This is a genomic window from Shinella sp. 20P9.1.1 (genome assembly GCF_057798995.1).
In genome coordinates this window covers 1-52,302 of sequence record NZ_JBYOLC010000010.1, presented here as the reverse complement: position 1 = coordinate 52,302, position 52,302 = coordinate 1, and the positions used below count along the sequence as shown (strand labels likewise).

Annotated in this window: 59 protein-coding genes and 1 tRNA gene (1 of these 60 only partly in view); 27 read left to right on the top strand and 33 right to left on the bottom strand. The window is 65.4% G+C overall.

The genetic code is table 11. The features are described 5' to 3' along the window. Positions 1–937: the 5' portion of an aldehyde dehydrogenase (NADP(+)) gene (locus AC27VQ_RS17650; protein WP_488717300.1), read on the bottom strand. Its footprint begins 581 nt before the window's first position; 937 of the gene's 1,518 nt are visible here — the first part of the coding sequence; it begins with the start codon at positions 935–937; the stop codon falls past the left edge of the window. Positions 938–1,080: 143 nt separating this feature from the next. On the opposite strand from AC27VQ_RS17650, the gene AC27VQ_RS17645 reads away from it, so the two are divergent. Continuing rightward, positions 1,081–2,118: an Ldh family oxidoreductase gene (locus tag AC27VQ_RS17645; protein WP_488717299.1), complete on the top strand. Its 1,038-nt coding sequence runs from the start codon at positions 1,081–1,083 to the stop codon at positions 2,116–2,118. A 384-nt stretch (positions 2,119–2,502) separates the two neighbouring features. Here the strand turns inward: AC27VQ_RS17645 and AC27VQ_RS17640 are convergent, their stop codons facing one another. The 3 genes from AC27VQ_RS17640 to AC27VQ_RS17630 all read right to left on the bottom strand — a co-directional run bounded on the left by AC27VQ_RS17640 (position 2,503) and on the right by AC27VQ_RS17630 (position 5,153). Continuing rightward, positions 2,503–3,465: a dihydrodipicolinate synthase family protein gene (locus AC27VQ_RS17640; protein WP_488717298.1), complete on the bottom strand. Its 963-nt coding sequence runs from the start codon at positions 3,463–3,465 to the stop codon at positions 2,503–2,505. 131 nt (positions 3,466–3,596) lie between these two features. Further along, a complete protein-coding gene (locus AC27VQ_RS17635; RefSeq protein ID WP_421590394.1) occupies positions 3,597–4,295 on the bottom strand; it encodes a GntR family transcriptional regulator in 699 nt (232 codons plus the stop codon). Positions 4,296–4,487: 192 nt separating this feature from the next. Next, entirely contained in the window at positions 4,488–5,153 is a 666-nt protein-coding gene (locus AC27VQ_RS17630; protein WP_488717297.1) for a GntR family transcriptional regulator, read from the bottom strand. Positions 5,154–5,325: 172 nt separating this feature from the next. Here AC27VQ_RS17630 and AC27VQ_RS17625 point away from each other — a divergent pair, with 172 nt between their 5' ends. The 3 genes from AC27VQ_RS17625 (at position 5,326) to AC27VQ_RS17615 (ending at position 8,402) form a co-directional block, all read left to right on the top strand. Continuing rightward, positions 5,326–6,357, top strand: a complete 1,032-nt coding sequence (locus tag AC27VQ_RS17625) for a trans-3-hydroxy-L-proline dehydratase (protein WP_488717296.1) — start codon at positions 5,326–5,328, stop codon at positions 6,355–6,357. A gap of 105 nt (positions 6,358–6,462) precedes the next feature. Next, on the top strand, positions 6,463–7,140 hold the full coding sequence (locus tag AC27VQ_RS17620; protein WP_488717295.1) for a FadR/GntR family transcriptional regulator: 678 nt from the start codon (positions 6,463–6,465) through the stop codon (positions 7,138–7,140). After that, a complete protein-coding gene (locus tag AC27VQ_RS17615) occupies positions 7,137–8,402 on the top strand; it encodes a CynX/NimT family MFS transporter (RefSeq protein WP_488717294.1) in 1,266 nt (421 codons plus the stop codon). Before AC27VQ_RS17620 ends, AC27VQ_RS17615 begins: the two co-directional genes overlap by 4 nt. Here AC27VQ_RS17615 and AC27VQ_RS17610 read toward each other — a convergent pair. Together AC27VQ_RS17610 and AC27VQ_RS17605 are read right to left on the bottom strand one after the other, a co-directional pair. Continuing rightward, positions 8,372–9,070 carry a 5-formyltetrahydrofolate cyclo-ligase gene (locus tag AC27VQ_RS17610; RefSeq protein WP_488717293.1) on the bottom strand — a complete coding sequence of 233 codons (699 nt, stop codon included), beginning with the start codon at positions 9,068–9,070 and terminating at the stop codon, positions 8,372–8,374. The two genes, AC27VQ_RS17615 and AC27VQ_RS17610, sit on opposite strands and share 31 nt — an antisense overlap. 35 nt (positions 9,071–9,105) lie before the next feature. Beyond that, positions 9,106–9,456 (bottom strand): DUF488 domain-containing protein, encoded by a 351-nt coding sequence (locus tag AC27VQ_RS17605; RefSeq protein ID WP_421590385.1) that lies wholly within the window; start codon positions 9,454–9,456, stop codon positions 9,106–9,108. Positions 9,457–9,824: 368 nt separating this feature from the next. Between AC27VQ_RS17605 and rnk the strand changes: the two genes are divergently transcribed. Further along, entirely contained in the window at positions 9,825–10,250 is a 426-nt protein-coding gene (gene rnk, locus AC27VQ_RS17600; RefSeq protein WP_488717292.1) for a nucleoside diphosphate kinase regulator, read from the top strand. A 139-nt stretch (positions 10,251–10,389) separates the two neighbouring features. Continuing rightward, entirely contained in the window at positions 10,390–10,899 is a 510-nt protein-coding gene (locus AC27VQ_RS17595; protein WP_488717291.1) for a GreA/GreB family elongation factor, read from the top strand. Between the two features lie 17 nt (positions 10,900–10,916). On the opposite strand, the gene gdhA is transcribed toward AC27VQ_RS17595, so the two are convergent. From gdhA to AC27VQ_RS17575, 4 genes are all read right to left on the bottom strand, one after another. Further along, positions 10,917–12,269 carry an NADP-specific glutamate dehydrogenase gene (gdhA, locus tag AC27VQ_RS17590; RefSeq protein ID WP_488717290.1) on the bottom strand — a complete coding sequence of 451 codons (1,353 nt, stop codon included), beginning with the start codon at positions 12,267–12,269 and terminating at the stop codon, positions 10,917–10,919. A gap of 92 nt (positions 12,270–12,361) precedes the next feature. Beyond that, positions 12,362–13,513, bottom strand: coding sequence for an HPP family protein (locus AC27VQ_RS17585; RefSeq protein ID WP_488717428.1), 1,152 nt, complete (start codon positions 13,511–13,513; stop codon positions 12,362–12,364). A 186-nt stretch (positions 13,514–13,699) separates the two neighbouring features. Continuing rightward, positions 13,700–13,786 (bottom strand) — tRNA-Leu (locus AC27VQ_RS17580). An 81-nt stretch (positions 13,787–13,867) separates the two neighbouring features. After that, positions 13,868–15,298 (bottom strand): phosphohexomutase domain-containing protein, encoded by a 1,431-nt coding sequence (locus AC27VQ_RS17575; RefSeq protein WP_488717289.1) that lies wholly within the window; start codon positions 15,296–15,298, stop codon positions 13,868–13,870. A 150-nt stretch (positions 15,299–15,448) separates the two neighbouring features. Between AC27VQ_RS17575 and AC27VQ_RS17570 the strand changes: the two genes are divergently transcribed. Then, positions 15,449–15,823, top strand: coding sequence for a BA14K family protein (locus tag AC27VQ_RS17570; RefSeq protein ID WP_488717288.1), 375 nt, complete (start codon positions 15,449–15,451; stop codon positions 15,821–15,823). Between the two features lie 65 nt (positions 15,824–15,888). On the opposite strand, the gene AC27VQ_RS17565 is transcribed toward AC27VQ_RS17570, so the two are convergent. Further along, entirely contained in the window at positions 15,889–16,188 is a 300-nt protein-coding gene (locus tag AC27VQ_RS17565) for an Rdx family protein (protein WP_488717287.1), read from the bottom strand. A 179-nt stretch (positions 16,189–16,367) separates the two neighbouring features. On the opposite strand from AC27VQ_RS17565, the gene AC27VQ_RS17560 reads away from it, so the two are divergent. Then, positions 16,368–16,817, top strand: coding sequence for a DoxX family protein (locus tag AC27VQ_RS17560; protein WP_421592093.1), 450 nt, complete (start codon positions 16,368–16,370; stop codon positions 16,815–16,817). Here the strand turns inward: AC27VQ_RS17560 and AC27VQ_RS17555 are convergent. Next, complete coding sequence (locus AC27VQ_RS17555) at positions 16,808–17,203, bottom strand: response regulator (protein WP_488717286.1); 396 nt, start codon at positions 17,201–17,203, stop codon at positions 16,808–16,810. The genes AC27VQ_RS17560 and AC27VQ_RS17555 overlap by 10 nt on opposite strands. A 186-nt stretch (positions 17,204–17,389) precedes the next feature. Between AC27VQ_RS17555 and AC27VQ_RS17550 the strand changes: the two genes are divergently transcribed. Then, complete coding sequence (locus AC27VQ_RS17550) at positions 17,390–18,154, top strand: Crp/Fnr family transcriptional regulator (protein ID WP_421592095.1); 765 nt, start codon at positions 17,390–17,392, stop codon at positions 18,152–18,154. A gap of 9 nt (positions 18,155–18,163) precedes the next feature. On the opposite strand, the gene pyrC is transcribed toward AC27VQ_RS17550, so the two are convergent. From pyrC to AC27VQ_RS17525, 5 genes are all read right to left on the bottom strand, one after another. Beyond that, entirely contained in the window at positions 18,164–19,204 is a 1,041-nt protein-coding gene (pyrC, locus tag AC27VQ_RS17545; RefSeq protein WP_488717285.1) for a dihydroorotase, read from the bottom strand. A 59-nt stretch (positions 19,205–19,263) separates the two neighbouring features. After that, positions 19,264–19,887 (bottom strand): nucleoside triphosphate hydrolase, encoded by a 624-nt coding sequence (locus AC27VQ_RS17540; protein WP_488717284.1) that lies wholly within the window; start codon positions 19,885–19,887, stop codon positions 19,264–19,266. Further along, complete coding sequence (locus AC27VQ_RS17535; RefSeq protein ID WP_488717283.1) at positions 19,884–20,663, bottom strand: ATP-binding cassette domain-containing protein; 780 nt, start codon at positions 20,661–20,663, stop codon at positions 19,884–19,886. Before AC27VQ_RS17535 ends, AC27VQ_RS17540 begins: the two co-directional genes overlap by 4 nt. Further along, positions 20,663–21,763 carry an ABC transporter permease gene (locus tag AC27VQ_RS17530; protein ID WP_488717282.1) on the bottom strand — a complete coding sequence of 367 codons (1,101 nt, stop codon included), beginning with the start codon at positions 21,761–21,763 and terminating at the stop codon, positions 20,663–20,665. The genes AC27VQ_RS17535 and AC27VQ_RS17530 overlap by 1 nt, the downstream gene beginning before the upstream one ends. A gap of 266 nt (positions 21,764–22,029) precedes the next feature. Further along, positions 22,030–23,055, bottom strand: a complete 1,026-nt coding sequence (locus tag AC27VQ_RS17525) for a sugar ABC transporter substrate-binding protein (RefSeq protein WP_488717281.1) — start codon at positions 23,053–23,055, stop codon at positions 22,030–22,032. Between the two features lie 290 nt (positions 23,056–23,345). On the opposite strand from AC27VQ_RS17525, the gene AC27VQ_RS17520 reads away from it, so the two are divergent. From AC27VQ_RS17520 to AC27VQ_RS17505, 4 genes are all read left to right on the top strand, one after another. Then, a complete protein-coding gene (locus AC27VQ_RS17520; RefSeq protein WP_488717280.1) occupies positions 23,346–24,575 on the top strand; it encodes an ROK family transcriptional regulator in 1,230 nt (409 codons plus the stop codon). Continuing rightward, positions 24,576–25,004 (top strand): RbsD/FucU family protein, encoded by a 429-nt coding sequence (locus tag AC27VQ_RS17515; protein WP_488717279.1) that lies wholly within the window; start codon positions 24,576–24,578, stop codon positions 25,002–25,004. Positions 25,005–25,100: 96 nt separating this feature from the next. Continuing rightward, positions 25,101–25,277 (top strand): hypothetical protein, encoded by a 177-nt coding sequence (locus AC27VQ_RS17510; protein ID WP_488717278.1) that lies wholly within the window; start codon positions 25,101–25,103, stop codon positions 25,275–25,277. Between the two features lie 124 nt (positions 25,278–25,401). Next, positions 25,402–26,127, top strand: a complete 726-nt coding sequence (locus AC27VQ_RS17505; RefSeq protein WP_488717277.1) for a type 1 glutamine amidotransferase — start codon at positions 25,402–25,404, stop codon at positions 26,125–26,127. Here AC27VQ_RS17505 and pdxR read toward each other — a convergent pair. Continuing rightward, a complete protein-coding gene (gene pdxR, locus AC27VQ_RS17500) occupies positions 26,124–27,554 on the bottom strand; it encodes a MocR-like pyridoxine biosynthesis transcription factor PdxR (RefSeq protein ID WP_488717276.1) in 1,431 nt (476 codons plus the stop codon). The genes AC27VQ_RS17505 and pdxR overlap by 4 nt on opposite strands. A gap of 41 nt (positions 27,555–27,595) precedes the next feature. Here pdxR and AC27VQ_RS17495 point away from each other — a divergent pair, with 41 nt between their 5' ends. Continuing rightward, positions 27,596–28,318: a pyridoxamine 5'-phosphate oxidase family protein gene (locus tag AC27VQ_RS17495; RefSeq protein WP_488717275.1), complete on the top strand. Its 723-nt coding sequence runs from the start codon at positions 27,596–27,598 to the stop codon at positions 28,316–28,318. A gap of 634 nt (positions 28,319–28,952) precedes the next feature. Next, entirely contained in the window at positions 28,953–29,750 is a 798-nt protein-coding gene (locus tag AC27VQ_RS17490; RefSeq protein ID WP_488717274.1) for a bestrophin-like domain, read from the top strand. Between the two features lie 48 nt (positions 29,751–29,798). Here AC27VQ_RS17490 and lepA read toward each other — a convergent pair whose 3' ends face one another. Both lepA and AC27VQ_RS17480 read right to left on the bottom strand, forming a co-directional pair. After that, on the bottom strand, positions 29,799–31,631 hold the full coding sequence (gene lepA, locus AC27VQ_RS17485) for a translation elongation factor 4 (RefSeq protein ID WP_313531075.1): 1,833 nt from the start codon (positions 31,629–31,631) through the stop codon (positions 29,799–29,801). A 61-nt stretch (positions 31,632–31,692) separates the two neighbouring features. Next, on the bottom strand, positions 31,693–32,943 hold the full coding sequence (locus AC27VQ_RS17480; RefSeq protein WP_488717273.1) for an MFS transporter: 1,251 nt from the start codon (positions 32,941–32,943) through the stop codon (positions 31,693–31,695). 143 nt (positions 32,944–33,086) lie between these two features. Here AC27VQ_RS17480 and AC27VQ_RS17475 point away from each other — a divergent pair, with 143 nt between their 5' ends. Next, positions 33,087–33,665: a helix-turn-helix domain-containing protein gene (locus tag AC27VQ_RS17475; protein ID WP_488717427.1), complete on the top strand. Its 579-nt coding sequence runs from the start codon at positions 33,087–33,089 to the stop codon at positions 33,663–33,665. A gap of 7 nt (positions 33,666–33,672) precedes the next feature. Continuing rightward, complete coding sequence (locus tag AC27VQ_RS17470) at positions 33,673–34,194, top strand: GNAT family N-acetyltransferase (RefSeq protein ID WP_488717272.1); 522 nt, start codon at positions 33,673–33,675, stop codon at positions 34,192–34,194. Positions 34,195–34,251: 57 nt separating this feature from the next. Here AC27VQ_RS17470 and AC27VQ_RS17465 read toward each other — a convergent pair whose 3' ends face one another. From AC27VQ_RS17465 to pcaD, 7 genes are all read right to left on the bottom strand, one after another. Beyond that, positions 34,252–34,428, bottom strand: a complete 177-nt coding sequence (locus AC27VQ_RS17465) for a hypothetical protein (protein ID WP_244761374.1) — start codon at positions 34,426–34,428, stop codon at positions 34,252–34,254. Between the two features lie 104 nt (positions 34,429–34,532). Further along, the gene (locus AC27VQ_RS17460; RefSeq protein WP_488717271.1) at positions 34,533–35,588 is read right to left on the bottom strand and encodes a 3-carboxy-cis,cis-muconate cycloisomerase; all 1,056 of its coding nucleotides are present in this window, start codon (positions 35,586–35,588) and stop codon (positions 34,533–34,535) included. 252 nt (positions 35,589–35,840) lie between these two features. Beyond that, entirely contained in the window at positions 35,841–36,050 is a 210-nt protein-coding gene (locus AC27VQ_RS17455; RefSeq protein ID WP_488717270.1) for a CPCC family cysteine-rich protein, read from the bottom strand. Positions 36,051–36,194: 144 nt separating this feature from the next. After that, on the bottom strand, positions 36,195–36,809 hold the full coding sequence (pcaG, locus tag AC27VQ_RS17450; RefSeq protein ID WP_488717269.1) for a protocatechuate 3,4-dioxygenase subunit alpha: 615 nt from the start codon (positions 36,807–36,809) through the stop codon (positions 36,195–36,197). Beyond that, positions 36,809–37,558 carry a protocatechuate 3,4-dioxygenase subunit beta gene (pcaH, locus tag AC27VQ_RS17445; RefSeq protein ID WP_488717268.1) on the bottom strand — a complete coding sequence of 250 codons (750 nt, stop codon included), beginning with the start codon at positions 37,556–37,558 and terminating at the stop codon, positions 36,809–36,811. The genes pcaG and pcaH overlap by 1 nt, the downstream gene beginning before the upstream one ends. 7 nt (positions 37,559–37,565) lie before the next feature. After that, on the bottom strand, positions 37,566–37,964 hold the full coding sequence (pcaC, locus tag AC27VQ_RS17440; protein ID WP_488717267.1) for a 4-carboxymuconolactone decarboxylase: 399 nt from the start codon (positions 37,962–37,964) through the stop codon (positions 37,566–37,568). Beyond that, the gene (pcaD, locus tag AC27VQ_RS17435) at positions 37,957–38,769 is read right to left on the bottom strand and encodes a 3-oxoadipate enol-lactonase (protein ID WP_488717266.1); all 813 of its coding nucleotides are present in this window, start codon (positions 38,767–38,769) and stop codon (positions 37,957–37,959) included. Before pcaD ends, pcaC begins: the two co-directional genes overlap by 8 nt. A gap of 95 nt (positions 38,770–38,864) precedes the next feature. Here pcaD and pcaQ point away from each other — a divergent pair, with 95 nt between their 5' ends. Then, the gene (pcaQ, locus tag AC27VQ_RS17430; RefSeq protein ID WP_488717265.1) at positions 38,865–39,788 is read left to right on the top strand and encodes a pca operon transcription factor PcaQ; all 924 of its coding nucleotides are present in this window, start codon (positions 38,865–38,867) and stop codon (positions 39,786–39,788) included. A gap of 66 nt (positions 39,789–39,854) precedes the next feature. Further along, the gene (locus tag AC27VQ_RS17425) at positions 39,855–40,586 is read left to right on the top strand and encodes a 3-keto-5-aminohexanoate cleavage protein (protein ID WP_488717264.1); all 732 of its coding nucleotides are present in this window, start codon (positions 39,855–39,857) and stop codon (positions 40,584–40,586) included. On the opposite strand, the gene pobA is transcribed toward AC27VQ_RS17425, so the two are convergent. Then, complete coding sequence (gene pobA / locus AC27VQ_RS17420) at positions 40,580–41,752, bottom strand: 4-hydroxybenzoate 3-monooxygenase (RefSeq protein WP_488717263.1); 1,173 nt, start codon at positions 41,750–41,752, stop codon at positions 40,580–40,582. The two genes, AC27VQ_RS17425 and pobA, sit on opposite strands and share 7 nt — an antisense overlap. A 112-nt stretch (positions 41,753–41,864) precedes the next feature. Between pobA and AC27VQ_RS17415 the strand changes: the two genes are divergently transcribed. Continuing rightward, entirely contained in the window at positions 41,865–42,761 is an 897-nt protein-coding gene (locus tag AC27VQ_RS17415; protein ID WP_488717262.1) for a helix-turn-helix domain-containing protein, read from the top strand. Here AC27VQ_RS17415 and AC27VQ_RS17410 read toward each other — a convergent pair. Further along, on the bottom strand, positions 42,746–43,396 hold the full coding sequence (locus AC27VQ_RS17410; RefSeq protein WP_488717261.1) for a sulfite oxidase-like oxidoreductase: 651 nt from the start codon (positions 43,394–43,396) through the stop codon (positions 42,746–42,748). The two genes, AC27VQ_RS17415 and AC27VQ_RS17410, sit on opposite strands and share 16 nt — an antisense overlap. Before the next feature lie 55 nt (positions 43,397–43,451). Further along, the gene (locus tag AC27VQ_RS17405; protein ID WP_488717260.1) at positions 43,452–44,207 is read right to left on the bottom strand and encodes an IclR family transcriptional regulator; all 756 of its coding nucleotides are present in this window, start codon (positions 44,205–44,207) and stop codon (positions 43,452–43,454) included. 250 nt (positions 44,208–44,457) lie between these two features. On the opposite strand from AC27VQ_RS17405, the gene AC27VQ_RS17400 reads away from it, so the two are divergent. The 6 genes from AC27VQ_RS17400 (at position 44,458) to AC27VQ_RS17375 (ending at position 49,739) form a co-directional block, all read left to right on the top strand. Beyond that, positions 44,458–45,165, top strand: coding sequence for a 3-oxoacid CoA-transferase subunit A (locus AC27VQ_RS17400; protein WP_488717259.1), 708 nt, complete (start codon positions 44,458–44,460; stop codon positions 45,163–45,165). Continuing rightward, positions 45,162–45,851 carry a CoA transferase subunit B gene (locus AC27VQ_RS17395; RefSeq protein WP_488717258.1) on the top strand — a complete coding sequence of 230 codons (690 nt, stop codon included), beginning with the start codon at positions 45,162–45,164 and terminating at the stop codon, positions 45,849–45,851. The genes AC27VQ_RS17400 and AC27VQ_RS17395 overlap by 4 nt, the downstream gene beginning before the upstream one ends. A gap of 8 nt (positions 45,852–45,859) precedes the next feature. Then, complete coding sequence (gene pcaF / locus AC27VQ_RS17390; protein ID WP_488717257.1) at positions 45,860–47,065, top strand: 3-oxoadipyl-CoA thiolase; 1,206 nt, start codon at positions 45,860–45,862, stop codon at positions 47,063–47,065. Between the two features lie 84 nt (positions 47,066–47,149). Next, positions 47,150–47,623, top strand: coding sequence for a Cys-tRNA(Pro) deacylase (ybaK, locus tag AC27VQ_RS17385; RefSeq protein ID WP_488717256.1), 474 nt, complete (start codon positions 47,150–47,152; stop codon positions 47,621–47,623). Between the two features lie 68 nt (positions 47,624–47,691). Next, positions 47,692–48,957, top strand: coding sequence for an aminopeptidase (locus AC27VQ_RS17380; RefSeq protein ID WP_488717255.1), 1,266 nt, complete (start codon positions 47,692–47,694; stop codon positions 48,955–48,957). Continuing rightward, positions 48,954–49,739: a pyrroline-5-carboxylate reductase family protein gene (locus tag AC27VQ_RS17375; protein WP_488717254.1), complete on the top strand. Its 786-nt coding sequence runs from the start codon at positions 48,954–48,956 to the stop codon at positions 49,737–49,739. Before AC27VQ_RS17380 ends, AC27VQ_RS17375 begins: the two co-directional genes overlap by 4 nt. Here AC27VQ_RS17375 and AC27VQ_RS17370 read toward each other — a convergent pair. Further along, positions 49,693–50,613, bottom strand: coding sequence for an EamA family transporter (locus tag AC27VQ_RS17370; protein ID WP_488717253.1), 921 nt, complete (start codon positions 50,611–50,613; stop codon positions 49,693–49,695). The genes AC27VQ_RS17375 and AC27VQ_RS17370 overlap by 47 nt on opposite strands. A gap of 71 nt (positions 50,614–50,684) precedes the next feature. Here AC27VQ_RS17370 and AC27VQ_RS17365 point away from each other — a divergent pair, with 71 nt between their 5' ends. After that, the gene (locus AC27VQ_RS17365) at positions 50,685–51,167 is read left to right on the top strand and encodes a MarR family winged helix-turn-helix transcriptional regulator (RefSeq protein WP_117367438.1); all 483 of its coding nucleotides are present in this window, start codon (positions 50,685–50,687) and stop codon (positions 51,165–51,167) included. Between the two features lies 1 nt (position 51,168). Here the strand turns inward: AC27VQ_RS17365 and AC27VQ_RS17360 are convergent, their stop codons facing one another. Together AC27VQ_RS17360 and AC27VQ_RS17355 are read right to left on the bottom strand one after the other, a co-directional pair. After that, entirely contained in the window at positions 51,169–51,759 is a 591-nt protein-coding gene (locus tag AC27VQ_RS17360) for an NAD(P)H-dependent oxidoreductase (RefSeq protein ID WP_488717252.1), read from the bottom strand. A gap of 7 nt (positions 51,760–51,766) precedes the next feature. Continuing rightward, positions 51,767–52,302: exodeoxyribonuclease VII large subunit (locus AC27VQ_RS17355; protein WP_488717251.1), on the bottom strand; the 536-nt coding region annotated here is incomplete at its 5' end.

Sequence of the window (52,302 nt, the reverse complement as noted above, 5' to 3'; positions counted from 1 at the left end):
CCGCGCCGTCCTGGACGATCGCGATGCCCGGATTGGTGCAGAACTGGCCGGCACCCATGGTGAGCGAGCCTGCCCAGCCCTGGCCGAGGCTTTCGGCGCGGGCCTTCACGGCTTCCGGCAGAACGAACATCGGGTTGACCGAACCGAGTTCGCCGAAGAACGGGATCGGCTCCGGACGGGCGGCGCACAGGTTGAACAGCGCGCGGCCGCCGGCCAGCGAGCCGGTGAAGCCGACGGCCTTGATCAGCGGATGCTGCACGACGGCCTCGCCGACCTGACGGTTGCCGCCCTGGATGAGCGAGAAGACGCCCGGATGCACGCCGGTCTTCTGGATGGCGGCGAAAACGGCTTCGGCGATGATCTCACCCGTGCCCGGATGGGCCGAGTGACCCTTGACGACGACGGGGCAACCGGCGGCAAGCGCGGCAGCCGTGTCACCGCCGGCCGTCGAGAAGGCGAGCGGGAAGTTGGAGGCGCCGAACACGGCGACCGGGCCGATGGGGCGCTGGATCAGGCGGATTTCCGGGCGCGGTGCCGGCTGGCGATCGGGCAGCGCGGCATCGAAGCGGCGATCGAGGAAGTCGCCCTTCTCGATATGATCGGCGAAGAGGCGCAGCTGACCGGTGGTGCGGCCGCGCTCGCCCTGCAGTCGGGCGACGGGCAGGCCGGTTTCCTGCGTGCCGATCTCGGTAATGGCGTCCGCGCGGGCCTCGATCTCGTCGGCGATGGCGCGCAGGAAGGCGGCGCGGTCGGCGCGCGAGGAATAGCCATAGCTCATGAAGGCGTCTTCGGCGGCTTCCGCCGCGCGGTTCACCAGTTCGACCGTGCCGACGGCGAAGGCGTGCGCCGGGCCATGGGCGGGCGAGGAGGTAAAGGTACCGTTGCCGTCGAGCCACTGGCCGGCGACGAGGTGTTTACCGTGGGGAGTGAAAGCCATGAGACGTACCTTTCTTGCGGAATGGGGTTCGCCCGATATAGGAGAGGAGAGGGCGAATTGCACTTGTCGAAATCTTGTATACTCTATGTATGCAAATGTTCAATCGCCAACCTGCACGGGCGGCACAGCGGAAGAGACGAAAGATGACGCAAACCTCCACCCTGACGATCGCCGCGCTGCACGAGCGTGTCGAAGCCATCTTCCGCAAGGGCGGTCTCAATGCCGTTCAGGCCGCAGCACTCGCCCGCGTCATCGTCGCCGGTGAGCGGGACGCCTGCAAGTCGCACGGCATCTACCGCATCGAGGGCGCGCTGCGCACCGTCAAGGCCGGCAAGGTCAAGCCGGACGCGGTGCCGGTGCTCGACCGCAACGAGGGGTCCGCCATCGTCAAGGTCAATGCGGACGGCGGCTTTGCCAACCCCGCCTTTGAGTTGGGCGTGCCCGCCCTTGCCGAGCGTGCGAAAAAACTCGGCATTGCGGCGCTCGTCATCAACGATTGCACCCATTTCTCCGCACTCTGGCCGGAAGTCGAGGCCGTGACGAATGAGGGCCTTGCCGCCCTCGTCATGTGCCCGAGCTATGCGACCGTCGCCCCAACCGGCGGCAACAAGCCGCTGCTCGGCACCAATCCCTTCGCCTTCGGCTGGCCGCGCAAGGGCAACTCCCCTTACGTCTTCGACTTCGCCACCTCGGTCGCCGCCCGCGGCGAGATCGAGCTGCACCGCCGTGCCGGCAAGCAGCTGCCCGAGGGCTGGGCGATCGATGCCGACGGCAAGCCGACGACTGACCCTGAAGCAGCGCTTGCCGGCGCCATGCTGCCCTTCGGCGGCCACAAGGGGTCTGCCATCGGCACGATGATCGAGCTTCTCGCCGGCATCATGATTGGCGACCTGACGAGCCCGGAAGTGCTTGACTATCTCGGCACCACGACGCTCGCCCCCTTCCACGGCGAGCTCATCATCGCCCTGTCGCCGGAAGCCTTCGCCAAGGGCCGCCCCGGTGACCCCTTCGCCCGCGCCGAAACGCTCTTCGAAGCCATCGTCGGCGCCGGCGCCCGCCTGCCCTCGCAGCGCCGCTTCGTGGCCCGCAGGAAATCGGAAACCGAAGGTGTGTCGCTCACCGCCGCCGAGATCGAACAGCTCGACCGCCTGCTGGACAAGGGTCTCGACGCGATCGCGTGATCGCCCAACGCATTGATTAGCCGGCGAATGGTCGGCTGAGGTGCGTGATAAGCAAGTGGTGCAAGCAATTTCCGGCGAACTCCCGTTCGCCTGAAATGCTCTGGCAGGACGGCATCCCACCCACCCACTGTCATCCTCGGGCTTGACCCGAGGATCCACGCCGCAAGCGATGTTGTGCGGATGTATGGATCCTCGGGTCAAGCCCGAGGATGACGGAGGAGAGGGGTGGTGCCAAGCGTATAACAAGCCGGGTCAGCGGGATTGAGCTGTGCCTGGCTTGGGCCGGACAAACCGGTGCCTGCCGCTTCTTCACTCAAGCCAATCGGCAAAACGAGAAAGGCCCTCCTTGCGGAGGGCCTTTCTCGTTGGGAGGATCGTCGGGGCTTAGACCTTGTAGGTCTGCACGGCGCCCGGCAGCTTGCTCCATTCGGCATACCAGGTGTCGAACAGCTTCAGCTGGCTTTCGACATAGCCGCGCTGGCTGTCGGTGAGCGCGTCGGTCTCGTTGAAGTGCAGCGTGTATTCCTTGTCGCCCTTCAGCACCATCATGTGCTTGAAGTAGAGAACGAGGTCCGGGCCTTCGTCGAAGGAGGAGAGTACGGCGAGTGCCGATTCCAGCTCGAGCGCGCGGGCGCGGGCGTCCGGGTCGCCCTTGGCGGCAGCCTGGGCGAGCGCGCACATGTGCAGCACTTCCTTCGGCAGCACGCAGCCGATGCCGGTGATCGCGCCGACGGCGCCGCAATCGACGAAGCCGGTAAAGACGCAGGTGTCTACGCCGATCATCAGCGAGACGTCATCGTCGCGGCTGGTGATGTTCTCGGCTGCATAACGCATGTCGGCGGCGCCGCCGAATTCCTTGAAGCCGACGAGGTTCTTGTGGTCTTCGCGCAGCGCGAAGAACAGGTCGGCGCGGGTGGCGAAGCCGTAATAGGGGCTGTTGTAGATGACGGCCGGCAGATCCGGGGCGGCGGCGAGGATCGCCTTGAAGTGGTTCTTCTGGGCGCCAACGACCGAGCCGCGGGACAGCACGCGCGGGATGACCATGAGGCCCTGCGCGCCGACCTTCTGGGCATGCGCAGCGTGGGCCACGGCCGAAGCGGTGTTGACGGCGCCGGTGCCGACGATGACCGGGATGCCGGCCTTGACGAGGCGTTCGACGCCTTCCATGCGCTGTTCGTCCGCCAGCAGCGGCCAGTCACCCATCGAGCCGCAATAGACGACGGCGGACATGCCCTTGGCGATGAGCTCCTTGCCCTTGCGCACCAGCTGGTCGAAGTCCGGCGAGCGGTCGTCCTTGCAGGGCGTCATCAGGGCGGGAATGACACCGGAAAAAATCTTGGCCTTCATGTCGATCTCCTTTGGCGGTTCATCGGGTGGTCAGCCGGCACGATGCCTAAGGCCTCCCCTCTCTGATTGTGGGCATAGCATCTTGCATTTTATTTGTCGACAAGAAAAATACAACGCCGAGCGCGATCGTTTCAAAGCGCGATGTCCAGCCTGTCGTTGCGGCTGAAAAGCTTCTGCACCTGGGCGACGATCGCCTCCGCATGGGCCTTGCCGAGGCGGTCGGCTTCCTCGATGTCGCGCGCCTCGATGGCCGCGATGATCGCGGCGTGCTCGTCGACGAAGCGCTGCGGGAAGTGCTCTTCGTAGGACTGGTAATAGAGCTGCAGGATGCGGCGCCCCTCGTCGAGCAGCCGGCGGAACAGGCTGGTGAAATAGGGGTTGCGGCCGGCTTCGGCGATGGCGGCGTGGAAGGCGGCGTTGGTGGCGATCATCGTCAGATGGTCGCGCGCCTTGAGCGCGGCGGCATAGTCCTCGTGAAAGCCCCTGATGACGGCGATGTCTTCCGGCCGGTGGCTCTGCGCGGCAAGCCGCGTCGTCACGCGATACATCAGCACCAGCGCGTCGAAGAAGGTGTGCAGGTTCATGAAATCGATGTTCGACACCATGGTCGAGCGGTTCGGCAGCGTCTCGATCAGCCCTTCGCCGGCGAGCCGCACCAGCGCCTCGCGGATCGGCGTGCGCGACATCTTGAACCGCTCGGCCAGCTGCACCTCGTCGATCGGGCTGCCGGGCGCGATCTTCAGGTCGAGAATCTCGTCGCGCAGCAGGTCATAGACCATCTTGACGCCGGAGCCGCGTTTGCGCTCCGGCAGGGAATCGGTTTCGGTCATGAAAAATCCTCTTGTCGACAAAAGAAATACAATTCTCTGTCTGCGCTATCAATCGTTTTAAGAGGGCCTTTTGCCGAAAGCCGCGTCAAGTGTCCAAAGGGCGTGATTTCCGCAATTCCAGTGCTTTGCGGGCAGAAACCGAAAAGGGCGGAAAAATCCCGCCCTGTGGTTAGTCAGAAAGCGTGGCGGCGATCAGCCGCGCTGGTCGCGCAAAAAGCGCATCAGCGCGCGGCCGGCATCAAGAATGTGATCGCGCGTCAGGCGCGAGGCGAGCTCGGCGTCACCCTTTTCGCAGGCGGCCAGGATCGCTTCGTGCTCGCGGCCGGCGCGCGGCACACCGTTGGTGAAGGTCAACTGGGCGCGCAGATAACGGTCGATGCGGTCCAGCGAGGATTGCACATTCTGCAGATAATAGGGGCGGCCGGAGGCCTCGTAGAGCGTGGTGTGGAACTGGCGGTTGATCTCGCCCCAGCGGTGCGGATCGGTCTCCCGGTCGAAGGCGTCGCAATAGCCGCGCGCCTTGTCCAGCGTCGCGCGGTCGAGATTGGGCACGGCAAGGCGCATGACCTCTGCCTCGATCAGCGCGCGGAACTCGAAGATCTCATCGATCTCCTCGATGGACAGGCCGGCGACGACGGCGCCCTTGTAGCGCTGCGTGGTGATGAGGCCATGCTGCTCCAGCCGCGACAGCGCCTCGCGCACCGGGATGCGGCTGGTGTTGAACATCTGCGCGATCTCTTCCTGGCGCAGGCTGTCGCCCTCAGCGATCTTGCCCTCGATGATCGCCTTGCGCAGCGCCTCATAGACGAGGTCGGCCGCCGAAGCGGCCTGCCTGACATCGACGGCAGCAAATTTCATCACGCCCACCCCTGAAAATCGCGCTTATGGTCATAGGTGGAATCCTGAGGCGGAGCAACAAATGTCACCGCACGAAAGAATATTGTATATTGGATCCAATTTTTCTATAAGAATTCATCCGCGTCGATCCGCTGCCGGCATCGCCGCGAAAATCGGAACATCGGAGAGAGCCATGCGCAGCAGCAAGGTCATTCACATCGTTTCCTGCCACGCCGAGGGCGAGGTGGGCGACGTCATCGTCGGCGGCGTCGCACCCCCGCCGGGCGCGACGCTCTGGGAGCAACGCAACTTCATTGCCCAGGACCAGACGCTGCGCAATTTCGTGCTGAACGAACCGCGCGGCGGCGTCTTCCGCCACATCAATCTGCTGGTGCCGCCGAAGGATCCGCGCGCCACCATGGGCTTCATCATCATGGAGCCCGAGGACACGCCGCCGATGTCCGGCTCCAACTCGATTTGCGTCTCCACCGTCCTGCTCGACAGCGGCATCGTGCCGATGGTCGAGCCGGAAACCCATATGGTGCTGGAAGCGCCGGGCGGTCTCGTCAATGTCGTGGCGACGTGCCGCAACGGCAAGGCCGAGCGCATTACCGTCACCAACGTACCCTCCTTCGCCGACAAGCTGGATGTGAAGCTCGAAGTCGAGGGCCTGGGCACGCTCACCGTCGACACCGCCTATGGCGGCGACAGCTTCGTCTTCACCGATGCCCGCGCGCTCGGCTTCGCTGTGATGCCGGACGAGGCGCGGGAATTGGCCGAAACCGGCATCCGCATCACCAAGGCGGCCAATGAACAGCTCGGCTTCACCCATCCGGAAAACCCGGAATGGAACCATATCTCCTTCTGCCAGCTCACTTTGCCGGTCGAGGAGCGCGACGGCGCGCTGCATGGCCGCAACACCGTCGTCATCCAGCCGGCCAAGCTCGACCGCTCGCCGACCGGCACCGGTTGCTCGGCCCGCATGGCCGTGCTGCATGCCAAGGGCCAGATCAAGGTCGGCCAGTCCTTCTCCGGCTATTCGATCCTCGATTCGCGCTTCGATTGCCGCATCCTGAGCGAAACCACGGTCGGCGGCCGCCCGGCCATCGTGCCTGAGATCTCCGGCCGCGCCTGGATCACCGGCACCAGCCAGGTGATGCTGGATCCGGCCGATCCGTGGCCGGCTGGTTATCGCCTTGCCGATACTTGGCCGCGCAAGCAGTAATCCTCCTTCTGCCCGGTGCGCACCACGCGCCGGGCAGAATGTCTTTGACGATCTTGCAGAGAAGCGATAATCATAAAGTCATCCGATGACTTTATGATTTGACCCATGCGCTCCCTCAGCAAAACCAATCTCGCCGATACCGCCGTGGAAGCGATCCGCACGGAAATCCTCGCCCGCCGCTGGGCGATCGGCGAAAAGCTGCCGAACGAGGCGGCCTTGTCCTCCATGCTGTCGGTCAGCCGCGGCACGGTGCGCGAGGCGGTGCGGGTGCTTGCCTCGCAGGGCTATCTGGAAACGCGGCAGGGCTCCGGCACCTATGTGCTCTCTACGGCCGATACCGCGCGCCCGCTCACCATGGCCCGCCGTGCGGGCCTGCGCGATCAGTTCGAAGCGCGGCTTGCGCTCGATGTGGAAGCCGCCCGTCTTGCGGCACTGCGCCAGACGCCGGCGACGGTGGCCGGGCTCCGTTCGCTGCTGTCCGAGCGCGGCCATTCCGAGGGCAGTGACCGGGCGGCCTTCGTTGCCCGCGATTTCGCCTTCCACCAGGCCGTCATCGCCGCGTCGAACAATGCGGTGCTGATCGGTATGTACGACTTCTTCTCCACGGTGATCGCCGAAACCATCGCGGCCACCCTCGAAGACGATCTCCCCGAACCCGACATGGCCGCGCACGCCGCCATCGTCGATGCCATCGAAAGCGGCGATCCCGACCAGGCCGATGCCGCCGTGCGCCGCTTCATGGCCCCCGTCCTCACTTCCCTCGATAAGCTGCTTCTGTCATGACCCTCCCCAACGATCCCGGCGCCATCGACCTCATCGACGCCGAAGCCGACAGCGTGCCCGCACCCGAACCGCACCGGCCCAAAAACATGGCGGCGCGGTTCCTGCTCGGCGCCAGCCTCGTGCTCATCGCCTTCAATCTGCGTCCGGTCTTTTCCAGCGCCTCGGCCCTCTTGCCGGAAATCCGCGATGTGCTCGGCCTCTCCCCCACCGGCGCCAGCCTGCTGACGACGCTGCCCGTCGTCTGCCTCGGCCTGTTCTCACCGCTTGCGCCGAAACTCGCCCAGCGCATCGGCACGGAGCGCACGCTTCTGGCCGTCATCCTGCTGGTGGCGCTCGGCACGGCGCTGCGCGGCCTGTCCTCCATTCCCCTGCTGTTCTTCGGCACGGCGCTGGCGGGCGGCGCGATCGCCGTCGGCAATGTGCTGCTGCCCGGCCTCGTCAAACGCGATTTCGCCGACCGGGCGGCGCTGATGACCGGTTGCTACACCATGGCGCTCTGCGCCGGCGCGGCGAGCGCCGCCGGCCTGACGCTGCCGATCGAGCATGCGCTCGGCGGCTCGCTGGATGGCGCCTTGGCGGCCTGGTCGCTGCCGGCTTTGCTGGTCGCGTTGCTCTGGCTGCCGCAGGTGCTGGCGACCCGCGCACAGGCCAAGCGCGCCGGTTTTCGCGTGGAAGGGCTTTGGCGTGATCGGTTGGCCTGGCAGGTCACGCTGTTCATGGGCCTGCAATCGGCGCTCGCCTATTGCGTCTTCGGCTGGCTGGTGCCGATCCTGCGCGAACGCGGGCTGGATGGCGTCACGGCCGGCGCGATCGTTTCCATGTCCGTCATGGTGCAGGCCGCCGCCTGCCTCGTCGCGCCGCATATCGCGGTGCGCGGCAAGGACCAGCGGCTGATCAATGTCACGCTCTGCGGCTTTGCCGTGGTGGCGCTGCTCGGCCTGCTTTTCGCTCCGCTGTGGTCGGTCTGGATCTGGGCGGTGTTGCAGGGCATCGGGCAGGGCGGGCTGATCGCAGTCGCGATGACCGTCATCGTGCTGCGCACGCGCGATCCCCATGTCGCGGCGCATCTTTCGGGCATGGCGCAATGCATTGGATACCTGCTAGCTGCCATCGGCCCACTGGTCGTCGGCCTCATCAGGGGCTGGACCGGCAGTTTCGCCTGGAGTGCCCTGCTCTTCGTGCTGCTTGGTCTGGGGGCGGGCATCAACGGCTGGTTTGCCGGCCGCGCGCTCTATGTCAATGCGCGCACGGTGGAGACCTGAGGCCTGATAGTATCGGCCTCGGTGACGACGACATCCATGGGGATGTCGTGCAGTTGCGGATAGATGGTCGCGATGCGCGATCCGCTATAGCCGATGCCGATGACGCGCGGTTTCTCTGTCATCGCCGCCAATGTGCGATCGAAGAAACCGCCGCCATAACCGAGCCGGTAGCAGGCCGCATCGAAGCCGACGACGGGGGCGATGACGATATCCGGCCGGCAGGGTTTCGGCTCTGCGGGAATGGGAATGTTCCAGACGCCGCGGGCAAGCGCCTCGCCCGTCTGCCAGAGATGAAATTCCAGCGGCCGCCCCTTTTCCACGACGACGGGCAGGGCTGTCAGCCCGCCGCGCTCTGTCACCTCTTGTAGGAAAGGGCGGAAATCCGGCTCGCCGCGAAACGGCCAATAGGCACTGACGATGCGCCCCGTGACATCGCCGATCTCATCAAGCACAAGGGCCGTAATTGCCTCGCCATGGGCAAGACGCGCCACGGCCGGCAGAGCGAGGCGTTCGGCGATCAGCCGCTCCCGCTCGGTCTTGCGCCAGCGGTTCACATCCGTCCAGGCCTGCGTGTCGAGCGGTCCCGGCAGGCCGGCATAGGCCGGGTCGATCTCGTGCAGGAAACAGGCCGGCGAGGTGAAGGTCGCGGGTTCGTCGTCGTCTGCCATCGCATCTTCCTCCCGGCAGGTCGTCTGAATATCGATCAGTCCGTGGTCGTCTTCAACACCTCGGCCAGTACGGCGGCATGGTTGAAGTCCGTATTGCGCGAGCCGTAGAGCAGCGTGACGGTGCCGTGGGTGGCGCGCCTGCGCAGGTCATCGAGCGCAGGATTGTCCTTCAGTTCCTGCCGATAGCGCGCCTGGAATTCCGCCCAGCGCTCCGGCTTGTGGTCGAACCATTTGCGCAATCCGGTGGAGGGCGCCACGTCCTTCATCCATTCCGAAAAAATCGCCTTCTCCCGGGACATGCCGCGCGGCCATAGCCGGTCGACCAGGATGCGTTCGCCGTCGCCCTCCGCCGGCTCCTCATAGACGCGCTTGATCCGAATGGTCATCGCTTCAGCCCACACCGCGCATTCGTCGCCGGGTCCTTTTTAGGATAGGAAAGCTTCCGACGGTAATCCGCATCTGTCAAACCGATAGTCCGTCGCAGGGCAGGCGGGCAACCCATGCTTGACTTTGCCGCCAGCCTCGTCCCATCATGGGGCATGACGACGATGCCTTCCCTTGCCCGGTTTCTGAAACGGCTGTTTCCTCTCGCAGGACACTAGCCCCTCGGCTTGGTCGCGTCGCGCCCCGGCCGTGGGGGCATAGCGGTTTCGTCCAGCACGTCACCGCGCCAGAAAAGCGCGACACCCATTTCCCAGGTTCCGAATTTTCCGCGTGCCCCTGAGGGCCGCGTGACCCCGTGCGCGAGGTTTCCATGACTGCCAAGACCAAGAGCGGCCGCCGGCCTGCCATCACCATTGCCCGTTCCGAACACGAGCGCCTGTCGAACCTGGCCGACCGGCTCGCCGAGCGCGATCCACACGCCGCCGAACAGCTCGCGGCCGAGCTCGACCGCGCGAAGATCGTCGATGATGCGCGCATGGCGCAGGGCATCCTGCGCATGGGGTCGTTCGCCGAATTCCGCATCGATGATGAAGCGCCGCAGACCGCCGAACTCGTCTTCCCCGGCGATGCCGATATTTCCCGCCAGCGCATCTCCGTGCTGACGCCGGTCGGCGCAGCCCTGCTCGGCCTCTCCGCCGGCCAGTCGATCGACTGGGCGGGGCGCGACGGGCGGGTGCGGCGTCTCAACGTGATCGCGGTGCATGCGGTAGCACCCGAAACCGCCCAGGCCTCCTGAAGGCTGCCGGCGCCATGAAGTTCCTGTCCTTTTCCCTTGCCGGGCGCATCGGAGGCTGCCTCGTCGCAGGATCGTGACCCCCTGTGCCGCATCCGCGGCCAGGGGGCTTCTCCACCACGGTTTCACATGGAGAATGACGATGGGACAGGATCCCGCCTTGTTGACGATGCGTGACGGCTACGTGCTGGAAAAGATCGCTGCTGACAAACCGCCGCTGACGGAGGAATGGCGCACCCTGCTGCGCCGCAAGCTCGCCAGCCATCGTCTGGCGCTGGAAGGCGGCATCCCGGCCGATCTCGCGATGATCGACGCCCGCGTGACCTTCCGCTGCGCCAGTGGCCTGACGGATGTCAGGACGCTCTGCCTGCCCGGCACCTATGTGCCCGGTGGCGCCTTCCTGCCGGTCACGACCTTCTACGGCCTGGCCTTGCTCGGCTTGCGCGAGGGCCAGTCCATGGCCTTCGGCCGGCCGGAGGGACGACGCGACTGGGTCGTGCTGGAAAAGGTGCTCTATCAGCCGACGGCCGCCCAGCCTGCCCCGGAGGAACGTCCGCGCATCCGCCTCGTTGCCGGCGGCCGCTTCGGCCAGGCCTTCGCCGCCGCCAATGAAAACGGCCCCGGAGAGGGTCCGGGACCGTCGGTTGCCTGAAGGATCGGGTGAAGCCGTCAGATGACGCCCTGGGCGCGCATGGATTCGGCCACGCGGATGAAGCCGGCAATATTGGCGCCGAGCACGTAATTGCCCTTGGCGCCATACTCCTCGGCCGTCTCGGCGCAGCGGTCATGGATGCCCTGCATGATCTGGCCGAGGCGGGCGCGGGCGGTCTCGAAGCTCCAGCTGTCGCGGCTGGCATTCTGCTGCATTTCCAGCGCCGAGGTAGCGACACCGCCGGCATTGGCCGCCTTGCCGGGGCCGAACAGCACGCCGCCCTCCTGGAAGGCGCGCACGGCTTCCGGGGTCGAAGGCATGTTGGCGCCCTCGGCGATGGCGATGACGCCGTTTTTGATCAGCGTCTTGGCGTCCTTGCCGGTCAGTTCGTTCTGCGTGGCGCAGGGCAGCGCCACGTCGCAGGGCACGTCCCAGATCGAGCCCTTGCCGGTCGGGATGAAGTGCGAGCCCTTCTTCGTCAGCACATATTGCGACAGGCGCTCACGGCGCACTTCCTTGATTTCCTTGACGAGATCGAGGTCGATGCCCGCCTCGTCGACGACATAACCGGAGCTATCCGAGCAGGCGATGACCTTGGCGCCGTAGGCAATGGCCTGTTCCATGGCGTAGATCGCGACATTGCCGGAGCCCGACACTGTGACCTTCTTGCCCTCGAAGCCGGTGCCGCGGCTTTCCAGCATGGCGCGGGTGAAGTAGACCGCGCCGTAGCCGGTCGCTTCCTTGCGCACCAGCGAGCCGCCATAGCTCAGGCCCTTGCCCGTGAAGACGCCGGCCTCGAAGCGGTTGGTCAGGCGCTTGTACTGGCCGAACATCCAACCGATCTCGCGGCCGCTGACGCCGATATCGCCGGCCGGCACGTCGGTATATTCGCCGAGATGGCGGTAGAGTTCCGTCATGAAGGACTGGCAGAAGCGCATGATCTCGCCCTCGGAACGGCCCTTCGGGTCGAAGTCCGAGCCGCCCTTGCCGCCGCCGATCGGTAGGCCGGTCAGCGCGTTCTTGAAGATCTGCTCGAAGCCGAGGAACTTGATGATGCCGAGATTGACCGAGGGGTGGAAGCGCAGGCCGCCCTTGTAGGGCCCGAGCGCCGAATTGAACTGCACGCGAAAACCGCGGTTGATGTGCACCTGGCCCTTGTCGTCCACCCACGGCACGCGGAAGATGATCTGGCGTTCCGGCTCGCAGATGCGCTCGATCAGCGCGTCCTTCAGGTAGTCGGGGTGCTTGGAGACGACGAGGCCGAGGCTTTCCAGCACTTCTCGGGCTGCCTGGTGGAATTCCGGCTCGGCGGGGTTGCGTTGCAGCACCTGGGCCAGGATGGGTTCAAGCTTCTCGTCGACAGTCGCCATGACGGCACTCCTTTGTCTTTCTTCAAAATCACTGGAAGGGGGCTGCCGGCTTCACGCCGGTCAGCCCGCGATGACACTGTTTCTGCATGGGGTCAGATTCCTTGTCCGTGCCCGCTCATCAGGCCCGTCGGGCCTGTCCGGGAGAGGCTTTTGGCGAGCGTCGCCAGAAGATCGGTCTGCGAGATGATGCCGACGACGCGGCTTTCGTCGTCGGTGACGACGACGGCATGGATCGCGCCGTCGGTGAGATGCGGCAGGAGACCGATGGCCGGGTCGGCGGGGCTAGCGGTCTTCGCCTGCGAAATCGGAAGGGGCGAGCCGGGCGCCATGGCGGCGAGTTCCCGCAGGCCCACGGTGCCGAGAAGACGGCCTTCGGTGTCGACAACCGGCAGGGTGCGGATGTCGTGGTCGAGCAGTTGATTGCGCGCCTCTTCGGCGCTGGCATCCGATGTCACCGTCACCACGTCGCGCGACATGATGTCGGCGCAGGCGAGATCGCCGCGCTGGCGCATCAGCGCCTGCAATTCGACCTGCCGCAGCAGCACGTCGAGGTCGGCGCGGCTGATGTCGAGCGTCTCGTTGAAGCTCGCGACGGCGGCGTCGATATCCTCGGTGTTGAAGCCGACGCGGAAGGCGGCCGGCGGATCGGCGGTCTTGTGCGTGTTGACGGGGGCGACGGCCTGTTTGTGGGGATATTGCCGGCCGGAGAAGCGATGGAAGGCGATGCCGAGCAGAACGAGGAGAGCCGAATTGATGCCGATCGGCACGATGGGGAACCAGAAGCCGGCGCGCGCGACGGCTGCCCCGCCGATGACCGCCGTCAGCGCGGCGGCCCCGCCCGGCGGATGCAGCGAGCGGGTAAGCGACATGACGAGGATGGCGAGCGAGACTGCAAGGCCGATGGCGATGGCGGGGTCCCGGACCAGCGTGGTCACGGTGACGCCGACAAAGGCCGATATCACGTTGCCGCCGATAATCGACCAGGGCTGGGCAAGGGGGCTTGCCGGCACGGCGAAAAGCAGGACGGCGGAGGCGCCGATGGGCGCGACGATCAGCGGCAGATTGGGATCCTGCCCCATGAACAGCGCACTGACGAAGCCGGTAAGGCAGATGCCGACCAGTGCGCCGAGGCAGCCGATCAGGCGCTCTTTCAACGTTGCACCGGCAAGAATGGGAGAGAACAGCCGGAATTTGGACAGGGTGCCCGATTTGTGGGCATCGTGTTGAGGTGGGGCCACGATGATCCTGATCTATAAAAGGCAGATGACTATTTTTGAGGCTTATCTGCCCTTCATGCCGTCAACGCAAGGGTTTCCGGGGAAGATTCTGTTTTGCCGGAGGGGAAGGAAAACGGCGCCGTTTCGGCCAACAAAAAAGCCCGGCAGAGCCGGGCTTTTTTGAGAACGCTCCTGGTAAGGAAGCGGGGAATTTGGTGCCCAGAAGAGGACTCGAACCTCCACACCCTTTCGAGTACCAGCACCTGAAGCTGGCGCGTCTACCAATTCCGCCATCTGGGCGACGGAGAGCGATGTAGAAGGACCGCCCGCCGGTGTCAACAGGCTTTTTGAAGTTTTTGCAACGGCTTGGCAAAAAGTTGTTTATCGGCTTTCGGCCCAGTCGCGGATGCGCTGAAGTCCAGCGGTGAGAAGCCTGACGGCGGCGGCTTCGTCGGCGGCTTCCACATAGCAGCGCATTTCCGGCGCATTGCCGGAGGGGCGCAAGTGGATGACGCTCCTATCCTCCAGCATCACGCGCAGCCCGTCGATGTCGCTCACCTTCTGCGGCACGCCGATGGGCGCAAGGAACGCGGCAAGCGGTCCCGCACCCGAACGCAGCTCCGCCATCAGGGCGGCACTCGTCTCGACGGGAAAGTTTTCCAGCCGGTCGCTGGCGGCGGCGGGAAGCGCAAAGCCGGCTGCAATCAGGGAGAGCGGCTTTTCCTCGGCTGCCGCAAGCACCAGCACGGCCAAGATCGGCATCAGGCTGTCGCGGGTCGGCAGCGGCGCCAGGTCATGACCGTTCACGCGGAAGGGCGTTGCCGTCAGCGTGCCGCCATTCGCCTCGAAGCCGGCAACGGCGGTTTCGCCGGCCGCGACGGCCTCGTTCATCGCCGCGATCACGAAGGGCGAGCCGACGCGGGTGCGCAGCACGCGGCCGGCGATGGCCGCCTCGATGCCGGAATTGGAGGTGACGGGCGTGGCGATCACGGTCGCGCCGAGGAAGCGGCTGGCGATGAGGCCGATCAGGTCGCCGCGTATGGGCGTTCCGGTCTCGTCGGCGACCAGCGGCCGGTCGCCGTCGCCATCGGCGGAAATGATGGCATGCAGGCCGTGTTGCACGGCCCAGCCTTGCAGGAGGGCCACGGTCTCGGGCGAGACGGCTTCCGTATCGACGGGAATGAAGGTTTCCGAGCGGCCGAGCGCCACGACATCGGCGCCATAGTGCGTGAGCACCTCGACGAAGAGGTCGCGCGCCACGGTGGAATGCTGGTAAACGCCGATGCGCAGGCCGGAAAGGCTCCCCTCGGGCAGCAGCGCGCGATTGCGGGCGCCGTAAAGCGCCATCGCGTCGGCATGGCGGTTGTCGGCCGTGTCCTGCGCGGCATCGAAGGCGATGCCTTCCGCGCGGATCGCGTCGGCGGCGGCGGTGATCGCCGCTTCGTCCGCCTTGTCGATCTCGCCGTTCGGCCGGTAGAATTTGATGCCGTTGCGGTCGGCGGGAATGTGCGAGCCGGTCACCATCAGGCAGGCCGCCTTGCGGGAAAGCCCGAGCAGCGCCAGCGCCGGCGTGGGCAGCGTGCCGCAGTCGCGCGGCTGAAGGCCGGCCTTGCGCAGGGCGGCGATGGCGATGGCGGAAATGGCCGGGCTGGAGGCGCGGAAATCGCGGCCGATCAGGATGTCGTCACCGGGCTTGGCCATGCCCGAGGCGAGCAGATGCCGCGCGAAGGCCGTGGCATAGAGCGCGGTTGCCGGTCCTTCGAGGTCGACCGAGAGACCCCGAAGGCCGCTGGTTCCGAATTTCAGGCTCATGCAACACCTCTGCCTCTTGCGGATCGTCCGCGCCGCGATAAATCCCCGCTACAGGACGGGCGCGCGACCATGAATAAAACAAAATGCGTGAACGTAATGCAAAGCAGGGACGTGACAGGGAGAAATCCCGCCAAAGCTAGAGAGGATCACATGTCGAAGATCAAGAATCTCGTCTTCGGTTGCGTTATGGGCATCGCCTCCGCAATCGCGCCCATGGGAGCGGCCCAGGCCGTGCCGCTCGGTGTACCGGTAGAGACCAAGAGCGACGTGCAGAAGGCGCAGGTGGAATTCTGCGTCGGCTATGGCTGCGAGCGCCCGCGCTATTATCGCCGCCATCATCGCCCGCATTACGGCTATGAGCGCCGCTACTATCGTCCGCGTTACGAACGGCCGCGCTACTATGGCGGCGGGCGCAACGCCCATGTGCGCTGGTGCTCGAACCACTACCGCACCTACGATCCCTATACCAACCGCTACCATGCCGGCGGCGGCATCTATCGTATGTGCTATTCGCCCTATCGCTGATCGCGACCGGGCTGAAACAGACGGCGGGCTTTGGCCCGCCGTTTTCGTTTCAGGCCTTGCTCATTTCAGGCCGGCGTCTCTCCGACGCGGTCGGTATGGCCGAGATCGCGGCCGGGCTCGATAATATCGCGCACCCGCTGCTTCAATTCCTTCGGCCCCGGAAAGCCGCCGTCGCGCTTGCGCTCCCAGACCAGCGTGTCGTTGACGCGGATCTCGAAATTGCCGCCTGTGCCGGGGATGAGCGCCACTTCGCCAAGCGCCTCGGAAAAGGTCGACAAGAGCTCCTGCGCCATCCAGCCGGCGCGCAGCAGCCAGTTGCACTGGGTGCAGTAGAGAATGGAAACACGCGGCTTTTCCCCGGACATGGCAACCTCCTGATCGATCGCGAAAGCATATAGCAGCCGGTGCCGCTTGGCACGTCTCAGCGCACGGCGATCTCACGGAAATGTCAACTCAATTTATCAAGTATTGTCGGCGGACATCTTGTCGCAGCCCGATTCCCGGAGGAAACGTGTTGCACCGCAATATGCTTACAGGAGAACCCATGACAGAGCTTGCCACCAACCGCCCGCGCCTCATCATCCCGTCGCTCGGCGGCCTCTATTCCAGGCTTTCGGAAAGTGCCGAGACGATCCTGCGCGTGGCCACCGGCCTGCTGCTCGTCACGCATGGTTATGGCAAGATCATCAATCCCTTCGGTGCCAGCGGCATGGTCGAGAGCCTCGGCTTCTATCCCGGCGCTTTCTGGTCGCCGTTGCTGTCGGCCACCGAATTCTTCGGCGGCATCCTGATCGCCATCGGCCTCTTCACCCGCCCGGCCGCCTTCGCCGCGATGATCGTGCTGGCCGTGACGGTCTATTTCCACGGCATCGTGCAGGGCGAGGGCCTTGGCGGCGCGGAGAAGTCGATCCTCTGGACGCTGATTCTCTTTTTCTTTGCGGTGCGTGGCGCCAACAGCCATTCGGTCGATGCGAAAATCGGCCGTCAGTTCTGATCGGCCTCCGGCGGTTGCGGTGTCTGCCGCAGCCGTCCCCTGGCGAGCGCCGCCAGCGTCTCGCCGTCATAGGGTTTGCGCGCGATAGGGACGACCTCGAAGCCTTCGATGCCGCCGATATGAATGTCGGCGACGGTGGTGAACAGCAGCGGTACGCGCGCCTCGATCAACCTGTTGATGCGCGCGGTGATCCGCGTCGCGTCGAGCGGCACGTCGAGCAGGCAGAGATCGATCCCGGCAAGCGCTGTTGCATCCCACTGGTCGAGCTGTTCCGGCCGAAGCAGGGTGATACGGCAATCGAGCGCCGACTTGATCAGGTATTCGGCGTCCAGCGCGATGAGGAACTCGCGTTCGGCGACGACGATGTGCGGTATAGAACGGTCCATGGTGCCGCACTCCAATCCATATGCAAGCACCGGGGTAGCGGTGCTGCGGGAGGCGGACATTGGGCATCATCCCAAAAAGTGTCATTTAAAAAAGACATAGCGTCTGCGTGATGGAACAAGTGTGCGGTGTCTGCGTTTCGAGGAGCCAGCCCGTTCGGGCTGGTGTCAATCGACAGGCCCGGAGGCATGATGGCAAGCGGTACGGTGGGCACCCAGCAGACCCGATGGCGCACGCCCTGCCAGCAATGTCCTTTGCGCAGTCTTCCCGATTTCCGCGATTTCACGCCGAAGGAACTGGACTTCGTATCGCAGTTCAAGAGCGGCGAACTGTCAAGCGAACGGGGCGCGACGATCCTCGTGGAGGGCATGCACAGCGCGCATCTCTTCACGGTGCTGTCAGGCTGGGCGTTCCGCTACAAGCTCCTGCCGGACGGACGCCGCCAGATCATGAACTATGTGCTGCCGGGTGATCTCATCGGTCTCCAGGGCAGTTTGATGGGCGAGATGGATCATTCCATCGAGGCGCTGACGCCAGTGACGCTCTGCGTCTTCGAGCGCTCCAAGCTGGAGCGGCTGTTCGAGCGCCATGCCTCGCTCGCCTACGATCTCACCTGGATCGCCGCGGCGGAAGAACGCATTCTCGACGAACATCTGCTGTCGATCGGCCGGCGCACGGCGCTGGAGCGCACGGCCTATCTCCTGTCCTTCATCCACCAGCGGGCGCATCTGGCGGGGGTGAACGGCGGGCGGCGGGTGATCCCGATCACCCAGCAGCATGTCGCCGATACGCTCGGCCTTTCGCTCGTGCACACCAACAAGACCCTGCGAAAACTCTCCGACCGCAAGCTGATGCGCTGGCAGGAAAAGGGCTGCGAGATCCTCGATGCCGACGGACTTCAAGCGCTCGCCGGATGGGAAGGGCTACAGCGCGGACCGCGGCCCTTCATCTGAACGCTTGGATTATGCCACATCCCAGTGCAGCGGGAACATCGGGTCGAACACCGTCACCGGCCCCGCGCCGGTCTCGATTTTCGCCGGGAAGGCGACCGGTTCGGCCCGCTTGACGAGACGGATCGTATCCTCATTGGCCGGCAGGCCGTACCATTCCGGGCCGTTCAGCGAGGCGAAGGCCTCGAGCCTGTCCAGCGCGCCATCCTGCTCGAACACATGGGCAAGGCAGCTCATCGTGTTGATCGAGGTGTAGATGCCGGCGCAGCCGCAGGCACATTCCTTCAGCGGATCGACATGCGGCGCCGAATCGGTGCCGAGGAAGAAGCGCTTTTCGCCGGAGGTGGCGGCGGCGCGCAGTGCCAGCCGATGCTCCTCGCGCTTGGCGACGGGCAGGCAGTAATAATGCGGCTTGATGCCGCCGACGAGGATGGCATTGCGGTTGATGATCAGGTGGTGCGTGGTGATCGAACCGGCAAGGTTCGACTTGGACGCCTTGATGTAGTCGATGCCGTTCTTCGTCGTGACGTGCTCCATGGTCACGCGCAGCTCCGGCAGGCGCTGGCGCAGTGGGTCCAGCACCGTCTCGATGAACACGGCCTCGCGGTCGAAGATATCGACCTCGGGCGTCGTCACTTCGCCATGCACGCAGAGCGTCAGGCCGATCCTGGCCATGCGCTCCAGCACCGGCATCGCCTTGTCCATGTCGCGCACGCCGCCATGGGAGTTGGTCGTCGCGCCGGCCGGATAGAGCTTTACCGCACGAATGAGGCCGCTCTTGAAGCCGGCTTCCACGTCGTCGGGATTGGTGTGCTCGGTGAGATAGAGCGTCATCAGCGGCTCGAACCGGTCGCCCTTGGGCAGGGCGGCGAGGATGCGGTCGCGATAGGCGCTTGCATCGGCGGTCGTGACAACAGGCGGCACGAGGTTCGGCATGATGATGGCGCGGGCGAAGTGGCGGCTGGTGTCGCCGATCACGCCCTCCAGCATGGCGCCGTCGCGCAGGTGCAGATGCCAGTCATCAGGCCGGCGAATGGTGATTTCTGTGGTCATCGGCGTCTCTCCCGCATTTTGAGGCTGCGATAGCATTCGCGGGGCGTCAGGACAATTCCTCAGAAGAGATCGATGTGCAGGTCGGCGGGCCGGGAGTTTTCCAGGATGCGTTTTCCGTTCGGGAGATCGTTGCCATAGAGCTTCCAGCCGATCTGGTCCTCGGGCAGGGCATAGCCCATCCAGCGCCGGCGCAGCCGCTCTTCCAGAACAGGGTAGGGCGGGCCGACGAAGATGGTGAAGTCGAAGACGCCGTCGAGCGCGTCCCAGGGCGCATCCTTGAAGAGAAGGTAATTGCCCTCGGCCAGCACGAAGCGCGTTTCGACGGGAATGGCGCGGGCGGCATTGATGGCGAGTTCGCGCGAACGGTCGAAGACCGGCACCAGCACCTCGCCCTCGGCCCGTTTCAGGGCCTTCACGATATCGACGAAACCGCGCCCGTCAAAACTTTCCGGCACGCCCTTGCGCGGCAACAGGCCACGCTCGGCCAGAATACCGTTGTCCATGTGAAAGCCGTCCATCGGCAGGATCTCGGCGCTCTCGCCGCGGGCGAGAAGGCCGTCGCGGAGGGCTTCGGCCAATGTCGACTTGCCGGCGGCCGGCGGGCCGGCAAGCCCGACGAGAAAGCGGCGCGCGTCCCCCGCGCGCCGCTGGAGTGCATCCACGATGGTGGGAGGCGAGATCATGCCGCAACGGCCTCCGAAGGCAGCTTGGCGCCCGTCATGAAGGCGACGGCGTCGGACATCGAGTAGTCCTTCGGATTGATGACGGTCAGCCGCCGGCCGAGCCGGTGGATGTGGATACGGTCGGCCACTTCGAAGACATGCGGCATGTTGTGCGAGATGAGCACGATCGGAATGCCGCGCCGGCGCACGTCGAGGATGAGTTCCAGCACGCGCCGGCTCTCCTTGACGCCGAGCGCTGCCGTCGGCTCGTCGAGGATGATGACCTTCGAGCCGAAGGCGGCCGCACGCGCCACCGCAACGCCCTGGCGCTGGCCGCCCGACAGCGTCTCCACCGCCTGGTTGATGTTCTGGATCGTCATCAGGCCGAGTTCCGACAGCTTGTCGCGGGCGAATTTTTCCATCGCCCCGCGGTCGAGCTTGCGGAACACATTGCCCATGATGCCCGGTTTGCGGATCTCGCGGCCGAGAAACATGTTGTCGGCAATCGACAGCGCTGGCGAGAGCGCGAGGTTCTGGTAGACCGTTTCGATGCCGGCTTTCTGGGCCTCGATCGGCGAGCGGAAGTTGATCACCTGGCCTTCGAGCCGGATTTCACCTTCGTCCGGCGTGATGGCGCCGGAGATCGCCTTGATCATCGAGGATTTGCCGGCGCCGTTGTCGCCGATCACGGCGAGGATTTCGCCGGGATAGAGGTCGAAATCGGCATTGTCGAGGGCGGTGACGCGGCCGTAGCGCTTGACCAGTCCGCGTGCGGTGAGAATGGGTTCGAGTGCCATCAGCCTGCTACCTTTCTGATCCACTGGTCGATTGCGACTGCCGAGATGATGAGGACGCCGATCAGGAGATAGGTCCATTGCGGGTCCGTGCCGATGAGGCGAAGGCCGAGCGAGAACACACCCACGATCAGCGCACCGAAGATCATGCCGAGGATCGAGCCGCGTCCGCCGAACAGCGAGAGGCCGCCGATCACCACGGCGGTGATCGATTCGATATTGGCGAACTGGCCGGCCGTCGGCGAGACCGAGCCGATGCGACCGATGAGCGCCCAGCCGGCGAGCGCGCAGATGAGGCCCGACAGCGTATAGACCGAGACGAGCATGCGCTTGACGTTGACGCCGGCCAGTTCCGCCGCGTCAGGATCGTCGCCGACCGCATAGACATGGCGACCCCAGGCGGTCTGGTTCAGCACGTACCAGAGCAGCGCGACGAGCAGCACCATGGCGATGACGCCATAGGTGAAGACCGCGCCGCCGAGCTTGAGGTTGTTGCCGAAGAATTGCAGGAGCGGCGCCTGGCTGGCGAGGTCCTGCGAGCGGATCGTCTCGTTGGCCGAATAGAGGAAGTTCGAGGCGAGGATGATCTGCCACATGCCGAGCGTGACGATGAAGGGCGGCAGCTTCATGCGGGCGACGAGCAGGCCGTTGATATAGCCGCAAAGCGCGCCGCAGGCCAGCCCGCAGACGACGGACACAGCGGGCGGCAGGCCGTAGCGGAAGGTGAACTGGCCCATCACGACGGACGACAGCACCATGATGGCGCCGACCGAGAGGTCGATGCCGGCGGTCAGGATGACCAGTGTCTGGGCAGCGCCCACGATGCCGACGATCGCCACCTGCTGGAGGATCAGCGTCATGGTGAAGGCGGAGAAGAATTTTCCGCCGAGAATGATGCCGAAGACCGCCACCGACAGCACGAGCACGATGAGCGGTACGGCAGACGGGCTGCCGTGCAGGAAATGCTGGAATTTCTGGATGGGTGTCTTGTCGTTCGTATCGAAGGACGCGACCTGCGTCGAACTGCCGGTCAATACCTTCTCGAATTCCTGCGAGGGTTGCGAACCCTGCAAGGGCTGCGAGCCCGTTGTTGTCTCACTCATGATCCTTTTCCTCCCCTTCCGATGCCGACCGTCGCGGCAGTGCCGGATAAATTGGGTGCGTGGACGTATCGGTAGAGACGCGTTCGCGCACCTGCCGCCTTCTTCGGGCGGCCTTCTCCGCGCAGCGGCCATGATACAGGACCGCTGATCATTGGGGAGAAAGGTGCCCACGTCTTTTCGCGATTGTCAAAACAAGGGTGCGTTTTTCGCGACCCGATCCGTCCGTAGCGGATGGCCGGCCCGGTCAAACCGGGCCGGCGGGGGCATCAGCCCCAGCACTTGTCCTTGCCGGCCTTGGTGTCGATCGACTCGACGCCTGCTGCCGGCTTGTCCGTCACGAGGGCGACGCCCGTGTCGAAGAAGTCCTTGCCTTCGGTGGCCTTCGGCTTCTCGCCGGTGTCGGCGAACTTCTTGATCGCCTCGACGCCGAGTGCTGCCATCATCAGCGGATACTGCTGCGAGGTGGCGCCGATGACGCCGTCGATGACGTTCTGGACGCCCGGGCAACCGCCGTCGACCGACACGATCAGCACGTCCTTTTCCTTGCCGACGGCCTTCAGCGCTTCATAGGCGCCGGCAGCGGCCGGTTCGTTGATGGTGTGCACGACGTTGATGGACGGATCCTTCTGGAGAAGGTTTTCCATGGCGGTGCGGCCGCCCTCCTCGTTGCCGTTGGTCACGTCATGGCCGACGATGCGCGGGTCATCCTCGTCGCCGATCTTGTTGATGTCCTTCACGTCGATGCCGAAGCCCTTCATGAAGCCCTGGTCGCGCAGGACGTCGACCGACGGCTGCGAGGGCGTCAGGTCGAGGAAGGCGACCTTGGCGTCCTTGGCAGCATCGCCAAGCGTTGCAGCGGCCCACTTGCCGATCAGTTCGCCAGCGAGCAGGTTGTCGGTGGCAAAGGTCATGTCAGCGCTGTCGAGTGGTTCCAGCGGGGTGTCGAGCGCGATGACCAGCAGGCCGGCTTCACGCGCCTTCTGCACCGAGGGAACGATACCCTTGGTGTCGGACGCGGCAATCAGGATGCCCTTCGCGCCGTCGGCAATGCAGGTCTCGATGGCGGCAACCTGGCTTTCCGAGTCACCGTCGACCTTGCCGGCATAGGCCTTCAGCGTCACGCCGAGTTCCTTCGCCTTGGCTTCAGCGCCTTCCTTCATCTTGACGAAGAAGGGGTTGGTGTCGGTCTTGGTGATCAGGCAGGCGCTGACATCGGCGGCCGCGGCCGGCGAAGAGAAGGCCACACCGAGCGCAAGGGCGCCGAGAGCGGCGGAAATGATCGATTTCTTCATAGGTATCCTCCCAAGGACGAAACGGGATGCGCTCCTCTCCTGGAGCCATCCGGCAGCAGGGGGCCGTGCGGCTCCTCCGCCAGCCGACCCTGCTTCCGAGCTTGAGAAAAACACCAAAAGAAATGCCTGTCAATAAATAAATCGAATTGAATTATTAATTCGATGTGGCATGCTCTGATCAAGACAGGGCGCAGACCCCGGATGTCACATTTCCGATGGAAGAGCGGAAGGACAGCCGATAAGAGGACCTGAAAGGATGCATCGCATCCCCGAGGGTATGGGAGGAGACGATGAGCAAACATGCTGCGACGGCGCCTGCTGCGCCGGCCGAAATCCTCGACCCCAGCGGTGGCGCCAACCAGGTGCGTGTGCGCGCCTATAACGAGCGCCTCGTCATGTCGCTGGTGCGCCGGCACGGCAGCCTGTCCAAGGCCGATATCGCCCGTCGCAGCGGCCTTTCGGCCCAGACCGTCACCGTCATCATGCGCGCGCTGGAGGCCGAGGGCCTGCTGATGCGCGGCGAGCCGATGCGCGGCAAGGTCGGCCAGCCCTCCGTGCCGATGCGGCTCAATCCGGATGCGGTCTATTCGCTGGGTCTCAAGATCGGCCGCCGCAGCGCCGATATCGTGCTGATGGATTTCGTCGGCGGCATCCGCCGGCAGGTGCGGCTGACCTTTCCCTATCCGATGCCCGGCTCGCTGCTGGCCTTCGTCGAGGAGGGGCTGGCGGAGCTCGAGGCGTCGATCACGCCGGAGGAGCGCGCCCGCATCGCCGGCTTCGGCGTCGCCGCCCCCTTCGAACTGTGGAGCTGGGCCAGTGAGGTGGGGGCCCCGCAGGCCGACATGGACCAATGGCGCGGCGTCGATCTGGAGGCCGAGATCGCACGCCGCGTGCCCTATCCCGTGACCTTGCAGAACGACGCGACCAGCGCCTGCGCGGCCGAGCTGGTCTTCGGGCTCGGCCCGCAATATCCGGATTTCCTCTACCTCTTCATCGGCTCCTTCATCGGCGGCGGCGTGGTGCTGAATTCCGCGCTGTTCACCGGCCGGACGGGCACCGCCGGCGCCATCGGCCCGCTTCCCGTGCAGGGCCGCAACGGCGAGACGGTGCAGCTCCTCAAGATCGCCTCGATCTACCGCCTCGAGAACCTGCTGCGCGAACACGGCATCGATCCGAAACCCGTCTGGTATTCGCCCGACGACTGGGTGGATTTCGGCGCGCCCTTGCAGATCTGGATCGACGACACCGCGGCGGCACTCGCGCAGGCGGTTGTTGCCTCGGCGTCGGTCATCGACTTCTCGGCGGTCATCATCGATGGCGGCTTTCCGGCCTGGGTGCGCGAGCGTGTCGTCGCCGCCACGCGGGCCGCTGTCGCCCGGCTCGACCTGCAGGGTGTCACCATGCCCGAGATCGTCGAAGGCGCGGTCGGCAGCCGGGCGCGCTCTGTCGGCGGCGCCAGCCTGCCGCTGTTCTCCCGCTATCTTCCTGATCATAACGTCCTCTTCAAGGAGCTTGCCTGAATGTTGAAAGGTATCGACCCCATCCTGAGCCCCGAGCTGCTCTCGACGCTGCGCGCCATGGGCCATGGTGACGAGATCGCCATCGTCGACGGCAATTATCCCGGTGTCGAACATGCCCGCCGCCTCGTCCGTCTCGACGGTGTCGTGCTCATCCCCGCCGTCAATGCCGTTCTCTCGGTCATGCCGATCGACGATTTCGTCGAGGAGGCGATCTTCCGCTCGACCTTCCGCCAGGAGCGCGACACGCTGGAGCCCGTCCACCACGAGATCATCGCCTGCTGTGCCCGCCACGAGCCGGACCGCCAGGTCGTGCCGCTCGTCGGCGCCGATTTCTACAACCGCGTGCGCGCCGCCCATACGCTGGTGCAGACCAGCGAGCCGCGGCTCTATGCGAATGTGATCCTGCGCAAGGGCGTCATTTATCCCTGACCCTGTTCCGCCTGGAACAGCGGACGGCGAGCGGACATGAGACTTTCAGATCACCGGATGAGAGAGGCTCATCCTTAACCGATCAGGAGAGACCCCATGCGCAAGATCATCGTTTCCGCCGCCGTTGCCCTTATCGCCGCCGTCTCCTTCGCGGCTCCCTCGCAGGCCGGTTACTACAGCTACGATTACCAGCCGTACTGCTTCATCAAGAAGATCAAGTCCTACGACTACTACGGCAACGTCGTCATCAAGCGCATCAAGGTCTGCCGCTGATTTCTTCCTTTCGTCGATCCTCCCCGCCTGACCCGGCTCGAAAGAGCCGGGTTCTTTCTGTTTGAGCCCTTGAACGAAGCAAAAGGGCGTGGTTGTGTCGCGCGATATCGAAAGGGAGTATCGCATGCGGGTTCTGGTGGTGGAAAACGACAGGGTAACGCTGCTCGGGCAGATCGGCATTGCGCTTGAGGAAGCGGGCGCTCAGCTCGATATCTGCCGCCCCCATGCCGGCGACGCAATCCCCGCCGACGAGACCGCCCATGACGCCATCGTGGTCATGGGCGGGCCGCAGAATGCCCGCGACGACGAAAACCACGCCTATCTGCCGGATCTCGCCGCCCTGATGCGCCGCTTCGGCGATGCCGACAAATCCGTGCTCGGCGTCTGCCTCGGCAGCCAGCTTCTGGCACGGGCCTATGGCGCGGAGAACCTGATCGGCACCCATCCGGAATTCGGCTGGTGCCAGGTGGCGCTCACCAAGGACGGTGCCGGCGATCCCGTGCTGTCGGCGGCCGCCGGCAGCTTCCCGATCTTCGAATGGCACAGCGATTCCTTCACCCTGCCCGAGGATGCGGTGCGCCTTGCCGGCAATGCCGCCGCCGAAAACCAGGCCTTCCGCCTCGGCCGTGCCATCTACGGCACGCAGTTCCATTTCGAGGCGAGCCGCCCGGTCGTCGAGGCCTGGGTCGAGACCTTCCCGGACCTGATCCGGACCACCGCGCCTGAATGGCATGCGCGCCGCGACGCTCTTGCCGCCGAACACGGCCCGGTTGCCGACGCCACCGGCCTTGCGCTGGCCCGTGCCTGGGTGGCGACGATCGGTGCGGCGGAAGCCCGCCGCGTCGCCTAGAAACCGGCAATCGCGGCCGCGAACCGTCTTGCGGCCGCCTCCAGCACTTCGGGTGCAAAGCCGGAGAAGCCGATCACCAGACCCTGTCGCGGTGCGTGGGTGACGGCCATGGCCGAGAGTGCGCGCACACCCAGCCCGGCCTGACGGGCGATCTCGACGGCCTGCGTATCGGCAAGCGATGGGGGTAGCGTCGCAACCAGATGCAGACCCTGGTCCGGCACCGTGACGACAAGATTTTGCGCCGCCGAAAGCCCCGCCACCAGCGCATCCCGTGCCGCCTGCGCCTGCCGCCTTGCCCGCCTCAGATGCGCTGAAAAATTACCCTCGCGGAGGAGGTCGGTCAGCGCGGCCTCGGCCAGTGTCGGCGGGCTGCGGTCGGTGCGGATGCGCAGCGCGATGACCTCATCGAGCAGCGCCTCGGGGAGCACGGCATAGCCGAGCCGCAGGCCGGGAAACAGCACCTTGGAGAAGGTGCCGAGATAGATCACGCGGCCGCTGTCATCCATGCCCTGCATGGCGGCGAGCGGCGGGCCGGCGTAGCGGAATTCGCTGTCATAATCATCCTCGAGGATCCAGCCGCCGGTCTCCCGCGCCCAGTCGATCAGCGCAAGCCGGCGGCGCATGCTCATGGCGACGCCGAGCGGGAACTGGTGCGAGGGTGTGACATAGACCGCCTTCGCGCCCGGCACGGCCTGTCCGATATCAGCACCCTCCGCATCGACCGGCAGGCCGGTGAGAACAAGACCGGCGCCGGCAAGGGCTGCGCGGGCGCTCGGATAACAGGGATCTTCGATCATAACCCGGTCGCCGACGGCAAGCGCACTGCGGATGGCGAGGTCGATGCCCTGCTGTGTGCCGGTGGTAATCACGATCGAGCGCGCCTCGCAGCGCACGCCGCGCGCCTGCCGCAGATAGGCGGCGACGGCCTGGCGCAACGCATCGCCGCCGCGCGGATCGCCATAGTAGAAATGCTCCGGGCCGGGGCGGGCGAGGTGACGCGAAAGCAGCGTGCGGAACAGGCCGAGCGTGCGGGCATCGGCCATCGCCACGCCGAGCGTGCCCGGCAGCGGCATTTTGGGTGCGACGCTCTCCGATGGTGCGGGGATCGTGGGTTTCACCGTCGGCACGCGGCCGGCGACGAAGGTGCCGGCGCCGGTGCGGGCCTCGGCATAACCCTCGGCGATAAGCATTTCGAAGGCGGCGACCACGCTACCGCGCGATGTCTTCAGCCGGCCGGCAAGGTCGCGTGACGGCGGCAGCTTGGCGCCGGGCGGGATGCCGCCCGCCTCGATCAGCCGGCGCAGTTCGCGGTAGAGCGCCGGCGTGCGTTTTCCCGCCGTCGGCAGGACGGGAATGAGCGAGGACCAATCCGGAAGATTGGTCCTGATTTTTTCCTCTGAATTGGTGCTTTTTCGATCCAATGGCATGGCGCACCATGGCGGCACAGTGTTTGAAAGGCAAGAGCCGCATGACCGCCGAGACCGAAACCGCATCCTACCCCGTCACCCCGCGCAACCGCGTCAAGCGCATGCACGAGCGCGGCAGTTATGACCGCGAAGCGGTCCATGCCATCCTCGATGCGGCCATGCTCTGTCATGTCGCCTATGTCATCGACGGCCAGCCCTATGCCACGCCGACGCTGTTCTGGCGCAAGGGCGACACGCTCTACTGGCACGGCTCGTCGGCCAGCCGCATGCTGCGCCACCTGAAGGCCGGCACGCCCGCCTGCCTCACCGTCGCCCATCTCGACGGCCTCGTGCTCGCCCGCTCCGGCTTCAACCATTCGGCCAACTACCGCTCCGCCATGTGCTTCGGCACGGCGCGGCTCGTCGAGGACGAGGCGGAGAAGATTACGGCGATGCGCGACGTCGTCGACCGCTTCTATCCCGAGCGTAGCGCGCTGCTGCGCCCCATCACACCGCAGGAGGCCAAGGCCACGACGATCATCGCCATGGTCATCGACGATGCCGCCGCAAAGGTCCGCGCCAAGGGGGTCGGCGACGACGAGGCGGATTTCGCCCTGCCGATCTGGGCCGGCGTCATTCCCGTCACGACGGTGCTTGGGGAGGTGCAGGCCTGTCACCGGCTGGTGGACGGTGTCGACAAGCCGGAAACGCTGTCGATCTTCCCCGAGGGCGGCCGGCTCGATGCGGCGCTTCTGGAAGGGCAGCGGATCTACGAGGATGCCTGAGGCACTTGCACGAGCCATATCCACGCGGCGGATTTTCCGCCCGTGGGTTCAAAGAGCATTTCGGACGGGGCGCCGGTGGTGCCGCATCTGAAATAGGTAAAATGACACCTTCCGGCGCCCCGTTCGGCGGTTTTTGCCCGCGACTCCGGTCTCTCTGGGAGGATGGGTCTATGGGAACGGTGGCGTGCCTTTCCGTGGGAAAGCGCCATGCACGCCCTCAGACTTACGGTGCCGCAGCCATGGCCGCCGGTCGGCACCGTCTTCCATCGCGCCGGACAAACCGGGGAAACCCCTCGGACGTCATCCGGCGCCAAACCCGATCCCTTTGTGTGCCACACAGGCACGCCCGCCGAATTTATCGGGAGAAACGAAGGGAACGGTCCGCCGCCCCGCCGCTTCCCCCGGATCGCCGGAGGGAGACCATTTTCCGCGGACCCTTTCGATGAAGGCCTACGTCCTTCCCGCACCGAAAGCGCCGATCCCGCCTCGCTGCCACGCCTGGCAGTGTATCCGTGACGAGATGGTTGGGATTGTAGGCACAGGTTGAGAGGGCGGGGAAAATTGTGCTGCGGAGAGCGAGGATCGCGCACGCCTCCTGCTTGATTCTTGGCGGGGCGTGACGAATGGTGCGCACATGGAAGATATCACCGACATCCTCTCCTCCCTTCTGTCCGGCTTCGGCGTCGTGCTGGCGACCATTGGGGTGGTGCTCGCCTCCTATTTCGTCGCGCGCCGGCTGCTGCATCCGGGACAGGAGGGCGACAGGACGCTGGAAGTGGCGGGAAACGTCGCCGTGCGCGTCGCCACGCTGCACAGCCTCATTCTCGGCCTCGTCTATGCGCAGGAGCTGGACGACTACAAGGGCGTGCGCGCCACGCTGGTCGATGAAGCGATCGCAATCTCGGATGTCTTCAACGATGCGGGCCGCTATGGCGGCGCGATCACGCTGCCGGTACAGCAGGGGCTCGCGCGCTACGTCGCCATCGTCGTCGACGAGGAATGGGAACGGCTGGCGCATCGCGACGGGCTTTCGCCGCGGGCCTGGGAGGAGTGGAACGCCGTTTATGCGCGCGTGCTGGACCTGGCGCCGGCCACGGAACGCGAACGCTACCTGAGCGGCCATATGCGCGAAAAGACCGCGACCATCGCCCGCTACCGGCAGCTGCGCGAGGCGTCGTCGGCCGGCCGCTTCTCCGGCCTGTTCTGGGGACCGGCGATCATCGGCCTCATCATCATTTCGGCGGCCTTCTACGTCTATCGGCCGACCAAGACGCACCTCGTCCTGCTCTCGTTCTTCGGCGCCTATTCCGGCGTCATCCTGTTCTTCATCTTCGCCTTCTCCAATCCCTACGCCAACCCCGGCAAGCTGCCGCCGCGGCCGTTCGAGCGCCTGTTGAACGGTGATGTCGGCAAGGTGCTGCCGCCGCCATGAAGGCATCCGCGGCAAGAAAAAAGGGAGGCTGAGCCTCCCTTTTGCGTCTTATTCGTCGCCCATCTTGAGCGCGGCGATGAAGGCTTCCTGCGGGATCTCCACCTTGCCGAACTGGCGCATGCGCTTCTTGCCGGCCTTCTGCTTGTCGAGCAGCTTGCGCTTGCGGGTGGCGTCGCCGCCGTAGCACTTGGCCGTCACGTCCTTGCGCAGCGCCGAGATGGTCTCGCGGGCGATCACGTTGCCGCCGATGGCGGCCTGGATCGGGATCTTGAACATGTGCTTCGGGATCAGCTCCTTGAGCTTCTCGCACATGTCGCGGCCGCGCTTTTCGGCGGCCATGCGGTGCACCATCATCGAGAGCGCATCGACCGGCTCGCCGTTGACGAGGATCGACATCTTTACCAGATGGCCTTCCTTGTGATCGGTGATCTGGTAGTCGAAGGAAGCATAACCCTTGGAGATCGACTTCAGGCGGTCGTAGAAGTCGAAGACCACTTCGTTGAGCGGCAGGTCGTAGGTCAGCATGGCGCGCGTGCCGACATAGGTCAGCTCGATCTGGATGCCGCGGCGGTCCTGGCAGAGCTTCAGGATGCCGCCGAGATAATCGTCGGGCGTCAGGATCGTCGCGCGAATCCAGGGCTCGTGGATTTCCGAGATTTTCACGACGTCGGGCATGTCGGCCGGGTTGTGCAGCTCGCGCATCGTGCCGTCAGTCATGTAGAGCTGATAGACGACCGAGGGGGCCGTCGCGATCAGGTCGAGGTCGAACTCGCGCTCCAGACGCTCCTGGATGATTTCGAGATGCAGCAGGCCGAGGAAGCCGCAGCGGAAGCCGAAGCCGAGCGCGGCGGACGATTCCATTTCGAAGGAGAAGGAGGCGTCGTTGAGGCGCAGCTTGCCCATCGCCGAGCGCAAGTCCTCGAAATCGGCGGCATCGACCGGGAAGAGGCCGCAGAACACCACAGGCTGGGCCGGCTTGAAGCCCGGCAGGGCCTTTGCGGTCGGGCGCTTGTCCTCGGTGATCGTATCGCCGACGCGGGTATCGGCCACTTCCTTGATCGAGGCGGTGATGAAGCCGATCTCGCCGGGGCCGAGGCTGTCCATCGCGACCATCTTCGGCGTCAGCACGCCGACGCGCTCGATGGTGTATTTGGCGTCCGTGCCCATCATGCGGATGGTCTGGCCCTTGCTGATGCGGCCTTCGATGACGCGCACGAGAACCATGACGCCGAGATAGGTGTCGTACCAGCTGTCGACCAGCAGCGCCTTCAGCGGGGCCTTCTCGCCGCCTTCGCTCTTCGGCGCGGGCAGGCGCTTGACGATGGCTTCCAGCACGTCGGGAATGCCGAGGCCGGTCTTGGCCGAGATCAGCACCGCGTCGGAGGCATCGATGCCGATGACTTCCTCGATCTGTTCCTTGATGCGGTCGGGTTCGGCTGCCGGCAGGTCGATCTTGTTGAGCACGGTGACGAGCTCGTGGTTGTTGTCGATCGCCTGATAGACATTGGCGAGCGTCTGGGCTTCCACGCCCTGCGAGGCGTCGACGACCAGAAGCGACCCTTCACAGGCCGACAGCGAACGCGAGACTTCATAGGCGAAGTCGACGTGGCCGGGCGTGTCGATGAGGTTCAGCACATAGGTCTCGCCGTCGTTGGCCTTGTAGTGCAGGCGCACGGTCTGGGCCTTGATGGTGATGCCGCGCTCGCGCTCGATATCCATCGAATCGAGGACCTGTTCCGACATCTCGCGTTCGGCAAGGCCGCCGGTCGTCTGGATCAGACGGTCGGCGAGCGTCGACTTGCCGTGGTCGATATGGGCCACGATGGAGAAGTTGCGGATATGGTCGAGGGGCGTCGAAGTGTTGGTGCTCATGCGCGCCATATAGCAGCGCACTGGATTCCCGCAAAGCGGTAAATGAAGGGTTTCGGGACGGGAAGCGTCGCTATTCCGGGGCGTTCTGGCCTTCGACCAGCGCGCCGGCATTCGGCACCTGGGCGCTTCTGATCTCGAAGGTCTCGCGCGCTTCCACGGGCACCGTCTCGCGGCGGCGCAGGCGGTGGGCGACGAAAGCGGCGTAGGCGACCGCGACGGCCATGGCGGCATAGATGAAGGTTTTGGGGCCGAAGGTCGGCGTCAGCGCCGTGACGGCGAGCGGCACGAGGGTTGCTGCGGCCGACCAGGCGACGAGCAGCGTCGAGGCGAGCGGCACGAAATCCTCGGGATCCGTGCGGTCGTTGGCATGGGCGTTGGCGATGGAATAGACGCTTTCGGTCGCTCCCGCCCAGAGCGCGAAGACCAGCATAAGGATGACCAGCGCCTGGAAGGAGACGAAGAGCGCGGCGATGGCGGCTCCCGTGATGAGAAGGCAGGTGAAGATCAGCACGACGCGCCGGTCGATGCGGTCCGACAGGGTGCCGAGCGGATATTGCACGAAGAGCAGGCCGAACTGCATGACGAACATCAGGAGCGCCACGTCCTTCTGCCCGACATTGTTGGTGGCGGCATAGATCGGCGTAAAACCCTGCACGACCATGGAGAGGCCGCCGGCGGCGAGCACACCGATGAGCGCGACGGGCGAATTGCGCCAGGCCATGGCGAAATCCACGCTGACGCTGGCGGGTGCCGGCGGCGTCGGCAGCCGGGTCAGGCCGATCGGCAGGATGGCGAGCGTCGTGACGAAGATGGTGACGAGCGGCGCGAGATTGCCATCGGCCGGCATCTGGCCGAACAGCCAGGCGCCGACGCCGAGCCCCAGCACATAGGCCATGTAGAAGAACGACATGGCCTTGCCGCGCCAGCGGTTGTCGGCGGCGTGGTTCAGCCAGCTCTGGGCGATGATGAAATTGGCGTTGCCCGCCGTGCCATAGATGCCGCGTGCCAGAATCCAGAGGATCGGATTGACGCCGAGCGCCACGAGGAAGGCGGCGATGAGGACGAGCGCCATGGAGCAGGAAAACGCCCGCGCATGGCCGACGCGGCGGATGACCGGGCCGGCAAGGATGCAGCCGAGCAGGCCGCCGAAGGCGATGGCCGTGACGGCTGCACCGGGCGTCCAGGAGGGCGCATCGGCGCGCGACAGCACATAGGGCACATAGGCGAGCATGATGCCGTTGCCGATGGCGACGAAGGTCATCGAGACGACGATGGCGGTGATGGAAAAGAGCGACGACGCCCGCTGTGTTTCCCCCGCCATGTGCCGCTCCCTCCGATTCTCGTGCGGCCACCATATCCGGTCAGGCCGATGTCGCATTGTCGCCGGAGCGCCATGGACGAGAATTATTTTGGGATGAGGTCATGCCGGTTGACTCCATTATGCGGGAGAATTATTCCATGATAATGGAAAATGAAAGCGATCCCCTGGAAAGCGCCATCGGCGAGCGGCTGCGGCAGCTGCGCATGGCCCGCAACCAGACGCTGGACGACCTGGCCGGCGCCTCGGGCGTCAGCCGGGCGATGATCTCGCGCATCGAGCGCGGCGAGGCGAGCCCGACGGCGCAGCTTCTCTCGCGGCTCTGCGCCGCACTGGACCTGACGCTGTCGGCCTTCTTCGCCTTTTCGCAAGAGGCGGGCGATCCGCTGTCGCGGCGGGAGACGCAGACCGTGTGGCGCGATCCGGAAACCAGCTATCAGCGCCGTGCCGTTTCGGCCCCCAACACGGCCTCGCGCGTCGAGGTGATCGATGTCGAGTTTCCCGCCGGTGCGCGCATCGCCTATCCGCCGGAGACGGCCAAGGCCGGCATGACGCAGCATGTCTGGCTGTTTTCCGGGCGCCTGCGCATGACGGTTGCCGGAACCGTGCATGATCTTAACCCCGGCGACTGCCTCTATATGAGCATCACCGAGGGCCATGTCTTCGAAAATCCCGGCGATGCGCCGGCGCATTATGCCGTGGTGCTGGACCGCGGCAGAGCTTGAGGGACCGATGAACGATATCAGACTGCTCGACCATGCCGAAGCGCAGGCCCGCATCGGCGAATTGTCCGAGGTGCTGGCCGATTGTGTGGCGGGGGGCGCCTCCGTCGGCTTCATGGCGCCCTATGGGCCTGCCGATGCCGCGCCCTTCTGGCAAAGCGTGGCTGCGGCGGTCGGCGCGGAGGCGACGCTGCTCTTTGCCGCCGAGCGCGAGGGGCGCATCGTCGGCACGGTGCAGATCGGCATCAGCCAGATGCCGAACCAGCCGCACCGGGCGGATGTGAAGAAGCTGCTCGTCATGGAAAGCGAACGCGGCCGGGGCGTGGCGCGTGCCCTGATGACGGCGGCGGAAGCCGAAGCCGCAAGGCGCGGCAAGACCGTGCTGGTGCTGGATACCGCGACCGGCAGCCCGGCGGAAACCGTCTATGAACGGCTCGGCTGGCAGCGGGCGGGCGTCATTCCCGACTATGCGCTCTATCCGGACGGACGCTTCTGCGCGACAACCTTCTTCTACAAGCGCATCGGCGCATGACAAAAACCCGGATGCAGGGGACATCCGGGTTTTCGGGGAGGTCAGCGGCAGGCTGGATTATTTGCAGACCTTGATCTTCTTGATCACCAGGTTGCCGTAATAGTCGTAGGACTTGATCTTCTTGATGAAGCAGTGCGGCTTGTGGCCGTAGCCGTAATAGCCGGCCTGCGACGGGGCGGCGAAGGAAACGGCGGCGACGAGGGCGATGGTGGCGGAAACGATGATCTTGCGCATGGGGTCTCTCCTGAACTCGTTCGGATGAGCCTCTCTCATCCGGTGTGGCCAGACTTTCCCACGATCATCCGCCGCGCGCTGTTCCGCATGGAACAGGGCAGCGTTTATTCCGTCCCGATCTGGCGGATGGCGGCGAACAGCTCGCCGCCGAGCCTGAGCGCCGCGCCGCAGGCGACGACCATCTGCGGCAGGATCAGCCATTCCAGCGTCCAGGCGGCACCCGAGCGCTCCTGTTCATGCACCGCCGCCTGAGCGATGCCGCCAAGCTGGGCGGCGTTGAAACGGGCGAGCGTCACCAGCGCTTCGGCGGCGACCGGGTTCTGCTTGTGCGGCATGGCGGAGGAACCGCCACCGCCGGCAAGCATGATCTCGCCGCCGCGATCCGCCATCAGCGCGATGTCCTGCCCGACCTTGCCGAGGCTGCCGGTGATGGCCGCAAGCAGGCCAGCAAGCTCGCCGATGCGGTCGCGCTGGCTGTGCCATTGCGGCGCGTCGACGAGGCCGAGTTCATCGGCCAGCGCCGCACGCACGGCCGCTGCCTTGTCGCCAAGCTTTTCCAGCGTGCCCGCCGCGCCGCCGAACTGCACGGCAAGCCCCTCCAGCGCAAAGATCTCCAGCCGCTCGGCAACGCGCTCCAGCGGCTGGCGCCAGCTGTCGAGGCGGTCGGCCACGGTGATCGGAATGGCCGGCTGCATGCGCGTGCGCCCCATCAGGCTGTGCGCGCCGAACGTCGCGGCGAGAGCGGCCAGCCCGCTGATCAGCCCGTCCAGCCGCTCCTCCAGAAGGGGCAGGACGCGCGACAGGCGCAGCATCAGGCCGCTGTCGATGACATCCTGGCTGGTCGCGCCGAAATGCAGGTGTCTTGCATGCGGCTCGTTAACGGCGGCGTGCAGCTGCCGAACGAGATCCGGCACGACGACGCCATCACGCGCCGTCGCGGCACGCAGGCTAGCGACGTCAGGCGAGAAGCGATGCGCCGCGCGCGCGATGGCATGGGCCGCATCGACCGGAATGACCCCCGCCAAGGCCTCCGCCTTCGCCAGCGCCACCTCGAAGGCCAACATGGCCTCCAGCTCCGCCGCGGCGGAAAAGAACGACGCCACCTCCTCGTCGCCGACGAGGCCGGAGAGGTAGGGATGGTCGAAGGGCGAGACGGTCATGGGGTGCCTCTTTTCGGCGGATAGCGTGGGCGTGGGCTGGATGGGGCGTGGGGTTCAAGTCCTGACACGACCAAAGGAATGAAGGACGCCCGGATATAGAGCGGTGTGGAGCAGGTATTGTTGATTTCCGTACCGCGATACCCCCGACCGAAAGCGCCGCCAGCAATTAGTTAGTCGAGCAGAACGCCGGCTGAAGTTTACTATCAGCTCAGTTATCTTGAGTGATGCCTCGCCCCGAATCGCGCTGACATGTCAGTATCCGCAGTGACCCGTCCGCAGGTAGTTGAGGCGCGCTGCGGCGAGAGACAAAGGACCGTTGGGGCCTCCCCTCACAACGTGAGCGTCGGCGTCACTTTGACCATCATCTTCCCATCCGCAGCGTTCGCAGATCTCAAAACCTGCTGGTTCACATATGGTCAACGCACTGCAGCAGGGACACGGGAGGAGTCTCGGAGAAGTCATACTCCATCCTCGAACACGGCTGTGCATTTGTCCACCAGAACAGCGAGCGATAGGAAGTGAGCGTCATGTGCGGCAACTCCTTTTGTGACCTCCGGCTTTGATCCGATAATGCCCCTATAGGCAGAGCGGCCACCATGAGCGGCTTTAAATATCGAAAAACACGGTCTCCTTCTCACCCTGCAGATGAATGTCGAAGCGATAGTGATCGCCCTCACCCGACGCGATCAGCGTCGGAACACGCAAGCGGTGTTCGATGCGGGCGAGCACCGGGTCTTCGGCGTTGGCGGCCTCCTCGTCGGCGAAATACATCCTTGTGTTGAGGCCGAGATTGATGCCGCGGGCGACGATCCAAAGCGAAATGTGCGGGGCCATCGGGCGGCCGTCGCGGAAGGGGACGCGGCCGGGTTTGATGGTGTCGAAACGGTATTCGCCGGTCGTGCCGTCGGTGGCGCATCGGCCCCAGCCGGTGAAGTTGGGGTCGGCGCTGCCGCGCAGTTCGGACGGGCTGTTGTAGAGGCCGGCGGCGTCGGCCTGCCAGATTTCGAGGAGCGCGTCCTTCAGCGGCGTGCCAGTGCCGTCGAGCACGCTTCCGGTGATGGTGATGCGCCGGCCGAGCGTTTTGTCAGTGACCATGACGGCGCCGAGATCGGTGTCGTAGACGCCGCCGATGCCGGCATGGTTAGGCGTCAGGCCGATATGGACATAGGGGCCGGCGGTCTGCGAGGCGCTTTCCTTGAGATAGCCGAGGGACTGGACCATCAATTGCCCTCCATGCGGTTTTCGAACAGCGTCGAGCGGCGGCCGCGCAGCACGATGTCGAACTTGTAGGCGCGCGCATCCATGGGGATCGTGTTGCCCCAGTCGAGCGCGGCGATCAGCTGCTCGACGGCCGCCTTGTCCGGGATCGTCTGTACGATGGGACACTTCCAGATCATCGGGTCACCCTCGAAATACATCTGCGTGATCAGCCGCTGGGCAAAGCCGTGGCCGAAGACGGAGAAGTGGATATGCGCCGGGCGCCAATCGTTGACGCCGTTCGGCCAGGGATAGGGGCCGGGCTTGATGGTGCGGAAGGCATAACAGCCGTCCGCATCGGTGATGGTGCGGCCGCAACCGCCGAAATTCGGATCGAGCGGCGCGAGGTAGCTTTCCTTCTTGTGGCGATAGCGCCCGCCGGCATTGGCCTGCCAGAATTCGAGGAGCGCGCCGGGAACAGGGCGCGCCCGCTCGTCCAGCACCCGGCCGTGCACGATGATGCGCTCGCCGATGGCGCTTTCACCCGGTGTTGCGAAATTGTGGATCAGGTCGTTGTCGAGCTCGCCGAGAATCGAATGGCCGAAGACCGGGCCGGTGATTTCCGAGATCGTACCGTCGAGCGATAGAGCCGCCTTCTGCGGCGAGCGCAGCACGGAGGTCTTGTAGCCGGGGGTGAGGCCCGGCGGGTGCCAGAGGCGGTCGCGCGAGAAGAAGGCGCCAGTTTCGGGTTTTCGGTTGGGAAGATCGTTCATCGTCGCCTCAGGCCGCCTGTTCCGCATCCATATCCGCAAAGACCTGTTTGGCCACGCGGATCGCCCGGTTGGCGGCGGGCACGCCGGCATAGATGGCGACATGCAGCAGCGCCTCGGCAATGTCCGCGCGTGTCGCGCCGGTATTGGCGGTGGCGCGCACATGCATCGCCACCTCCTCGTCATGGCCAAGCGCTGCGAGCAGCGCGATCGTCACCATGGAGCGCTCCCGCTTCGTCCAGCCGGGGCGCGACCAGACGGTGCCCCAGGCGCTTTCGGTGATCAGCGCCTGGAAGGGCTGGTCGAAGGGCGTGGCGGCGGCGCTGGCGCGGTCGACATGGGCGTCGCCCAGCACGGCGCGGCGCGTCGCCATGCCCTGCCGGTAGCGCTCGGATTGCGGTTCAGGCATGCAGCTTTCCTCCGGCGGGGATGGTGTCGATGAAGGCGCGGATCATCTCGGTCAGCATTTCCGGCTGCTCGACGCAGGGAATGTGGCCGGCATCCTTGATGACCTCGTAGCGCGCGCCGTGGATGAGTTTGGCCATGGACAGCACGACATCCGGCGGCGTCGAGCCGTCCTGATCGCCGACGACGCAGAGGGTGGGCACGGCGATGCGCTTCGCCTCCTCGGTGAGGTCGGCATCGCGCAGCGCCGCACAGGTGGCGGCGTAGCCGACGGCGGACTGGCGGGTCAGCATGGTGCGGTAGCCGTGATAGGCGGCGTTTTCCGGCCGGCGGAAGGCGGGGGTGAACCAGCGTTCCATGATGCCGTCGGCAAGGCTCTCGATGCCCCTGGTCTCGACGCTTTCGATGCGGGCGTTCCACATCTCGGCCGTGCCGATCTTGTGCGCGGTGTCGCAGAGAACGAGGCCTTTCACGAGATCCGGGCGCTTCGCCTCCAGCCCCTGGGCGATCATGCCGCCGACGGAGAGGCCGCAGATGATGGCCTCCCGGACGTTCAGCCGGTCGAGCAGGGCGGCGAGGTCGAGCACATGGTCGTCGATCGAATAGGGCACCTGACCGAGATCGGACAGGCCATGGCCGCGCTTGTCATAGGTGATGATCGGGAAATCGCCGGCAAGGCGCACCACGACGTCGCGCCAGATGCGGAAATCGGTGCCCAGCGAATTGATGAAGACGATGACCGGCTTGCCGGCCGGCCCGCCGATCAGCTGGTGATGCAGGATCACGTCGTTGACGGTTGCGAATTGCACGTCTGTCTCCTCCCGTTGCCGCAGATTGATCCTTCAATCCGGTTCGGTAAAATGATATTTTCGGCCGATCTGATAACTCATAGGTTATGAAAAGCGTGATCGACAGCCGTATCAAGGTCCGCCATCTCCAGACCTTTGTCGAGGTGGCGCGCCAGAAGAGCGTGATGAAGGCGGCCGGCCTCCTGCATGTCAGCCAGCCGGCGGTGACGAAGACCATCCGCGAGCTGGAAGAGGTTCTGGATGTCGCCGTCTTCGAGCGCGACGGGCGCGGCATCCGCATCACCCGCATGGGCGAGGTGTTCCTGCGCCATGCCGGTGCGGCGCTCGCGGCGCTGCGGCATGGGCTCGATTCGGTCTCGCAGGCGCGGGCGGGCGAAGCGCCCCCGGTGCGCATCGGTGCGCTGCCCACTGTCTCGACGCGCATCATGCCCAAGGCGATGCGGCTCTTTCTGGCGGAAGAGACCGGGGCGCGGATCAAGATCGTCACCGGGGAGAATGCGGTGTTGCTGGAACAGTTGCGTCTCGGCGATCTCGATCTCGTCGTCGGACGGCTGGCCGCGCCCGAGCAGATGACCGGCTTTTCCTTCGAGCATCTCTATTCGGAAAAGGTGGTTTTTTGCGTGCGCGCCAGACATCCCCTGCTTTCCGGGGGTGCTGTTTTTGCCGGACTCGATGCCTATCCGGTGCTGATGCCGACAGAGGGCTCGATCATCCGGCCTTTCGTCGAACGCTTCCTGATCGCCAACGGGATCGCCGATGTGGCGAACCCGATCGAGACCGTCTCCGACGCCTTCGGCCGCGCCTTCGTGCGCGACAGCGATGCGGTCTGGATCATCTCCGAAGGGGTGGTGGCGGGCGATATCGCCGAGGGCGTGCTGGTGGCGCTGCCGATCGATACGAGCGAGACGAAGGGCGCCGTCGGCCTCACCATGCGGGCGGAGGTTGCCCCCTCCCTGCCGCTCGCCATTCTTATGCAGACGATCCGCGAGGTGGCGGGTGCGGTGGCGCCGCGGGCCTGACGGCGGTTGCGTCCGGCTGCCCGTCATGTCAGCCTCGCGCTCCAAACCGCACGAGGAGGGTGCTGCATGATCATTCAGGCCTGCATCAACGGCGCGCGCGACGCGGCCTTCCATCCGGCCTTGCCGCTGACGCCGCAGGCGATGGCGGCCGATTGCCTTGCCTGCATTCTGGCGGGCGCCGGCGAAATCCATCTGCATACGCGTGGCGCGGATGGGCGCGAGAGCCTTGCGGCCGAGGTGATGGACGAAACGATGCGGCTGGTGCGCGCGGCCGTGCCCGGCACGCTGGTCGGCGTTTCCACCGGAGACTGGATCGAGAAGAGCGATGCGCGCACGCTTGCGGCCATCGCCGCCTGGCGGGAGCTGCCGGACTACGCCTCGGTGAACCTGTCGGAACCGGCCGCACCCGCCGTCATGCAAGCCCTCTCGGCGCGCGGCGTGGGGATCGAGGCGGGGCTCGCCTCGGTTGCCGATGCGGAGCGGCTTGTCGGCCTCACGCTGGAGCGGCCGCCCTTGCGCATCCTCATCGAGATCGGCGAGCAGGATTTTGACGCGGCGACGGCGGTTGCGGAGGGCATTCATGCGGTTCTCGACAAGGCCGGCCTGCGCCGGCCGGTCCAGCTGCATGGCATGGACGAGACGGTCTGGCATTTTACCGGGATTGCGGCCATCAGGCGATGGTCGACGCGTGTCGGTCTGGAAGACGGGCGGATGCTGCCGGACGGAACGGTGGCGGCGGACAATGCGGCGCTGGTGCGGGCGGCGGTGGAAATCTACCGGCAGATAGCCGCTCAATAGGGCAGGCCGACATAGTTCTCCGCCAGCACCGTCTCGGCGGCGCGGGAATGGGTGAGGTAGTCGAGCTCGGCTTCCTGGATATTCTGGTCGAAGGCGCCGGTGCCGGGGAAACGATGCAGCATGCTCGTCATCCACCAGGAAAAGCGCACGGCCTTCCAGACGCGGGCGAGCGCCTTCTGCGAATAGGCGTCGATGCCGGCATTCGAGCGCTCCGCGTAGTGCTCGATAAGGCCGCTTGCGAGGTAATGCACGTCGCTTGCCGCAAGATTGAGGCCCTTCGCGCCGGTCGGCGGCACGATATGGGCGGCGTCGCCGACGAGGAACAGCCGGCCGAACCGCATCGGCTCGGCGACGAAGGAGCGCAGCGGCGCGATGGACTTTTCGAAGCTCGGCCCCGTCACCATCGCCGCGGCATGATGGGCGGGCAGGCGGCGGCGCAACTCGTCCCAAAAGCGGTCGTCCGACCACGCCTCGATCTTCTCGTCCAGCGCGCACTGGATGTAATAGCGGCTGCGGGTGAGCGAGCGCATGGAGCAGAGCGCGAAGCCGCGGGGATGATTGGCATAGATCAGCTCGTGATCGACCGGCGGCACCTCGGCGAGAATGCCGAGCCAGCCGAAGGGATAGACCTTCTCGAAGGTGCGGATGGCCTGTTCCGGCACGGCCTTGCGGCTGGCGCCGTGAAACCCGTCGCAGCCGGCGATGAAATCGCAATCGATGCGATGCGTCACGCCGTCCTTCTCATAGGTGACGTAGGGCGATCCGCCGTCGAAACCGTGCGGCGTGACATGGCTCGCCTCGTAGATCGTTAGCCGGCTTTCGGCCTCGCGCGCCTCGATCAGGTCCCGCGTCAGTTCGGTCTGGCCATAGACCATGACGCGTTTGCCCTCGGTGAGATCGAGCAGGTCGATGCGGTGGTCGCGGCCGTCGAAGGCGAGTGAGAAGCCGTCATGCGGCAGGCCCTCCGCCTTGAGGCGTGTGCCGACACCGGCGGCTTCCGCCAAGCGAACCGTGCCTTCCTCCAGCACGCCGGCCCGCACGCGCGACAGGATATGCGCGCGGCTGGAACGGTCGAGAAGGACGGTGTCGATACCGGCCTTGCCCAGCAACTGGCCGAGCAACAGGCCCGACGGACCCGACCCGATGATGACGATCTGAACGCGCATGATGTCCTCTCCCTGACATTTCGCAAAGTTTCGGGAAGCCGGCGGGCTTGCGCAATGGACGGATCGCGCCTTCACTTGTACAAAACGAACATTGCCATCGGGAGGCGGCGACATGGCGAAAACCGTTCCGACCTACGATCTCTATGGCGAAAGGGCGGGAAACAGGCCGGATTTCTGGCTGCATTGCGAGACGATACCGTCACGCAGCAGTCTTCATCGCTATGAGATCGGCCTGCACCGGCACGAGAGCTTTTTCCAGATCCTGTACATTTCCGCCGGATCGGGCGACGCGCGGTTCGGCGCCGAAACAGTGGCGCTGACGCCGCCGGCCATCGTCACGATGCCGCCGGCGGTCGATCACGGGTTCCGCTTTTCCCGCGATGTCGATGGTCACGTCTTCACCCTGCTCGGCTCGCATCTGCGCCTTTCCGGCGAGGTGGGGCGGTTTGCGGCCGAGCCCCGCGTGACGCCGCTCGATGCCGGCGATCCGGATGGCGGCTTCGTGTTGGCGGCGCTGGAGCGGCTGGCCGGCGAATGGGCGGGGCGGCGCGGCGGCCGCACGGACCTGATGGAGGCCTATCTGGTCTCGGTGCTGACGCTTGCGGCACGGCTGTGGAGCCGGGACAACCCCACGCAAGGGGTGGGTGAAGCGACGGGCGAGACGGCGCGGCGCATGGAGCATCTCAACGGCCTGATCCAGCAGCATTTCCGCAGCCAGAAGCCGGCGCAGTTCTATGCGCGGGAAATCGGCATTTCGCCGACCCATCTCAACCGCGTCGTCAAGGCGGCGACTGGGCTGACGGCGCATGCCTATATCGTGCGAAAGCTGATCGACGAGGCGAAGCGCGCGCTGGTCTTCACCGAGGCGACGGCGCAGGAGATCGGCCTTGCCCTCGGTTTTGCCGATGCCGCCTATTTTTCCCGCTTTTTCCTGCGGGCGGCGGGCGCCACGCCACGTGCCTTCCGGCTGGCGGAGCGGGCGCGGCTGGCGGCTCAGTCGTCGGAATAGCGCTCTTCCGCCCAGGGGTCGCCGCGCATGTGATAGCCGTTGCGCTCCCAGAACCCGGCCTGGTCGCCGGGCAGGAAATCGATACGCGTCAGCCACTTGGCGCTTTTCCAGAAATAGAGATGCGGCACGACGAGGCGCATCGGCCCGCCATGTTCGGCGGAAATCGGCTTGCCCTCCCAATGGGTGGCGAGAATGGCGTCCTCGGCGGCGAAATCGGCCAGCGGCAGGTTGGTCGTGTAGCCATCATAGCTCGTCAGCATCACGAAATTCGCTTCCGGCCGGGGCATCACCAGATCAAGCAGGTCTCGCGTGGAAACACCTTCCCAGCGGTTGTCATAGCGCGACCAGGTCGTCACGCAGTGGATGTCCGACAGTTTCCGGCTTTGCGGCAAGGCGAGAAAGTCCGTCCAGCCGAAGGAAACAGGGTTTTCCGCGCCGCCCTTCACATCGAGCCGCCAGCTTTCCGGGGGGATGACCGGTTGCTGGCCGAGATCGAGCACGGGCCAGTTCGTCACCAGATGCTGGCCGGGCGGCAGGCGGTCGGTTTCCGGCCGGGCGATGCGGCCGGTCAGGAACTTGCCCTGGTCTGCCCATTGGCGCTTGGTGCGGGTGAGCTTGCTCTCGTCGTCGGGCATGGCGGCCTCCTGTTGCGCTGCAAAAGGTGGGGGCCATGCGTGCGGTCTGTCAAGATCAGGCGAGCAGCGGCCGCAGCGCCGCCTGCACCGCGCGCATCGCCGGCAGGTAGCGTTCGACCATTTCTTCCGCGGCGGCATGGGCGGCCGGTGCGCCGATATTGAGGGCGGCGACCGTGCGGCCGCGGGCGTTTTCCAGCGGCACGGCGATGGAGCGCAGGCCGATCTCGAGCTCCTGGTCGATCAGGGCGAAACCCTGTTTGTGGACCTTCGAGAGTTCCTCCAGCAACGCGTCGGGATCGGTCTTGGTGAAGGGCGTGTTGGCCTTGCGCTCGGAAGCCTCGATGATGGCGCGGGCGTCCGCCTCGGGGAGGGCTGCGAGCAGCACGCGGCCCATGGAGGCGCAATAGGCCGGCAGGCGCGAGCCGGCCATCAGGCTGATCGACATGACGCGCTTCTGCGCGGCCCGCGCGACATAGACGATATCGGCGCCATCGAGCACCGAGGCGGACGCGCTCTGGCCGACGGTTTCGGACAGCTGGTCGAGAAACGGCTGGACGAGCCGCGGCAGCGGGGTCGCCGAGAGATAGGCATGGCCGAGCCGCAGGATTTTCGGCGTCAGCTCGAAGAACTTGCCGTCATAGGCGGCGTAGCCGAGTTCGGCGAGGGTGAGCAGGCATCGCCGCGCCGTCGCCCGGTCGAGGCCGGTTTCCCTGGCGATATCGGTGATGGTGAGGCGCGGCTTCGTCTCGCCGAAGGCCTCGATGACCCGCAGGCCCTTGGCGAAGCCGCCGATGAAGTCCGTTTCCCGCATGGTTGTTCCCGTCGCTGAATGGATGCTCTCCTCCTCCCGACGTCATCCTCGGCCTTGAGCGAGGATCCACGCGGCACGCGCGGCGGGTGGATGCTCGGGTCAAGCCCGAGCATGACGGAGGAGAGGGCAGTGCATGCCGGCTAGTCAATCCATTTTGTGCGTATATTGAACAAAAGTCAAATAACGCACAAAATGCATTGCCGCTCTTCCCCTTCGGATCTACCTCTCTTGCCGACATCGGGAGATTGGCATGGACAAGAGCATCTCAAGTCTGGCGGAAGCGGTATCGGGCATCGGCGACGGAGCGACGGTGATGATCGGCGGGTTCGGCGGCTCCGGCGCGCCGATCGAGCTGATCCACGCCCTGATCGATACGGGGGCGAGGGACCTCACCGTCATCAACAACAATGCCGGCAACGGACGCGTCGGTATCGCGGCGATGATCGATGCGGGGCGGGTGCGCAAGATGATCTGCTCCTTCCCGCGCTCCTCCGATCCGCGCGCCTTCACGGAAAGCTATCTGGCCGGGAAAATCGAATTGGAACTGGTGCCGCAGGGCACGCTGGCCGAGCGCATTCGCGCCGGCGGCGCGGGCATTCCTGCTTTCTACACGCCGACGGGTTTCGGCACGGAACTCGCCGAGGGCAAGCCGGTCGCGGAATTCGATGGTCGCATGTATGTGCAGGAACGCTGGCTGAAGGCGGATTTCGCGCTGATCAAGGCGCATGTCGGCGATCTCAACGGCAATCTCACCTACAACAAGGCCGCCCGCAATTTCAGCCCACTGATGTGCATGGCGGCGGGCAAGACCATCGTGCAGGTCTCCCGGCTGGTGCCGCCTGGCGGCATCGATCCCGAACAGGTCGTTACACCGGGCATCTTCGTCGACCAGATCATCGAAGTCGCTAATCCCGGCCAGGAAGAAGCGCTGATCCGTGCAGGAGTGGCCTACGCATGACTATCGATACACGCGAAGACATCAAGCTTTCCAACGCCCAGATTGCCTGGCGCGCCGCACAGGACATTGCCGACGGCGCCTATGTGAACCTCGGCATCGGCTTTCCCGAGATGGTGGCGCGCTACCAGCCCGAAGGACGCGAGGTGATCTTCCATACGGAAAACGGCATTCTCGACTTCGGCGAGGCGCCGCCACCGGGTGAAGAGGACTGGGACCTGATCAATGCCGGCAAGAAGGCGGTGACGCTGAAGCCGGGTTCGGCCTTCTTCCACCATGCCGACAGCTTCGCCATGGTGCGCGGCGGGCATCTCGATGTGGCGATCCTCGGCGCCTACCAGGTGGCCGAGAACGGCGACCTTGCCAATTGGCGCGTCGGCGCGAAGGGCGTGCCGGCGGTGGGAGGCGCGATGGATCTGGTGCATGGCGCAAAATCGGTCGTCGTCATCACCGAACATGTCACCAAGAACGGCGAACCGAAGCTGGTGGAGCGTTGCAGCTTTCCGCTGACCGGTGTCGGCTGCATCACCCGCATCTATACCAGCCATGCCGTCATCGACGTTTCCAACGGTCGCTTCGTGCTGCGTGAAAAGCTTGAAGGCATGACGGTCGCGGAATTGCAGGCTATGACGGGCGCGACACTCCATCTCGACGGCCCCGTCGCCGACCTCGTCGTGCCGGAACTCTGAGGAATATCATGTCTGACGCCTATATCTGCGATTATATCCGCACGCCCATCGGCCGTTTCGGCGGTTCGCTCTCGTCCGTGCGCGCCGACGATCTCGGCGCCATCCCGCTCAAGGCGCTGATGGCGCGCAACACGGGTATCGACTGGGAGGCCGTCGACGACGTGATCTATGGCTGCGCCAACCAGGCGGGCGAGGATAACCGGAACGTCGCGCGCATGTCGTCGCTGCTGGCGGGCCTTCCGGTTTCGGTCTCGGGCACGACGATCAACCGTCTCTGCGGCTCGGGCATGGATGCCGTCATTGCCGCCGCGCGCGCCATCAAGGCGGGTGAGGCGGACTTGATGATCGCCGGCGGCGTCGAGAGCATGAGCCGCGCGCCCTTCGTCATGCCCAAGGCGGAGACGGCGTTTTCGCGGAACGCTGAAATCCACGACACGACGATCGGCTGGCGCTTCGTCAATCCGGTGATGAAGAAGCAGTACGGCGTGGATTCCATGCCGGAGACCGGCGAGAACGTTGCCGAAGAGTTCAAGGTGTCGCGCGAGGACCAGGATGCCTTTGCCCTGTGCTCGCAGGCCAAGGCGGCTGCGGCGCAGGCGAATGGCCGTCTGGCCAAGGAGATCACACCCGTGACCATTCCGCAGCGCAAGGGCGATCCGATCGTGGTGGAGAAGGACGAGCATCCGCGTGCGACGACTATGGAGGCGCTCGCCAAGCTCGGCACACCCTTCAGGAAGGAGGGCGGCACGGTGACGGCGGGCAATGCGTCGGGCGTCAATGACGGTGCGGCGGCACTGATCGTCGCCTCCGAGGCGACGGTGAAAAAATATGGCCTGACCCCGATCGCCCGCATTCTCGGCGGCGCCATGGCCGGCGTGCCGCCGCGCATCATGGGCATCGGCCCCGTCGCGGCCACGGAGCGCCTTTGTGCCCGCCTCGGCCTCAAGCTCTCGGATTTCGACGTGATCGAACTCAACGAGGCCTTCGCCTCGCAAGGCCTCGCCACGCTGCGCCAACTCGGCATCGCCGACGATGCCGGACAGGTCAATCCGAATGGCGGTGCCATCGCACTCGGTCATCCGCTCGGCATGTCCGGTGCGCGTATCACAGGGACTGCGGCGCTGGAATTGCAGCTCACCGGCTGCCGGCGCTCGCTGTCCACCATGTGCATCGGCGTCGGACAGGGCATTGCGGTGGCGCTGGAGCGGGTCTGAGTCACTGTGTCCGGGCGGTTGACAAGCCGCCCGGCATTTCGCACCCATGCGGTCCGATATTTTCGTTTCGATGACGGCCCGCTCATGTCCAAGACCACCCGCGCCACCCAGGCCCTCGCCAAGGCCGGCGTTTCCTTCACCCTCCATACCTATGACTACGACCCGACCGCCGACCGGGTCGGCATCCAGGCCGCCGAGGCCTTGGGGGAGGATCCGGCGCGCGTGCTGAAGACGCTGATGGCGGAGGTGGATGGCAAGCCGGTCTGCGTGATCGTGCCCTCCGATTGCGAGGTCAGCATGAAAAAGCTCGCCAGCGCCTTCAAGGGCAAGTCGGCCAATATGATGAAACCCGCCGATGCCGAGCGGCTGACCGGCTTCGTCGTCGGCGGCATCAGCCCGTTCGGGCAGAAGAAACACGTGCCGACGGCCATCGAGGAGACGGCGCTGGTGCATGAGGCCGTCTATATGAACGGCGGCCAGCGTGGCTTGCAGGTGCGGCTTGCGCCGCGCGATGTCCTGACGGCGCTGAAGGCGATTTCCGCATCCGTCATCGCCTGATTGCGCCTTCTCATTCGGCGCTCCGCACACTAAGTTTCATTCATCGATTTCAGAAAGACAGGCCTGTCATGACATACCCCGCCAATTCCGCCGCCGCCGTTGATCCCGCAAAACTCGACAAGCTCGCCGAGGTCGCCGTGCGCGTCGGCCTGCAGCTTCAGAAGGGGCAGGACCTCGTGATGACGGCGCCGATTGCCGCGCTGCCGCTCGCCCGCCTCATCACCAAACACGCCTACAAGGCCGGCGCCGGCCTCGTCAGCACCTTCTATGCCGACGAAGAGGCGACCCTCGCGCGCTATCACAATGCGCCGGACGAGAGCTTCGACCGTGCCTCGGACTGGCTCTACGAGGGCATGGCCAAGGCCTATGCCAATGGCGCGGCGCGCCTCGCTATTGCCGGCGACAACCCGATGCTGCTTGCCAATGAGGACCCGGCCAAGGTCGCCCGCGCCAACAAGGCCAATTCCATGGCCTACAAGCCGGCGCTGGAGAAGATCGCCAATTTCGACATCAACTGGAACATCGTCTCCTATCCGAACCCGTCCTGGGCCAGGCAGGTGTTCCCGAATGATCCGGAAGACGTGGCGGTCGAAAAGCTCGCCAATGCGATTTTCGCCGCCTCGCGCGTCGATGTCGCCGATCCCGTCTGGGCCTGGGCCGAGCACAATGCCGGCCTCGCCAAGCGTTCGGCCTGGCTGAACGGCGAGCGTTTCGCAGCCCTCCACTTCACGGGACCGGGCACCGACCTGACGGTTGGCCTCGCCGACGGCCACGAATGGCACGGCGGCGCGTCCACGGCGAAGAACGGCATCACCTGCAATCCGAACATCCCGACGGAAGAAGTGTTCACGACGCCGCACGCGCTGCGCGTCGAAGGCCATGTCTCCTCGACCAAGCCGCTGTCGCATCAGGGCACGCTGATCGACGACATCCAGGTGCGCTTCGAAGGCGGCCGGATCGTCGAGGCGAAGGCCTCGAAGGGCGAAGCGGTGCTGAACAAGGTGCTGGACACCGACGAGGGCGCGCGCCGGCTCGGTGAAGTGGCGCTGGTGCCGCATTCCTCGCCGATCTCGGCGAGCGGCATCCTGTTCTACAACACGCTGTTCGACGAAAATGCCTCCTGCCATATCGCGCTCGGCCAGTGCTATTCCAAGTGCTTCCTCGATGGCGCAAACCTTTCACCGGAACAGATCCGCGCGCAGGGCGGCAATGAAAGCCTCATCCACATCGACTGGATGATCGGCTCCGACAAGGTGGATATCGATGGTATCCGCAATGACGGCAGCCGCACTCCGGTCATGCGCGGCGGCGAGTGGGCCGGCGAGCGCGGATGACCCATCTCGGCGTGATCGGCGGCGGTGGCTGGCTGGCCGGGGCTCTGCTCCGGCCGGTTCTGACCGACCGCATCATCAAACCCGCCGATCTCGTCTTGTCCTCGCGCTCCGGCAATATTTCGGGCTTCGAAGCCTGGCCGGGCGTGCATATGACGACGGACAATGCGATCCTCGTCGATGCCTCCGACGTCATCCTCCTCTCCATCCGCCCGGCCGATATCGAGGCGCTGCAGCTGGATCTGCGCGGGCGCTTCGTGATCTCGGTCATGGCGGGCGTGACGGCGGAAGAGATTTCCGACCGGTTTGGCGCACAGCGCATCGTGCGGGCGATGCCGAATGCCTGTGCCGAACAGCGCCTGTCCTTCACGCCGTGGTTCGCAACACGGGATGTGCGCCGATCGGAGCTGGACTTCGTCCGGCGGTTCTTCGCCGCGTCCGGCCGCGAGCATGTCATCAGCGGGGAATACGAGCTGGATTACTTCACGGCGTTGACCGGGTCGGGCGCGGCCTTTCCGGCACTGATGGCGGACGCGATGATCCGTCACGCCATCGAATCCGGCATCGACCCTGATACGGCCGACATCGCGGTGCGTCAGCTTTTCCTGGGCGCTGCGACGCAGATGGCCGGCATTGCGCAGACACCCGCCGACATCGTTGAACTCTTCATGGAATATCGCGGCACCATGGCCGCCGGCCTCTCCGCCATGGTCGAGGCCGACCTTGCCCATGCCGTCTTCAAAGGGCTGACGGCCGCGCGGCGGAAGGCGCAGCGCGCGGACTGACCGTCTTAGCCGCCGGGGCCGACTGCGCCCATTGGCTGAGCCAGACGCTCGCGAGAACCACCACCATGCCGGCGATCTGGAGCAGGTTGAGATCCTGCGCCAGCAGCGCCCAGCCGAGCACGACGGCGACGAGCGGGCTGAGGAAGCCGAGCGGCGAGACGGTCGCCGGGTCGAGCCGCGACAGGCCGCGGAACCAGACGATATAGGTCAGCGCCGCACCGATGCCGCCGAGATAGACGAAGCCGAGCAGGTTCTGCACGGAGGGAGCCGGCAAAGCGGGTTCGAAGAACAGCGCGACGGGCACCAGCAGCAGGCCGCCGGCCGTCAATTGCCAGGCGGTGAAGGTGAGCGGCGGCACGGGCGGCTGCCAGTGGCGCGATAGAACCGTGCCGAAAGCCATAGAGACCGCGCCGGCAAGGCCGGCGGCGATGCCGATCGGATCGAGATGGGCAGCCGGTGTCAGCACGAGAAGCGCGACCCCGCCGATGCCCGCAAGGCCGGCGACGACGGCAAGCGGACGCACCGCCGTTCCCATCACGGCGCGCGACAGGCCGAGGACGATCAGCGGCTGGATGGCGCCGACGGTCGCGGCAACACCGCCGGGCAGGCGATAGGCCGAAACGAAGAGCATCGCCCAGAAGAACGAGAAGTTCAGCGCGCCGAGCAGGAATGTGCGCGGCCACCAGATGCCTTTCGGCAGCTGGCGCACGAGCGCGAGCAGGATGAGACCGGCCGGCAGGGCGCGCAGCATGGCCACCGTCAGCGGATAGCCTGACGGCAGAAGCTCGGTCGTGACGATATAGGTGCTGCCCCAGATAGCCGGTGCGGTCGCGGTGATGAGAATGTCGGAGGTGCGAGACATGAATATCTCCATTAAAAGAATCTTGATATCAAGATATCTGATTTTATCTTGACGTCAAGATAGTTGCCGGCTTTAGTCGCGCCATGGATCATGTCGACAGAATTCTCGCCCAGTGGAACCGCGAACGGCCCGACCTCGATGTCGAGCCGATGGGGCTTCTCGGCCGCATTGCGCGGCTGCGTACCCATCTGGCGCGGGAGATCGAAAAGGCGCTGGCCGCCCATGGGCTGAATTCGGCGAGTTTCGACGTTCTGGCGACGCTGCGCCGTTCCGGACCGCCCTATCGGCTATCGCCGGGCGATCTCATCGCCACGACCATGGTCTCCTCGGGCACCATGACCAACCGGCTCGACCAGCTGGAAAAGGCCGGTCTCATCGAACGGTCGCACAATCCGGACGACCGGCGCGGCGTGATCATCGCGCTGACGCCGAAGGGGCTCGCGCTGGTCGATGCGGCAGTGACGGACCATGTCGAGAACCAGCACAAGCTGCTCGACGGTCTCGATGCGCAGGAGCGCGCGGCGCTTGATGGCCTGCTGCGCAAATTTCTCGGCGAATTCGAATAATTCAGATTTTGTCGACGAGTTTTTCGACGCGCAGAAGATGTGCGCGCCGCGTGGTGTCGTCGATGCGGTCCATGTCGTGCAGGCTGACCAGCTTGAAATCCAGCCCCTTGGCGCAGAAGGCGGCGATGCCGCGCTTCAGCAGGCGCTTGACGGGATTGCCCATATAGAAGTTCACGACCCACCAGGGCGAGCCCGTCGTAGTGAAGGCCCAGAACAGGTGGATGTTGCCGAGCCGCGGCTGGATGCGCCCGCCCTGCGGATCGTTCTCGAAGGCGACGCCGGGCGCGAAGACGCGGTCGAAGAAGCCCTTGAGGATGGCCGGGAAATTGAACCACCATTGCGGGAAGACCAGCACCAGCCCGTCGGCCGCTTTCAGCCTGCTGATATAAGGTTCGGCTTCAGAGGGATCGTAGTCCGGCTCGAAATAGCGGCCGCGCTCGGACACGCTGAGGCGCGGGTCGAAATTCTCGCGGTAGAGATCGAGAAGATCGACCGTATGGCCGTTCTCCGTGAGCTTCCGGCGCACCGTTTCGGCCGTGCTGGCGGCAAAGCTGTCTTCCAGGGGATGGGCGAGCACGAGCAGGATACGCATGGCGACCTCAGAACAGCGAGCCCTGGCGCGGTGCCGGTTTGGCCGCCTCCGTCTCCGGCTTGGCCGCTTTCTTGCGCGGCGGCGTGCTGCCGCCCGAAGGGGTGCCCGCGCCGGTGACGGCGTCGACGCTGCCGTCGGCGAATTCGATGGCGATGGCGCGGCCGGGGCCAAGCGCTGTCGCCCCCTTCACTGGCACGCCGTCCTCGTCGCGCACCAGCGCATAACCGCGCTTCAGCACGTTGCGGTAGGAGAGCGATTGCAGCACGCGGTCCTGTGCCTGAACGAGGGCGCGGCGGCGCGAGAGATCGCCGGATAGCGCGCTTTCGGCCCGCAAGGCGAGGCCCTTGAGCTTGTCGCGCGAACGCTCGGTCTGCGCCTTGATGCGGGCGGGCGTGGCGCGCAGCGACACGTCGAAGGCGGAGAGGCGGGCGCGCAGCTGGTCGAGCCGGCGCTCTACGATGCGCTCGGCGCGCTGGACACGGTCGGCGACGCGCTGGCGGCGCTCGGCGATGCGGGTCAGCAGCATATCGGGCCGCAGATGCG

What these genes read in the sequence shown, in the direction of transcription:
- AC27VQ_RS17645 (WP_488717299.1), top strand. Translation starts at nt 1,081, where the DNA reads ATGACGCAAACCTCCACCCTGACGATCGCCGCGCTGCACGAGCGTGTC.
- AC27VQ_RS17640 (WP_488717298.1), bottom strand. Translation starts at nt 3,465, where the DNA reads ATGAAGGCCAAGATTTTTTCCGGTGTCATTCCCGCCCTGATGACGCCC.
- AC27VQ_RS17635 (WP_421590394.1), bottom strand. Translation starts at nt 4,295, where the DNA reads ATGACCGAAACCGATTCCCTGCCGGAGCGCAAACGCGGCTCCGGCGTC.
- AC27VQ_RS17630 (WP_488717297.1), bottom strand. Translation starts at nt 5,153, where the DNA reads ATGAAATTTGCTGCCGTCGATGTCAGGCAGGCCGCTTCGGCGGCCGAC.
- AC27VQ_RS17625 (WP_488717296.1), top strand. Translation starts at nt 5,326, where the DNA reads ATGCGCAGCAGCAAGGTCATTCACATCGTTTCCTGCCACGCCGAGGGC.
- AC27VQ_RS17620 (WP_488717295.1), top strand. Translation starts at nt 6,463, where the DNA reads ATGCGCTCCCTCAGCAAAACCAATCTCGCCGATACCGCCGTGGAAGCG.
- AC27VQ_RS17615 (WP_488717294.1), top strand. Translation starts at nt 7,137, where the DNA reads ATGACCCTCCCCAACGATCCCGGCGCCATCGACCTCATCGACGCCGAA.
- AC27VQ_RS17610 (WP_488717293.1), bottom strand. Translation starts at nt 9,070, where the DNA reads ATGGCAGACGACGACGAACCCGCGACCTTCACCTCGCCGGCCTGTTTC.
- AC27VQ_RS17605 (WP_421590385.1), bottom strand. Translation starts at nt 9,456, where the DNA reads ATGACCATTCGGATCAAGCGCGTCTATGAGGAGCCGGCGGAGGGCGAC.
- rnk (WP_488717292.1), top strand. Translation starts at nt 9,825, where the DNA reads ATGACTGCCAAGACCAAGAGCGGCCGCCGGCCTGCCATCACCATTGCC.
- AC27VQ_RS17595 (WP_488717291.1), top strand. Translation starts at nt 10,390, where the DNA reads ATGGGACAGGATCCCGCCTTGTTGACGATGCGTGACGGCTACGTGCTG.
- gdhA (WP_488717290.1), bottom strand. Translation starts at nt 12,269, where the DNA reads ATGGCGACTGTCGACGAGAAGCTTGAACCCATCCTGGCCCAGGTGCTG.
- AC27VQ_RS17575 (WP_488717289.1), bottom strand. Translation starts at nt 15,298, where the DNA reads ATGAGCCTGAAATTCGGAACCAGCGGCCTTCGGGGTCTCTCGGTCGAC.
- AC27VQ_RS17570 (WP_488717288.1), top strand. Translation starts at nt 15,449, where the DNA reads ATGTCGAAGATCAAGAATCTCGTCTTCGGTTGCGTTATGGGCATCGCC.
- AC27VQ_RS17565 (WP_488717287.1), bottom strand. Translation starts at nt 16,188, where the DNA reads ATGTCCGGGGAAAAGCCGCGTGTTTCCATTCTCTACTGCACCCAGTGC.
- AC27VQ_RS17560 (WP_421592093.1), top strand. Translation starts at nt 16,368, where the DNA reads ATGACAGAGCTTGCCACCAACCGCCCGCGCCTCATCATCCCGTCGCTC.
- AC27VQ_RS17555 (WP_488717286.1), bottom strand. Translation starts at nt 17,203, where the DNA reads ATGGACCGTTCTATACCGCACATCGTCGTCGCCGAACGCGAGTTCCTC.
- AC27VQ_RS17550 (WP_421592095.1), top strand. Translation starts at nt 17,390, where the DNA reads ATGATGGCAAGCGGTACGGTGGGCACCCAGCAGACCCGATGGCGCACG.
- pyrC (WP_488717285.1), bottom strand. Translation starts at nt 19,204, where the DNA reads ATGACCACAGAAATCACCATTCGCCGGCCTGATGACTGGCATCTGCAC.
- AC27VQ_RS17540 (WP_488717284.1), bottom strand. Translation starts at nt 19,887, where the DNA reads ATGATCTCGCCTCCCACCATCGTGGATGCACTCCAGCGGCGCGCGGGG.
- AC27VQ_RS17535 (WP_488717283.1), bottom strand. Translation starts at nt 20,663, where the DNA reads ATGGCACTCGAACCCATTCTCACCGCACGCGGACTGGTCAAGCGCTAC.
- AC27VQ_RS17530 (WP_488717282.1), bottom strand. Translation starts at nt 21,763, where the DNA reads ATGAGTGAGACAACAACGGGCTCGCAGCCCTTGCAGGGTTCGCAACCC.
- AC27VQ_RS17525 (WP_488717281.1), bottom strand. Translation starts at nt 23,055, where the DNA reads ATGAAGAAATCGATCATTTCCGCCGCTCTCGGCGCCCTTGCGCTCGGT.
- AC27VQ_RS17520 (WP_488717280.1), top strand. Translation starts at nt 23,346, where the DNA reads ATGAGCAAACATGCTGCGACGGCGCCTGCTGCGCCGGCCGAAATCCTC.
- AC27VQ_RS17515 (WP_488717279.1), top strand. Translation starts at nt 24,576, where the DNA reads ATGTTGAAAGGTATCGACCCCATCCTGAGCCCCGAGCTGCTCTCGACG.
- AC27VQ_RS17510 (WP_488717278.1), top strand. Translation starts at nt 25,101, where the DNA reads ATGCGCAAGATCATCGTTTCCGCCGCCGTTGCCCTTATCGCCGCCGTC.
- AC27VQ_RS17505 (WP_488717277.1), top strand. Translation starts at nt 25,402, where the DNA reads ATGCGGGTTCTGGTGGTGGAAAACGACAGGGTAACGCTGCTCGGGCAG.
- pdxR (WP_488717276.1), bottom strand. Translation starts at nt 27,554, where the DNA reads ATGCCATTGGATCGAAAAAGCACCAATTCAGAGGAAAAAATCAGGACC.
- AC27VQ_RS17495 (WP_488717275.1), top strand. Translation starts at nt 27,596, where the DNA reads ATGACCGCCGAGACCGAAACCGCATCCTACCCCGTCACCCCGCGCAAC.
- AC27VQ_RS17490 (WP_488717274.1), top strand. Translation starts at nt 28,953, where the DNA reads ATGGAAGATATCACCGACATCCTCTCCTCCCTTCTGTCCGGCTTCGGC.
- lepA (WP_313531075.1), bottom strand. Translation starts at nt 31,631, where the DNA reads ATGGCGCGCATGAGCACCAACACTTCGACGCCCCTCGACCATATCCGC.
- AC27VQ_RS17480 (WP_488717273.1), bottom strand. Translation starts at nt 32,943, where the DNA reads ATGGCGGGGGAAACACAGCGGGCGTCGTCGCTCTTTTCCATCACCGCC.
- AC27VQ_RS17475 (WP_488717427.1), top strand. Translation starts at nt 33,087, where the DNA reads ATGGAAAATGAAAGCGATCCCCTGGAAAGCGCCATCGGCGAGCGGCTG.
- AC27VQ_RS17470 (WP_488717272.1), top strand. Translation starts at nt 33,673, where the DNA reads ATGAACGATATCAGACTGCTCGACCATGCCGAAGCGCAGGCCCGCATC.
- AC27VQ_RS17465 (WP_244761374.1), bottom strand. Translation starts at nt 34,428, where the DNA reads ATGCGCAAGATCATCGTTTCCGCCACCATCGCCCTCGTCGCCGCCGTT.
- AC27VQ_RS17460 (WP_488717271.1), bottom strand. Translation starts at nt 35,588, where the DNA reads ATGACCGTCTCGCCCTTCGACCATCCCTACCTCTCCGGCCTCGTCGGC.
- AC27VQ_RS17455 (WP_488717270.1), bottom strand. Translation starts at nt 36,050, where the DNA reads ATGACTTCTCCGAGACTCCTCCCGTGTCCCTGCTGCAGTGCGTTGACC.
- pcaG (WP_488717269.1), bottom strand. Translation starts at nt 36,809, where the DNA reads ATGGTCCAGTCCCTCGGCTATCTCAAGGAAAGCGCCTCGCAGACCGCC.
- pcaH (WP_488717268.1), bottom strand. Translation starts at nt 37,558, where the DNA reads ATGAACGATCTTCCCAACCGAAAACCCGAAACTGGCGCCTTCTTCTCG.
- pcaC (WP_488717267.1), bottom strand. Translation starts at nt 37,964, where the DNA reads ATGCCTGAACCGCAATCCGAGCGCTACCGGCAGGGCATGGCGACGCGC.
- AC27VQ_RS17425 (WP_488717264.1), top strand. Translation starts at nt 39,855, where the DNA reads ATGATCATTCAGGCCTGCATCAACGGCGCGCGCGACGCGGCCTTCCAT.
- pobA (WP_488717263.1), bottom strand. Translation starts at nt 41,752, where the DNA reads ATGCGCGTTCAGATCGTCATCATCGGGTCGGGTCCGTCGGGCCTGTTG.
- AC27VQ_RS17415 (WP_488717262.1), top strand. Translation starts at nt 41,865, where the DNA reads ATGGCGAAAACCGTTCCGACCTACGATCTCTATGGCGAAAGGGCGGGA.
- AC27VQ_RS17410 (WP_488717261.1), bottom strand. Translation starts at nt 43,396, where the DNA reads ATGCCCGACGACGAGAGCAAGCTCACCCGCACCAAGCGCCAATGGGCA.
- AC27VQ_RS17405 (WP_488717260.1), bottom strand. Translation starts at nt 44,207, where the DNA reads ATGCGGGAAACGGACTTCATCGGCGGCTTCGCCAAGGGCCTGCGGGTC.
- AC27VQ_RS17400 (WP_488717259.1), top strand. Translation starts at nt 44,458, where the DNA reads ATGGACAAGAGCATCTCAAGTCTGGCGGAAGCGGTATCGGGCATCGGC.
- AC27VQ_RS17395 (WP_488717258.1), top strand. Translation starts at nt 45,162, where the DNA reads ATGACTATCGATACACGCGAAGACATCAAGCTTTCCAACGCCCAGATT.
- pcaF (WP_488717257.1), top strand. Translation starts at nt 45,860, where the DNA reads ATGTCTGACGCCTATATCTGCGATTATATCCGCACGCCCATCGGCCGT.
- ybaK (WP_488717256.1), top strand. Translation starts at nt 47,150, where the DNA reads ATGTCCAAGACCACCCGCGCCACCCAGGCCCTCGCCAAGGCCGGCGTT.
- AC27VQ_RS17380 (WP_488717255.1), top strand. Translation starts at nt 47,692, where the DNA reads ATGACATACCCCGCCAATTCCGCCGCCGCCGTTGATCCCGCAAAACTC.
- AC27VQ_RS17375 (WP_488717254.1), top strand. Translation starts at nt 48,954, where the DNA reads ATGACCCATCTCGGCGTGATCGGCGGCGGTGGCTGGCTGGCCGGGGCT.
- AC27VQ_RS17370 (WP_488717253.1), bottom strand. Translation starts at nt 50,613, where the DNA reads ATGGAGATATTCATGTCTCGCACCTCCGACATTCTCATCACCGCGACC.
- AC27VQ_RS17365 (WP_117367438.1), top strand. Translation starts at nt 50,685, where the DNA reads ATGGATCATGTCGACAGAATTCTCGCCCAGTGGAACCGCGAACGGCCC.
- AC27VQ_RS17360 (WP_488717252.1), bottom strand. Translation starts at nt 51,759, where the DNA reads ATGCGTATCCTGCTCGTGCTCGCCCATCCCCTGGAAGACAGCTTTGCC.